Annotated in this window: 61 protein-coding genes, 5 tRNA genes and 1 other annotated feature (1 of these 67 cut by a window edge); of the genes, 52 read left to right on the top strand and 14 right to left on the bottom strand. The window is 47.2% G+C overall.

Annotation, left to right across the window (positions count from 1 at the left end; translation table 11 throughout):
* Positions 1–10: 10 nt before the first annotated feature.
* Positions 11–766, top strand: coding sequence for an NADPH-dependent oxidoreductase (locus ABC765_RS08220; RefSeq protein ID WP_347980173.1), 756 nt, complete (start codon positions 11–13; stop codon positions 764–766).
* A 430-nt stretch (positions 767–1,196) separates the two neighbouring features.
* Here ABC765_RS08220 and ABC765_RS08215 read toward each other — a convergent pair.
* From ABC765_RS08215 to ABC765_RS08195, 5 genes are all read right to left on the bottom strand, one after another.
* Positions 1,197–1,280 (bottom strand) — tRNA-Leu (locus ABC765_RS08215).
* A gap of 34 nt (positions 1,281–1,314) precedes the next feature.
* A tRNA-Leu gene (locus tag ABC765_RS08210) sits at positions 1,315–1,398 on the bottom strand.
* 34 nt (positions 1,399–1,432) lie between these two features.
* A tRNA-Leu gene (locus tag ABC765_RS08205) sits at positions 1,433–1,516 on the bottom strand.
* 34 nt (positions 1,517–1,550) lie between these two features.
* Positions 1,551–1,634 (bottom strand) — tRNA-Leu (locus ABC765_RS08200).
* Positions 1,635–1,727: 93 nt separating this feature from the next.
* A complete protein-coding gene (locus ABC765_RS08195) occupies positions 1,728–2,015 on the bottom strand; it encodes a heavy metal-binding domain-containing protein (RefSeq protein WP_006500104.1) in 288 nt (95 codons plus the stop codon).
* A gap of 116 nt (positions 2,016–2,131) precedes the next feature.
* Here ABC765_RS08195 and folB point away from each other — a divergent pair, with 116 nt between their 5' ends.
* From folB to folP, 6 genes are read left to right on the top strand one after another with little or no spacing between them, the layout of a single operon-like run.
* Positions 2,132–2,497, top strand: coding sequence for a dihydroneopterin aldolase (gene folB, locus ABC765_RS08190; RefSeq protein WP_347980942.1), 366 nt, complete (start codon positions 2,132–2,134; stop codon positions 2,495–2,497).
* Positions 2,490–2,972: a 2-amino-4-hydroxy-6-hydroxymethyldihydropteridine diphosphokinase gene (gene folK / locus ABC765_RS08185; RefSeq protein ID WP_006500102.1), complete on the top strand. Its 483-nt coding sequence runs from the start codon at positions 2,490–2,492 to the stop codon at positions 2,970–2,972. The genes folB and folK overlap by 8 nt, the downstream gene beginning before the upstream one ends.
* A gap of 8 nt (positions 2,973–2,980) precedes the next feature.
* Complete coding sequence (folE, locus tag ABC765_RS08180) at positions 2,981–3,553, top strand: GTP cyclohydrolase I FolE (RefSeq protein WP_074505197.1); 573 nt, start codon at positions 2,981–2,983, stop codon at positions 3,551–3,553.
* The gene (locus tag ABC765_RS08175) at positions 3,550–4,824 is read left to right on the top strand and encodes a folylpolyglutamate synthase/dihydrofolate synthase family protein (RefSeq protein ID WP_347980172.1); all 1,275 of its coding nucleotides are present in this window, start codon (positions 3,550–3,552) and stop codon (positions 4,822–4,824) included. The genes folE and ABC765_RS08175 overlap by 4 nt, the downstream gene beginning before the upstream one ends.
* Before the next feature lies 1 nt (position 4,825).
* On the top strand, positions 4,826–5,428 hold the full coding sequence (locus ABC765_RS08170; RefSeq protein ID WP_347980171.1) for a non-canonical purine NTP pyrophosphatase: 603 nt from the start codon (positions 4,826–4,828) through the stop codon (positions 5,426–5,428).
* Entirely contained in the window at positions 5,425–6,564 is a 1,140-nt protein-coding gene (gene folP, locus ABC765_RS08165; protein WP_347980170.1) for a dihydropteroate synthase, read from the top strand. Before ABC765_RS08170 ends, folP begins: the two co-directional genes overlap by 4 nt.
* An 89-nt stretch (positions 6,565–6,653) precedes the next feature.
* On the opposite strand, the gene ABC765_RS08160 is transcribed toward folP, so the two are convergent.
* Positions 6,654–6,992: a hypothetical protein gene (locus tag ABC765_RS08160; RefSeq protein ID WP_347980169.1), complete on the bottom strand. Its 339-nt coding sequence runs from the start codon at positions 6,990–6,992 to the stop codon at positions 6,654–6,656.
* A gap of 153 nt (positions 6,993–7,145) precedes the next feature.
* Here ABC765_RS08160 and ABC765_RS08155 point away from each other — a divergent pair, with 153 nt between their 5' ends.
* Complete coding sequence (locus tag ABC765_RS08155; protein WP_006500096.1) at positions 7,146–7,496, top strand: hypothetical protein; 351 nt, start codon at positions 7,146–7,148, stop codon at positions 7,494–7,496.
* Between the two features lie 81 nt (positions 7,497–7,577).
* Positions 7,578–7,648, top strand: a tRNA-Gly gene (locus tag ABC765_RS08150).
* Positions 7,649–7,904: 256 nt separating this feature from the next.
* On the opposite strand, the gene ABC765_RS08145 is transcribed toward ABC765_RS08150, so the two are convergent.
* A complete protein-coding gene (locus ABC765_RS08145) occupies positions 7,905–8,114 on the bottom strand; it encodes a hypothetical protein (RefSeq protein ID WP_347980168.1) in 210 nt (69 codons plus the stop codon).
* 786 nt (positions 8,115–8,900) lie between these two features.
* Here ABC765_RS08145 and ABC765_RS08140 point away from each other — a divergent pair.
* The 8 genes from ABC765_RS08140 (at position 8,901) to ABC765_RS08105 (ending at position 18,914) form a co-directional block, all read left to right on the top strand.
* Positions 8,901–9,509, top strand: coding sequence for an IS607 family transposase (locus ABC765_RS08140; RefSeq protein ID WP_347980941.1), 609 nt, complete (start codon positions 8,901–8,903; stop codon positions 9,507–9,509).
* The gene (locus tag ABC765_RS08135; protein ID WP_347980167.1) at positions 9,502–10,785 is read left to right on the top strand and encodes a transposase; all 1,284 of its coding nucleotides are present in this window, start codon (positions 9,502–9,504) and stop codon (positions 10,783–10,785) included. Before ABC765_RS08140 ends, ABC765_RS08135 begins: the two co-directional genes overlap by 8 nt.
* Before the next feature lie 265 nt (positions 10,786–11,050).
* Entirely contained in the window at positions 11,051–11,947 is an 897-nt protein-coding gene (locus ABC765_RS08130) for a M48 family metallopeptidase (protein ID WP_347980166.1), read from the top strand.
* Between the two features lie 322 nt (positions 11,948–12,269).
* On the top strand, positions 12,270–13,958 hold the full coding sequence (argS, locus tag ABC765_RS08125) for an arginine--tRNA ligase (protein WP_347980165.1): 1,689 nt from the start codon (positions 12,270–12,272) through the stop codon (positions 13,956–13,958).
* Between the two features lie 284 nt (positions 13,959–14,242).
* Positions 14,243–16,342, top strand: a complete 2,100-nt coding sequence (locus tag ABC765_RS08120; protein ID WP_347980164.1) for a PBP1A family penicillin-binding protein — start codon at positions 14,243–14,245, stop codon at positions 16,340–16,342.
* A gap of 66 nt (positions 16,343–16,408) precedes the next feature.
* Positions 16,409–16,786, top strand: a complete 378-nt coding sequence (locus ABC765_RS08115) for a YlbF family regulator (protein WP_006500091.1) — start codon at positions 16,409–16,411, stop codon at positions 16,784–16,786.
* A gap of 53 nt (positions 16,787–16,839) precedes the next feature.
* Positions 16,840–17,805: an HD domain-containing protein gene (locus tag ABC765_RS08110; RefSeq protein ID WP_347980163.1), complete on the top strand. Its 966-nt coding sequence runs from the start codon at positions 16,840–16,842 to the stop codon at positions 17,803–17,805.
* A 101-nt stretch (positions 17,806–17,906) separates the two neighbouring features.
* Complete coding sequence (locus ABC765_RS08105) at positions 17,907–18,914, top strand: peptidylprolyl isomerase (protein ID WP_347980162.1); 1,008 nt, start codon at positions 17,907–17,909, stop codon at positions 18,912–18,914.
* Between the two features lie 96 nt (positions 18,915–19,010).
* Here the strand turns inward: ABC765_RS08105 and ABC765_RS08100 are convergent, their stop codons facing one another.
* Both ABC765_RS08100 and ABC765_RS08095 read right to left on the bottom strand, forming a co-directional pair.
* Positions 19,011–19,235 (bottom strand): hypothetical protein, encoded by a 225-nt coding sequence (locus tag ABC765_RS08100; RefSeq protein ID WP_347980161.1) that lies wholly within the window; start codon positions 19,233–19,235, stop codon positions 19,011–19,013.
* 2 nt (positions 19,236–19,237) lie between these two features.
* Positions 19,238–19,666 (bottom strand): HIT family protein, encoded by a 429-nt coding sequence (locus tag ABC765_RS08095; RefSeq protein WP_033935318.1) that lies wholly within the window; start codon positions 19,664–19,666, stop codon positions 19,238–19,240.
* A 131-nt stretch (positions 19,667–19,797) separates the two neighbouring features.
* Between ABC765_RS08095 and ABC765_RS08090 the strand changes: the two genes are divergently transcribed.
* The 9 genes from ABC765_RS08090 to ABC765_RS08050 all read left to right on the top strand — a co-directional run bounded on the left by ABC765_RS08090 (position 19,798) and on the right by ABC765_RS08050 (position 29,730).
* Entirely contained in the window at positions 19,798–20,535 is a 738-nt protein-coding gene (locus tag ABC765_RS08090; RefSeq protein ID WP_347953602.1) for an ABC transporter ATP-binding protein, read from the top strand.
* Positions 20,528–21,721: an ABC transporter permease gene (locus tag ABC765_RS08085; RefSeq protein WP_347980160.1), complete on the top strand. Its 1,194-nt coding sequence runs from the start codon at positions 20,528–20,530 to the stop codon at positions 21,719–21,721. Before ABC765_RS08090 ends, ABC765_RS08085 begins: the two co-directional genes overlap by 8 nt.
* Before the next feature lie 9 nt (positions 21,722–21,730).
* Positions 21,731–22,375 (top strand): tRNA (guanosine(46)-N7)-methyltransferase TrmB, encoded by a 645-nt coding sequence (trmB, locus tag ABC765_RS08080; protein WP_006500083.1) that lies wholly within the window; start codon positions 21,731–21,733, stop codon positions 22,373–22,375.
* Positions 22,376–23,147: 772 nt separating this feature from the next.
* Positions 23,148–23,822, top strand: coding sequence for a deoxyribose-phosphate aldolase (gene deoC, locus ABC765_RS08075; RefSeq protein ID WP_347980159.1), 675 nt, complete (start codon positions 23,148–23,150; stop codon positions 23,820–23,822).
* Between the two features lie 48 nt (positions 23,823–23,870).
* Entirely contained in the window at positions 23,871–25,067 is a 1,197-nt protein-coding gene (locus tag ABC765_RS08070) for a phosphopentomutase (protein WP_347980158.1), read from the top strand.
* A 24-nt stretch (positions 25,068–25,091) separates the two neighbouring features.
* Entirely contained in the window at positions 25,092–26,390 is a 1,299-nt protein-coding gene (locus ABC765_RS08065; RefSeq protein ID WP_347980157.1) for a pyrimidine-nucleoside phosphorylase, read from the top strand.
* Between the two features lie 32 nt (positions 26,391–26,422).
* The gene (deoD, locus tag ABC765_RS08060) at positions 26,423–27,142 is read left to right on the top strand and encodes a purine-nucleoside phosphorylase (protein ID WP_347980156.1); all 720 of its coding nucleotides are present in this window, start codon (positions 26,423–26,425) and stop codon (positions 27,140–27,142) included.
* Between the two features lie 102 nt (positions 27,143–27,244).
* Complete coding sequence (locus ABC765_RS08055; protein ID WP_376751407.1) at positions 27,245–28,210, top strand: sugar-binding transcriptional regulator; 966 nt, start codon at positions 27,245–27,247, stop codon at positions 28,208–28,210.
* Complete coding sequence (locus ABC765_RS08050; protein ID WP_347980155.1) at positions 28,210–29,730, top strand: helix-turn-helix domain-containing protein; 1,521 nt, start codon at positions 28,210–28,212, stop codon at positions 29,728–29,730. The genes ABC765_RS08055 and ABC765_RS08050 overlap by 1 nt, the downstream gene beginning before the upstream one ends.
* A gap of 546 nt (positions 29,731–30,276) precedes the next feature.
* Here the strand turns inward: ABC765_RS08050 and ABC765_RS08045 are convergent.
* Complete coding sequence (locus ABC765_RS08045; RefSeq protein WP_033935312.1) at positions 30,277–30,612, bottom strand: hypothetical protein; 336 nt, start codon at positions 30,610–30,612, stop codon at positions 30,277–30,279.
* Between the two features lie 153 nt (positions 30,613–30,765).
* On the opposite strand from ABC765_RS08045, the gene ABC765_RS08040 reads away from it, so the two are divergent.
* From ABC765_RS08040 to ABC765_RS07920, 25 genes are all read left to right on the top strand, one after another.
* Positions 30,766–31,083, top strand: a complete 318-nt coding sequence (locus ABC765_RS08040; RefSeq protein WP_347954010.1) for a thioredoxin family protein — start codon at positions 30,766–30,768, stop codon at positions 31,081–31,083.
* A 156-nt stretch (positions 31,084–31,239) separates the two neighbouring features.
* On the top strand, positions 31,240–31,875 hold the full coding sequence (ytpR, locus tag ABC765_RS08035; protein WP_347953594.1) for a YtpR family tRNA-binding protein: 636 nt from the start codon (positions 31,240–31,242) through the stop codon (positions 31,873–31,875).
* Positions 31,876–31,901: 26 nt separating this feature from the next.
* On the top strand, positions 31,902–33,212 hold the full coding sequence (gene murC / locus ABC765_RS08030; RefSeq protein ID WP_347980940.1) for a UDP-N-acetylmuramate--L-alanine ligase: 1,311 nt from the start codon (positions 31,902–31,904) through the stop codon (positions 33,210–33,212).
* A 103-nt stretch (positions 33,213–33,315) separates the two neighbouring features.
* Complete coding sequence (locus ABC765_RS08025; RefSeq protein ID WP_347980154.1) at positions 33,316–34,038, top strand: Bax inhibitor-1/YccA family protein; 723 nt, start codon at positions 33,316–33,318, stop codon at positions 34,036–34,038.
* A gap of 147 nt (positions 34,039–34,185) precedes the next feature.
* Positions 34,186–36,849, top strand: coding sequence for a DNA polymerase I (gene polA, locus ABC765_RS08020; protein WP_347980153.1), 2,664 nt, complete (start codon positions 34,186–34,188; stop codon positions 36,847–36,849).
* Between the two features lie 133 nt (positions 36,850–36,982).
* Positions 36,983–37,822: a DNA-formamidopyrimidine glycosylase gene (gene mutM / locus ABC765_RS08015; RefSeq protein ID WP_347980152.1), complete on the top strand. Its 840-nt coding sequence runs from the start codon at positions 36,983–36,985 to the stop codon at positions 37,820–37,822.
* On the top strand, positions 37,819–38,421 hold the full coding sequence (coaE, locus tag ABC765_RS08010; protein ID WP_347980151.1) for a dephospho-CoA kinase: 603 nt from the start codon (positions 37,819–37,821) through the stop codon (positions 38,419–38,421). Before mutM ends, coaE begins: the two co-directional genes overlap by 4 nt.
* 51 nt (positions 38,422–38,472) lie before the next feature.
* A complete protein-coding gene (gene nrdR, locus ABC765_RS08005; RefSeq protein ID WP_270627827.1) occupies positions 38,473–38,946 on the top strand; it encodes a transcriptional regulator NrdR in 474 nt (157 codons plus the stop codon).
* A 16-nt stretch (positions 38,947–38,962) separates the two neighbouring features.
* Positions 38,963–40,351, top strand: a complete 1,389-nt coding sequence (locus ABC765_RS08000; RefSeq protein WP_347980150.1) for a DnaD domain protein — start codon at positions 38,963–38,965, stop codon at positions 40,349–40,351.
* A gap of 15 nt (positions 40,352–40,366) precedes the next feature.
* Positions 40,367–41,293, top strand: a complete 927-nt coding sequence (gene dnaI, locus ABC765_RS07995; protein WP_347953588.1) for a primosomal protein DnaI — start codon at positions 40,367–40,369, stop codon at positions 41,291–41,293.
* 49 nt (positions 41,294–41,342) lie between these two features.
* Positions 41,343–41,477: a sequence feature (ribosomal protein L20 leader region), on the top strand.
* Positions 41,478–41,521: 44 nt separating this feature from the next.
* Positions 41,522–42,034, top strand: coding sequence for a translation initiation factor IF-3 (gene infC, locus ABC765_RS07990; protein ID WP_169461908.1), 513 nt, complete (start codon positions 41,522–41,524; stop codon positions 42,032–42,034).
* A gap of 24 nt (positions 42,035–42,058) precedes the next feature.
* A complete protein-coding gene (rpmI, locus tag ABC765_RS07985; RefSeq protein WP_033935301.1) occupies positions 42,059–42,256 on the top strand; it encodes a 50S ribosomal protein L35 in 198 nt (65 codons plus the stop codon).
* Between the two features lie 52 nt (positions 42,257–42,308).
* Complete coding sequence (gene rplT / locus ABC765_RS07980) at positions 42,309–42,662, top strand: 50S ribosomal protein L20 (protein ID WP_006500061.1); 354 nt, start codon at positions 42,309–42,311, stop codon at positions 42,660–42,662.
* A 142-nt stretch (positions 42,663–42,804) separates the two neighbouring features.
* Positions 42,805–43,332: a YqeG family HAD IIIA-type phosphatase gene (locus ABC765_RS07975; RefSeq protein WP_347953587.1), complete on the top strand. Its 528-nt coding sequence runs from the start codon at positions 42,805–42,807 to the stop codon at positions 43,330–43,332.
* Complete coding sequence (gene yqeH, locus ABC765_RS07970) at positions 43,333–44,457, top strand: ribosome biogenesis GTPase YqeH (protein ID WP_347953586.1); 1,125 nt, start codon at positions 43,333–43,335, stop codon at positions 44,455–44,457. It abuts the gene before it with no gap.
* A gap of 26 nt (positions 44,458–44,483) precedes the next feature.
* A complete protein-coding gene (yhbY, locus tag ABC765_RS07965) occupies positions 44,484–44,795 on the top strand; it encodes a ribosome assembly RNA-binding protein YhbY (RefSeq protein ID WP_006500058.1) in 312 nt (103 codons plus the stop codon).
* Between the two features lie 37 nt (positions 44,796–44,832).
* Entirely contained in the window at positions 44,833–45,447 is a 615-nt protein-coding gene (locus ABC765_RS07960; protein ID WP_045025495.1) for a nicotinate-nucleotide adenylyltransferase, read from the top strand.
* A complete protein-coding gene (gene yqeK, locus ABC765_RS07955) occupies positions 45,440–46,054 on the top strand; it encodes a bis(5'-nucleosyl)-tetraphosphatase (symmetrical) YqeK (protein WP_347963892.1) in 615 nt (204 codons plus the stop codon). Before ABC765_RS07960 ends, yqeK begins: the two co-directional genes overlap by 8 nt.
* Positions 46,054–46,410: a ribosome silencing factor gene (gene rsfS / locus ABC765_RS07950; RefSeq protein WP_347953584.1), complete on the top strand. Its 357-nt coding sequence runs from the start codon at positions 46,054–46,056 to the stop codon at positions 46,408–46,410. Before yqeK ends, rsfS begins: the two co-directional genes overlap by 1 nt.
* 2 nt (positions 46,411–46,412) lie before the next feature.
* Positions 46,413–47,162, top strand: coding sequence for a class I SAM-dependent methyltransferase (locus ABC765_RS07945; protein ID WP_347980149.1), 750 nt, complete (start codon positions 46,413–46,415; stop codon positions 47,160–47,162).
* The gene (locus ABC765_RS07940; protein WP_347980148.1) at positions 47,162–48,307 is read left to right on the top strand and encodes a nucleotidyltransferase; all 1,146 of its coding nucleotides are present in this window, start codon (positions 47,162–47,164) and stop codon (positions 48,305–48,307) included. The genes ABC765_RS07945 and ABC765_RS07940 overlap by 1 nt, the downstream gene beginning before the upstream one ends.
* A 61-nt stretch (positions 48,308–48,368) precedes the next feature.
* Positions 48,369–48,923, top strand: coding sequence for a YceD family protein (locus tag ABC765_RS07935; protein ID WP_347980147.1), 555 nt, complete (start codon positions 48,369–48,371; stop codon positions 48,921–48,923).
* Positions 48,924–48,974: 51 nt separating this feature from the next.
* Entirely contained in the window at positions 48,975–49,151 is a 177-nt protein-coding gene (gene rpmF / locus ABC765_RS07930; RefSeq protein ID WP_006500051.1) for a 50S ribosomal protein L32, read from the top strand.
* 213 nt (positions 49,152–49,364) lie between these two features.
* Positions 49,365–50,051 (top strand): response regulator transcription factor, encoded by a 687-nt coding sequence (locus ABC765_RS07925; protein ID WP_006499995.1) that lies wholly within the window; start codon positions 49,365–49,367, stop codon positions 50,049–50,051.
* A gap of 19 nt (positions 50,052–50,070) precedes the next feature.
* Positions 50,071–51,555 carry a HAMP domain-containing histidine kinase gene (locus ABC765_RS07920; RefSeq protein WP_347980146.1) on the top strand — a complete coding sequence of 495 codons (1,485 nt, stop codon included), beginning with the start codon at positions 50,071–50,073 and terminating at the stop codon, positions 51,553–51,555.
* 68 nt (positions 51,556–51,623) lie between these two features.
* On the opposite strand, the gene ABC765_RS07915 is transcribed toward ABC765_RS07920, so the two are convergent.
* The 4 genes from ABC765_RS07915 to ABC765_RS07900 form a co-directional block, all read right to left on the bottom strand.
* Positions 51,624–52,982 (bottom strand): MATE family efflux transporter, encoded by a 1,359-nt coding sequence (locus ABC765_RS07915; protein ID WP_347980145.1) that lies wholly within the window; start codon positions 52,980–52,982, stop codon positions 51,624–51,626.
* Between the two features lie 159 nt (positions 52,983–53,141).
* Complete coding sequence (locus ABC765_RS07910; protein WP_034540515.1) at positions 53,142–53,552, bottom strand: peptide deformylase; 411 nt, start codon at positions 53,550–53,552, stop codon at positions 53,142–53,144.
* A gap of 83 nt (positions 53,553–53,635) precedes the next feature.
* Positions 53,636–54,586, bottom strand: a complete 951-nt coding sequence (gene yidC, locus ABC765_RS07905) for a membrane protein insertase YidC (protein ID WP_347980144.1) — start codon at positions 54,584–54,586, stop codon at positions 53,636–53,638.
* 89 nt (positions 54,587–54,675) lie between these two features.
* Positions 54,676–54,948, bottom strand: coding sequence for an acylphosphatase (locus ABC765_RS07900; RefSeq protein WP_347980143.1), 273 nt, complete (start codon positions 54,946–54,948; stop codon positions 54,676–54,678).
* A 94-nt stretch (positions 54,949–55,042) separates the two neighbouring features.
* Here ABC765_RS07900 and ABC765_RS07895 point away from each other — a divergent pair, with 94 nt between their 5' ends.
* Positions 55,043–55,734: the 5' portion of an RNA methyltransferase gene (locus ABC765_RS07895; RefSeq protein WP_347980142.1), read on the top strand. It continues 82 nt past the right edge of the window; 692 of the gene's 774 nt are visible here — the first part of the coding sequence; it begins with the start codon at positions 55,043–55,045; its stop codon lies off the right edge, out of view.

Genomic DNA, 55,734 nt, shown 5'->3' with positions numbered 1-55,734 from the left:
AGTCGAAAGCATGCTTCATAACTTTACTATCGATCATCAATTAAATCACCGCACGATTCGCAAGTTTAAGGATCAGCCGCTGACTGATGAGCAGCTGAAAACCCTGCTGGAAGTTGCACGCCAGACTTCCAGCAGCGAGTTTTTGCAGCAGATGACGATCATTCGGGTAACCGATCCGCAAAAACGGGCCGCGATTCGTGCTGTCAGTACCCAGCCATATGTTGGGGCGGAAGGCGAATTACTGATGTTTATCACCGATCTGCATCGTAATGAGCTGATCCGGCATCATCAAGGAAATCTTGACGATCGGCGTATTGAAAAGACCGAGATGTTTCTACAAGCCTATGAAGATACCGTCCTAGCCGTGCAAAACGTTTTGAATGCCGCGGAAAGCATGGGGTTGGGCGGTGTGATTCTAGGGTCGATTCAAAACGAGCCTGCTAAGATCATCAAGACGCTGAATCTGCCTAAGCATACTTTTCCAACCTTGGGGCTGCAGCTGGGCGTACCGGATCAAAAACCGCAGCTAAAGCCTCGACTGCCATTGGACAAGATCGTTTTTGAAAATGAGTATCAAGATATTGATCCAGCCAGCTTAAAAGACTATGACCAAATCGTAAATACCTATTATGATCTGCGGGATGCCAATCGACGCATCGATACGTTTACTGATCAGGTCAATGGTCCCAAGCTCAATGGCACGCCTCAGGTTCGCGATCAAATTGCTCAAGCCCTCCACGATCAAAAACTGTGCCTGGATTTATAAAATATCCTGGCTTCGTTGAAAATAACGAGTGAATTCGCTATGATCAAACTATAAGGTGGTGGTCAAATGCCTGAATGGTTTGAAAAGACAATGCGGATTATCGTTTTAGGAATCTTTGTTTTTGGCATTATCTGGTTTGGCTACCTGATTTTACTGAAAGTCAGTGGTCAATGACCAGCACGCTTAAAAAGCGACCGGCAGCAGTGCCGATCGCTTTTTTAATGCCATTTTATAATAGCTGACAAAAGGCTGGCTATGGTAGGCATGTTGATGGCTGAAAATTGAATTGGCTAATGATCTGGTTTGATGATGGTCGCGAGCCTAGTGTCAATATTGGAAAAAACTGATTTATAGATGAAATTTGATGGTGGGACGTCAAAATAATCAAGCAAATAAAAAAACAGCCGTATCACAACGACTGCTTGAATAATGCCCCAGACAGGATTCGAACCTGTACATGGTCACCCATACAACGACCTGAACGTTGCGCGTCTGCCAGTTCCGCCACTGGGGCATTTGAAATGTTAAGTTAAGGCTATAAAAGCCAATGCCCCAGACAGGATTCGAACCTGTACATGGTCACCCATACAACGACCTGAACGTTGCGCGTCTGCCAGTTCCGCCACTGGGGCATTTGAAATGTTGAGTTAAGGCTATAAAAGCCAATGCCCCAGACAGGATTCGAACCTGTACATGGTCACCCATACAACGACCTGAACGTTGCGCGTCTGCCAGTTCCGCCACTGGGGCATTTGAAATGTTAAGTTAAGGTTATAAAAGCCAATGCCCCAGACAGGATTCGAACCTGTACATGGTTACCCATACAACGACCTGAACGTTGCGCGTCTGCCAGTTCCGCCACTGGGGCATCTCAATTTTAATTGATTATCTGTTGCCTAAGACAACGATATTAACTATATCGTTAATAGCAAAATATTGCAAGCGAATTTACCAAAAAAAATCAACTTTTTTGATTCAGTAGCTGCACCATCGTTCCATAACCGGTTAAGACCAGAAATTTAGGCGCGACTTGGACGTTGGCGACATTGGTGGTAAACCGGACGCCAACGATTCCATCAGCACCTTTTTCACTTGCTTTTTGCTTCAGCTTCTCCTCAACGGCTGGAAAAAGCTGATCAAAGGCCTCAAATTCATCGATGGCCTCGCTGGGCAGCATCAAGTGACTGGTTGCGTTAACGATGCCAAGTGATTTATGCGGTGATGGCAGATTTTCGGTCATTAAGAACATGGCTTCACTTCCTTAAAATTTATCAATATTTATTTTAGCATAAAGATTTTGCATCGGGCATGGGTGCGGTATGATGGTTGTATTGAATTTTGAAACCAGGTAAGGAGAGGGTTATCATCGGGCGCATCAGGATCAATAATATGAAGTTTCATACCTATAACGGCGTGTTTGCCGAAGAAAAGAAACTCGGACAAAAGCTGGAGATTGACGTCGACATGCAGTATCCAATTGAAGAACGGGTTCAGCATGATGATTTGAACGAAACCGTCAGCTATGCGGATGTCTATGGTACCATTAGAGAATTTGTTACAACGCATTCTTTTGACTTGATCGAAAGCGTGGCCAATCAGCTTTTAAAAAAGATTTTAGCAGACTACCCAAGCTTGCAGCAGGTTACTTTAAGAATTCGCAAATACAGTGTGCCGATTGATGGTATTTTTGACAACGTGGAAATTGAAGTAGTGGGGGTTAACAATGACTAAGCGGGCCTACTTAAGCATCGGCACCAACCTAGGCGACCGTTTTGACAATCTGGCGCGCGCGTTGGACCTGCTGATGCGCAATCCGGCCAATCAAAACTTGAAGGTCTCGCCAATCTATGAAACCGAACCAGTTGGCGGCGTCAAGCAGGATGATTTTTTAAATATCGCCGTTGCGCTGGATACCAATCTAACACCGCTTGAGCTGCTTCATTGGCTGCAGATCATTGAAAAGTCGCTGCATCGACGGCGGCTGATTCACTGGGGACCACGGACGATCGATCTAGATATCGTTCTTTATGAAGATGAGGAATGGCAGACGGCGAATTTAAAGATTCCGCATCCTGAAATGGGGAATCGCCGGTTCGTCCTGCAGCCGTTGCTAGACGTGATGGATGATGATCCGGCACACCAGGCTTGGATCAAGCGGCTGCTGCAAAACACCACGGATCATAACTGGATTCGTCCAGTAGAATAGGGGAAATTATGGATCAAGAAAAAATCAAGCACGCGGTCAGTGAGCTTTTAGAGGCATTTGGCGAGGATCCTCAGCGTGAGGGCCTTAAAGAGACGCCACAGCGGGTTGCCAAGATGTATGCTGAAATTTTTGCCTCTTTGAACCACCAGCCAGAAGACTTCAGCAATTATAAGACTTTTCATGTTGATGATCAGCCAGAGATGGTCCTGATCCAGCAGATTCCGTTTTATTCAATGTGTGAGCATCATCTGCTGCCGTTCTTTGGCAATGTCAGCGTCGCTTATGTGCCACGCGACGGCAAAGTCATCGGCTTAAGCAAGATTCCGCGACTGGTCGATTTTGTCGCTAAAAAGCCTGGAATGCAGGAGCGGCTGACCACTGAGCTGGCTAATGAGCTGCAGCGGATCTTAAACCCTAAAGGAATTGCAATCAAGGTCGCGGCTCGGCATATGTGCATGGAGATGCGGGGGATCAATAAGACCGGTCAGTTTACCTATACTTCTAAATTTACCGGTGAGTTTAAAGATGACCTGGCACTGCGCAAAGAGTTTTTAATGCAGACTAAGGACCTGGTCAAATGAGCTATGAACGAATCATTGCCAGTCTAAATCCACAGATGCGCGGTGGCGACAACGATCGGGTGGGCATGCTCAAGCGGGTGTTGGCAAAGCTGAATCATCCTGAGCGTCAGTACCGAATCATTCATATTGCCGGCACCAATGGCAAGGGCTCGACTGGCAGTCTGATCGTTAATTTTTTGCGGGCCGCGAATTTAAAAGTCGGTCATTTCAGCAGTCCAGCAATGGTTGATCAGCGCGAGCAGATTCAAGTCAATGGTCAAATGATTGAACGCGCGGATTTTGTTGCGGTTTATGAAAAAATCAAACGGCAGCTGCCCGCTGAGCTAACGACGGCTGATCTAACCGTTTTTGAATGGTGGACGCTGATCATGCTGCAGTATTTTGCCGACCAAAAAGTTGACTGGGCCGTCATCGAGTGCGGCTTGGGCGGTCAAAATGATGCCACCAATGCAATTGAGGCTCCCGAACTGGCGATCATCACGCACATTGCGCTTGATCATACGCGAATTTTAGGACCTGCCATCAAAGACATCGCGCAGGCTAAAGCTGGCATCATCAAGCCGGGCAGTCGGGCAGTTGTTTTAGCGCCGCATCAAGAACCGGCTGCTTTTCAAGAGATTTTAAAAAAGGCGCAGGCATGCCAGGTGAAATTTTTGGACAGTGAAAAGCAGGTCGCAGTCAAGGTATTGGATCAAAGCTGGTCGAAAACGCAGCTGCAGATCAAGACGGCAGCCATTGACTCAGTATGCAGCTTTAGGCTTTTAGGCGCTTTTCAGCTGGATAATCTCAAAACCGCATTGACGGCTGTTGATTGGCTGAATCAAACCGGTACAGAGATCACAGCAGAACAGATCAAGAAAGTATTGGCGCAGATTACGATTCCCGGGCGGCTGCAGCAGATCGGTACGCACCCGCAATGTTTTTTGGATGGGGCGCATAATCCCGACGCGGCATCGCGGTTGATTCAAACGCTCAATCAATTGGGGTACCCCAAAAAACTAGTCTTGGTACTGGGATTTTTAAAGGACAAAAACGTTGCTCAAATGGCTCGGCAATATGCCCAGCTGGATGCCCAGATAATTTTGGCAACACCAGATCAGCCAAAGCGTGCTCTGCCAGCTGAGGAGCTGCATCAGTATCTGCCGACTGCCATGGTGATTGATGATGCCTGGGCTGCCTATCAAAAAGCCGTTGCCTTGGCAGGTCCTGATGGCATGGTGCTGATAACGGGATCGTTTTATCTGATCAAGGAAATTGAGGCGAGAATTTAAGATGACGACACAGAGTTTTGTAATTGCAACTCATAATCCAGCCAAGCAGCGTGAAATCGGTCAAATTCTGGAATTTTACGGCGCCCGTGGAATTGCCTACGATCAATTGACGGCGCGGCAAGAATTTCCAGCAGAAGGCAAGCGCAGCTACGAAGAAAACGCCGCTAAAAAAGCCCAGTTCATCAGCCGGCTGCTGCCTGATCAAAACGTGATTGCTGATGATTCTGGACTTGAATTGAAAGCTTTTCCGCAAAGGTTTGGGATTGAGACTGCGCGTCAGCTGACCCCGCATTTTGCCACCAAAAGCGATATGAATGATGGTATTATTCAATTGGTTAATGGTCACGATCGACATTTTGTCATGAAAACCGTAATTGCGCTGGCAAGAAATGGTCAGGTCGTTCAAATTGCTCATGGAAAATTGAGCGGAACGATTGCCACGGCTCAGCATGGTAATGAGGGTTCAGGATTTGACCGCATTCTGATTCCAAATGGCCTTGATCACACGCTGGCCGAGATGGATTTTGCCAGTTGGGCTGCCTATTGTCATCGCAGCCGTGCCGTTAAGAATCTTTTAGACCTAATGGAGGAAACATCGAAATGAAAATTGTTGAAAATACAAACGTTGCTAACCTGTCTCCACTGGCCTCAGCAATTTATGACAAGCTGGCTCATAATCAGCAGATGCTTTTTTTAACCTGGGAATGCGAAGATGATGAACTGACCAATCAAGTTGCCCATTTTTTGAATCATTTTGATGCTGCCATTGCGCATTTAAAAGGCAAGGTTGAGTTCATGCTGCCACTGACGGCCTTTCATTTAATGGCTCACCGTGCAACCAGTAAATGGCCGGCTGATGAGGAGCTGTGCCGCTCGCTGGCTAAGATTGCGGCTAATCATACTGTATATTGGCGCGCGGGCCGGTTTGACTTTAACGTTTCGGCTAAGCCAATTATTTATGGCATTATGAATATTACGCCCGATTCGTTTTATGATGGCGGACGCTACAATACTCCAGAAGCCATGCGTGAACATATTCGCCAAATGGTTGCGGCAGGTGCCGATGTGATCGAGGTTAACGGTCAAACCACCAAGCCGGGGGGATTTAAAGAAGTCTCGCCAGAAGAGGAATTGGCGCGGATCGTTCCTGGAATCAAAATGCTGCAGGAAGAGTTCCCCAATGTAGCCATTGCCGTTGATACCTATAAGCTGCCCGTGATGGAAAAGGTTCTGGAAATGGGCGTCGATATCATCAACGACGTGCAGGCCTTTGACGATCAGCGGAAACTGCTGCTGTTAAAGAACAGTCGCGCTGGTTTGGTAACGATGCACAGCAGCCGGGACCGCGAGTATGGCAATCTGACCGTTGAAATGAAGCACTTCTTTGAGCATAACCTGGCTAAGATCTCAGAAGCCGGCATTAACCTGGATCGGGTAATTATTGATGAGGGAATCGGCTATTCGAAAGTTGCCGATGGTGAGCAGGACTATGCAATGATGCGCAATATTGATGAATTCCGCTACCTTAACCGGCCAATCATGGTTGCCATCTCACGTAAGGGCTTTGGCAAGAAATTGTTTAATCTGCCAAAAGATGAGCGGCTGCCCGTTACGCTGATTGCGGAAACCTACATGTATCTGCATGGTGGTCGGGTCTTGCGAGTTCATGACATTGAAGAAACGCGTCAGCTGGTAAAAATGATCGATACGATTACGGCTGGGTATTGGCAGCGCGGCTGATCAACAATATCAGCACTGACTAAGATCGATCGCATCATTAGGTCCTTTTTGCAGCGTTGGACGGATAAATCCTGATTGATCGGCTTTGATTACCAAATATTGATAATGACGTTGATGATTAAGATCAGGTAGGTAGCCCCAAACAGCCAGGGACTGCCAAAGGTTTCGCGTTTTTGTCGAAAGGCGGCCTCGATTGCAAGCAGCACGACCAGTAACCAGATGATGCGACCAACGAACAGCAGCGGATGCAGACTGAAAAACATTAGCGTCGTTGCCAGAGCCGTAATGGCCGCAACGATCAATGCCAAGCGCGTGAGGACGAACCAGTCACTGACGCGCTTTTCCATTTTGGCATGCAGTCCCATAAAAGCAGTGGCGAAAAGAGCAATCGCACAGATGGCATCGATTAAAGTTAGGGTTTTGATCATTTGAAAGGCCTCTCTTTTAAAGTTTTAGCTGCTTAAATTTTATCATTTTTTGGCTGATAAAGCCGGGTTTGATACGTGATGCTTGAATTTTGCCGCAAAAAGAGTAAACTATCATGTATTGCTATCAATCGGGAAATTGACGAGGTGAATTGCATGCTTTACAAGATTGGCGATGTTGTCAAAGGCAAGAAGTTTGGCCCCATGGATCATGACTTTTCCGGGGAAGTCGAAAAGGTTTATGAAAACTCGATTATGATTGCCATTCAAGACTACGATCCGTCTGACCAGAGCGGTGTCAACGAATTGAACGGTCGCGCAATCATTCGCAAAGATGAGGCCAAGATGTTAAAGGCAGTTCCACGGACGGCAGAAGACAAAGAAGCCGAAGTGGAAGCAGAGAAAGAAGAAGCCGAAAAAGAGGCTAAAAAGACGACTGGCAAAAAGGCGACGCGGGCACGACGCTCTTCAAAGGTACGCATTGAAAAGCCAGCCGACAAGAATTAGTTTAAAAAAATCAAATTACTTGATGACATTTTTAAATTAATGAGGTATACTTGCTAAGTAAGTTATTTTTACTTAGCTTTTGCGGGTATAGTTCAGTGGTAAAACCCAACCTTCCCAAGGTTGTGTCGCGAGTTCGATTCTCGTTACCCGCTTAGTTAAAAGGGATGAGCAGTCTGCTCATCCCTTTTTGTTTATCCGATAATTTTAAATATCGGGTTCGTCCGATTACTATTGAATTACCTTAAACGGTGATGGCTCACCAGTAAATTAGTTGACCAGTATCGGAATGTCTCAATCTAAAACAGTGATGTCTCGTCGGTAGATTGGTTGACTGACATCAAAAACTGGGGTGTGTCTATAATTTTGTGTAAAAAGGGATCTTCCTCTGTGTATGATGAAGCCTGGTTTTTAAAACATTGTGTCAAGCGTGTCCTTACAGCCGGTAATTCCAGTGCGGGTTCGGCGTATTCTGGACAAGTTCTGATCGTTGTAGGTCGCTACCTGCGTCATGACGAAGCGATCCACGGCATCTTCAACCTGGGCTCGAAACAGTTCTTTCAAAGCAGAATCGTCATCTGCCAGTAGCGCGGTAATAATATTTTTGATAGAATCTTCCATGGGGAAAGCCTCCGTATTCTGATTGGTTTTAGCAGTTCAATCATACGGGGAGGGCTTTCCCTTTTTCAATTCCTCCTTTAAATTTACACAAACAATTTTACACTCCCAAAAATTGCCATAATGACGATTATTATGCAGAAAATCTTGTATAAAACATCTGACGAAAATCTCATTACCTACTTTTTTCGAAAAAGCGATGCATAGTAGGTAAAAATTAATGTATATCGAGTTAGGTTGTCCTAACATTACCTACTATTGATCAAAAATCCCCCAATAGTAGGTAATTCACAAAGTCGGTCTGGCCCAATCAGCTCTATAATATGCATCTTTACCTACTATTTCGAAAAAAGGTGGCGAAAGTAGGTAAAGTTAAATCGGCCGAGTATACAGTTACCTACTTTCTGCCAGAAATCAAGAAATAGTAGGTAATCTCTTGGCCAATAGCCGATTAAGTCCTTATTTTCTTCACAAAGGCAGTTCACTGATGATCATAAAAGCAGCTGACGACTGAATTTATGGTGACAGCTCCCATCCATCAACCAAAAAGACTTGATGAGGACCAGGGCTTTCCCATCAAAAGGCAGCTCGCAGACAATTTTGGTCAAACGCATCTATCTACATATTTTGAAATGATGCTGGGCGTAAGATCGCTTCCTTTCTGTATTATAATTAATGCATAGGGGTTAATTGCTAATCGTTAAAAACGCAACTAATATAAATAAAAGTATTCAAATGTGTTATGCTAGATTTAGCTTACTAAAGTGAGGTGAATCTATTTTGAGCAAAATTTATAAGGTTAGCCAAGCTGCCGAACTGCTTGGTGTTTCAGTTTCAACAATGCAGCGCTGGGATCGAGAGGGGCGCATCAAGGCTTATCGAAATGCTGCCAATCGGCGTTACTACACTCAAGAACAGTTGAATAAGTATCTAGGGATCAGTGAGAAAGACCGTAAAAACATTGCTTATGCGCGAGTATCATCAGCGGGGCAAAAACGTGATCTAGTGGATCAAATGGATTTCTTGATTCAATATTGCAATGCTAAGGGCATTATTATTGATGAGCATATTACAGATATTGGCAGTGGGCTCAATTACAAACGACCTAAGTGGAATAAGCTGTTACAAGAAGTTGAAGATCGCAAGGTTGATAAAATTTATGTGACTTATAAGGATCGCTTTGTCCGCTTTGGCTTTGATTGGTTCGCTGACTTTTGCAAGCGTCATGGTGCAGAGATCATCGTGGTTAATAATCCTAAAACCAGCCCCGATAAGGAATTGGTTGACGATCTGACCAGTATTATCCATATGTTTTCCAGTCGCTTATACGGCTTACGTCGCTATAAAAAACAGATTGAGACGGATCCTAGCTTGAAAGACGGTGATAAGAATGACTGATACAATCCAAACGGTGGTTTACGAACTGCATCCGAATAAGACTATGAAACAGGTTTTGGATGAGGCTATTGATTATCGTCGTTATTGTTGGAACCAAGCCTTAGAAATATGGAATGAGTTGTATCTTGCTCATAAGATTTACGACAAAATTCTATGGACTAAATTTATTCCCAAACAAAATAAAAAGACGGGAAAAATCACGGTAAAACATATCGACGTTCATCTAAATCCTGCTCCAAATTGGAAGATGGTTCGTGACATTATGGTACACGACAAAGCGGATTGGCAATATCAGCGCTCTGCCCACCTGCTTGGCCTTGCCGTTAAGGACTTGGGCAATGCTTGGCAGAATTTTTTTGACAAGGCACAGCCTGATTGGGGAAAGCCGCATTTTCATTCCCGTCGAGAACCACGCCAGGGCTTTAAAAGCGATCAAAGCAAGATTGTAGACGGTTTACTGCGTCTGGAACGTCCTCAGAAAAGTCTTGTTCCAAGTGAAGAATGGCGAGACTTTAAATTAAGTGAGCAACCTTTGTCCGATAAAATCGGCATAGTCAGCTATTTCCGTGAAAAAGGCCGTTACTATGCAGCTGTACCGTTTAAAGTCGCCACTAAAAAAGCATTACCCAAAACTGGTAAGAATACGTCAGTTGATGTTAATGTCGGTCATTTCAACTATACGGAGGGTCAACAAAACGTTCTTCCAAAAAAGTTGGAACGCATTTACGAAAAAATCAAACATTATCAACGTCAATTAGCACATAAACGGGTTGTTACTGGCAGTACGCAAAGCAATAACTATTTGAAGACGAGAACCAAGCTTCAAGCATGCTATCGCAAAGCGTTCAATATCCAGAATGACCTTATGCACAAATTTACGACCAAATTGGTTAATAATTATGATCAAATCGTAATTGAAAACCTGTCTGTCAAAGGCATGCTAATGAGCCATGTAGCTTCTAAGGGAGTGCATCGTTCCATGTTTGGCAGGTTTAAGCAAATGTTGACTTACAAGTGCAAATGGTATGATCGCAAACTGATTCTAGCTGATAAACTATATCCATCTACTCAGCGCTGTGCGGTCTGCGGCACCATTAAGCGAGGCGATGAACGCATTACGCTGTATGGCAACAAGAAATATGGCACCAAACATAATGAGTTTGTTTGCTATAACAAAAAATGTCCCAACTATAACTTAGTTGTAGATCGGGACACCAATGCGATGCTTAATCTTTTAGCACTGATTGAGCATCCAAAATTGAATAAGGCACTATAAATTTAAAAGAAAGGAATGTTAATGGCCTTGAGCAATCGAGGCCACACGGGTTAGCTGTACCCGAGGATTGGCGAGAGCCTTCCTTAGATGTTGCAGGAGTGATGTTTCGGCATCTGCGTCGGTCAATACGATTACTCCCTCGTTGGAATATCGGAATACCGGCGATAACGGCAATAAGAAAAACGTCTGTATTTAAGTCTTCAGATATGTAGTTAAAATCGCAAAATAACTACATTGCACACGTTTTTTGCAGCGGGGAGCGAAAATGCTGTTTGAACAGATTGCTCGTAATCGCCGACATACGATTTGGCTGCTGATTTTTATGGCAATTATCGTTTTGGCAGTTGGCTTAGTGTTTGCCTGGGCATTTGGTACTGATTGGATGTGGATCTTTTGGCTGGTTGGTTTTGGTTATCTGTCTTGGTTTTACTGGCATTCGGCGACGGTTTTGATGAAAATCAATGGTGGTTGGCAGATCGATGAAAAGTCTGCCCCGCGTCTTTATGAGCTGGTGACGGAACTTTGCTTGGCCAGTGGATTGCCGCTGCCCAGAATCTATCTATTGCCGATCGATTGTCCCAATGCGTTTGCGACCGGCTGTGACCCTGAACATGCCAGTTTAGCGGTAACCAGCGGATTGCTTGAAATGATGAATGACGAAGAACTGCGCGGTGTTTTGGGACATGAGCTGGCGCATATCAAAAACTATGATATCCGAGTTACCACGATTGCGATGTCGCTGCTTGAGCTGGTTCGCTATTCGGGATGGGGGCTGCTGATTGCTGGTCTGGGATTGATGAGCGTCAAAACCAGGGCTGGGATCATCAAGCTGATTTTTTGGATGATCGGGGCCAGTCTGGCAGTGGTTGGCGGTTTGATTGCCATTGTCGGGATTCCATTGGCCAAGATCGCGTTTTTTGCCATCTCAAGAGAGCGTGAATATCTGGCTGATGCCGGGTCAGTAGAAATAACGCGTGATCCTAGTGGCTTGATCAGTGCACTTGAGAAATTGAAAAATGATGATCACCAGATGCCAACTGACGATGCGGCCACCAATGCCATCTGCTTTAATGCCATGCAAGGCAATTGGCTGATGAAGCTGTTTGATACGCACCCGCCATTGGAAAAACGGATCGCACGACTGAAAGATTCGGCATCTTAAAAACGCATGAGCTGAGAAGATGAATCGCGCGACTGAAAAATTTATTCTCGTAACAAACATGTAACTTGCCTTTTTTTATTGAACTGGTATAATCTGAAATTGTATAAAAAGCTGAAGAATATTAAAGAGGTAGCCGCTGGCAAGCGAGCCTGCGTTGCTGGAAGGCAGGTGCAGCTGGTCTCTTGAACGCGCTTTGGCATGACATTTAAATATCATTTGAGTGGAATGTTGCACATTCAACTAGAGTGGTACCGCGGGAAATTTCTCGTCTCTAATGGACTTTGGGGTTCGTTGGAGGCGTTTTTTATTTAGGAGGTTAAACATGGACGAAAAGACACAGGTTGCTACGGCGCTGCAGACTGCACTGCCAGACATGAGCATTGAGGACATCAAGAACAAGCTGGAACGGCCAAAAACCAGCAAGAACGGGGACTACGCTTTCCCAACCTTCTTTTTGGCTAAGGAGCTGCACAAGGCGCCACAGATGATTGCCGGTGAACTGGTTGAAAAAATCGACCAAACTGGTTTTGAAAAAGTCGTTGCGGCTGGTCCATACATCAACTTCTTCTTGGACAAGGCCAATGTTGGTGCAGGGATCTTAAAGGAAATCTTGGCTGACCCAGAGCACTACGGCGACTTGGATCTTGGTCACCAAGCCAACGTTACGATCGACATGTCCTCACCAAACATCGCCAAGCCAATGAGTATGGGTCACCTGCGTTCGACGGTTATCGGTAACGCAATTGCCAACATCATGAAGAAGGTCAACTACAACCCAATCAAGATTGACCACCTTGGCGACTGGGGGACCCAATTTGGTAAGCTGATGGCCGCCTACGAAATGTGGGGCGATGAAGAAGCTGTCAAGGCTGACCCAATCAACACGCTGCAAAAATACTACGTTAAGATCAACACGGAAGCCGACGAACATCCCGAATATGCCGAAGCTGGTCGTGAATGGTTCCGGAAGCTGGAAGATGGCGATGAAGAAGCCGTTCGTCTGTGGAAGTGGTTCCGGGCTGAATCCTTGAAGCGTTTCATGAAGGTTTACGACATGCTGGACGTTCAATTCGACTCCTACAATGGTGAAGCCTTCTACAACGACAAGATGGATGAAATCCTGCAGCTGCTTAACGACAAGCACCTGCTGCAAAAGAGTCGTGGTGCCGGTATCGTTGACCTGTCCAAGTACGACTTGAATCCAGCCATGGTTCAAAAGTCAGATGGTTCAACGCTGTACATGACGCGTGACCTGGCTACGGCTCTGTTCAGAAAGCGGATGTACGGCTTTGAACAGTCGCTTTACGTTGTTGGTGCCGAACAAAGCTACTACTTCCAACAATTAAAGGCTACGCTGGCTACGATGGGCTTTACCTGGTCTAAGCAGATTCACCATATTCCATTTGGTCTGATGACGCTGAATGGTAAGAAGATGTCAACGCGGAAGGGTAATGTCGTTCAACTGGAAGAAGTGCTGGACGAATCCATCAAGCTGGCTCGTCAACAAATTGCCGAAAAGAACCCTGACTTGGCAAATGCCGATCAAGTTGCTCAAGAAGTCGGCGTCGGCGCAATCGTCTTCCATGATTTGAAGAACGAACGGACCAACTCAATCAACTTCAAGCTGGAAGATGCCGTTAAGTTTGAAGGTGAAACCGGTCCTTACGTTCAATATGCGCATGCTCGGGCTGAGAGTCTGCTGCGCAAGGCGGGCAACCCAGATCTTGCTGGGGCCGATTTGAAGCTTAATGACGAAGAATCTTGGAACATCATCAAGCTTTTGGGACAATACCAAGAAACGATCAAGCGGGCTGCCGTTAAGTACGACCCATCCCTGATCGGCAAGTACGCTCTGTCACTGGCCAAAGCCTTCAACCAATACTACGCTCATACGCGGATCCTGGTTGACGACGACCAAAAACTGGCGCGGCTGGCACTGGTTCAAGCGGTCAGCGACGTTTTGAAGTCTGCTCTGGCACTGCTGGGCGTTAAGGCTCCAGACGAAATGTAGTCGGTCTCAATATCTTAATGGCTGACAGCTGCTGGCAGTCAAAGCCAGACGATTATCGATTCTGACCAGACCAGATCAATCAAGAATGCTCCTTGCTTCAATGAATGAAGTGAGGAGCTTTTTTGATAAATTGATGATACCAGCAGCTGATTTTCAATGATGAGTCTTAGGCATGATTGTTTGCGTTTTGGATAAGTTTTACTGGACTGACTTGGCGACTGATTCCAAAAAGGACTGATTGTGATAAAATTACGTGGTGAATTTGAAACATGAGGAAAATTTAAATGAAACAACCAACATCTGATTGGAAAGTACGTTTTAAAGCTTGGCTGGGCAAGACCTGGCATGCTTTTTGGACGCGGTTTAAATATTTATGGCATCGTTTTCAGCTGACGCGCTGGATTATCGTTGTCCTAATGTCGCTGTTTTTGGTGATCAGCATCTATTTGACGTTTGTTGCCAAGACAGCCAATGTCAAGGATCTGGAGCGCCGATTGGAACAGCCGACCATGATCTACGACAGCAAGGGCAAGTCGGCCGGCAGTCTTTATTCGCAAAAGGGAACCTACGTCAAGCTTAGCAAGATCTCTGCAAACGTACCTGACGCAGTGCTGTCAACTGAGGATCGTCGCTTTTATCAAGAGCACGGCTTCTCGGTTCGCGGCTTGGGACGGGCGGCACTGCTGCTGGTCAAAAACAAGCTGTTGGGTCGCGACTATATTTCGGGCGGGGGTTCGACTTTGACCCAGCAATTGGTAAAAAATGCCTTTTTGAGTCAGGAACAGACCTTTTCGCGGAAAGCCAAGGAAATTTTTATTGCGATTGAAGTTGAGAATCAATACTCCAAAAAACAGATTCTCACTATGTATCTCAATAATGCCTACTTTGGCAATGGCGTCTGGGGCGTGCAGGACGCGGCCAAGCGTTATTTTAACGAAGACGCCAGCGAGTTAACGGTTCCCCAGGCGGCCACGCTAGCGGGGATGCTGACCTCGCCAGGAATTTATGATCCCGTCAAGCACCCGGCTGCCACCAAGTCGCGACGGAACGTGGTCTTGCAGCTGATGGTCGAAAACAAGAAATTGACCCAGTCGCAGGCTGATGCCTATAAAAAGACACCGCTGACGATTACCAATGGCTATACCAGTCCTGACACCTATAAGTATCCATACTACTTTGACGCCGTAATCAGCGAGGCCGTCAATACTTACCATCTGTCAGAAAAAGACATTATGAACAATGGCTACAAGATCTACACGACGCTGAACCAAAATCAGCAAAAGGCCATGCAGGATACCTACGATGACGACAGCAACTTCCCAGACAGCTCCACCGGCTCAACGATGGTTCAATCAGCCTCAATTGCCATGGATCCCAAGACTGGCGGAGTAACGGCAGTCGTCGGCGGTCGCGGCAAGCACGTCTTTAGAGGCTACAACCGAGCAACCCAAATGCGGCGGCAGCCTGGATCAACCATTAAGCCGATCGTCGTCTACACACCAGCACTGGAAAAAGGATATTTCTATGACTCAACGCTGCAGGACAAAAAGACGTCTTATGGCAGCAATCACTATACGCCGAAAAACTATGACAACACGTACAGCGGCAGCGTGCCAATGTACAAGGCGCTGTATGAGAGTCTTAATGCTCCAGCAGTCTGGCTTTTGAACAAGATTGGCGTCAATGCCGGCTACCAGATGGCTGAGAAGTTTGGACTGCCGGTTGAAAAGAGCGACAAGAACCTGGCTTTGGCGCTGGGCGGGATGTCAAACGGCGTGTCGCCTCAGCAGATGGCTCGTGCCTACTCGGTCTTTGCCAATGGCGGCAAATTGCCAACCGCGCACTATATCGTCAAGATCGAGGATGCAAACGGCAAGGTGATCAAGCGTTATCAAGCCAAACCTGCTAAGCAGATCATCTCTAAAAAGATCAGCAATGAGATGACCAGCATGCTGTTGGGCGTCTTCAAGCATGGAACCGGGGTATCGGCAAAACCAGACGGCTATGAGCTGGCCGGCAAGACTGGGACGACCGATTCGGGAATTGGCGATGGTGATCGCGACAAATGGATCGTCGGCTACACGCCAGACATTGTCGTTGCAACCTGGGAAGGCTATGACAGTACGACTGAGTCTCAGCAGCTGGCTGACGTTACCAGCAAAAACATCAGCGTGCTCTACAAGGCTGAAATGAGCGCGATTCTGCCAGAAACGGCTGGTACGCAGTTTACGGTCAAGGATGCGCAGGCCAAGGCTACGGCTAAGCAAAATAAGACCAGCAGCAGTTGGTGGAGCAATTTTACCAACAACCTAAACGACAGCGGCAGCACGCTCAAGCAAAAGGCCAGCGACTGGTGGAGCTCTTTGCAGTCAATGTTTCAGTAGCTTTGCCTTAAACGATGCATAATGTTACAATCTAAAAAGCAATGAATTATAGGAGGTAGGCCGATTATGGTTGTCAATATCTACGACACGGCAAACGAAATGGAGCGCCAGATGCGGGAAACGCAGGAATTCCAAGCATTGAAGGAAGCTTTTGCAGAACTTAAAAAGGATGAGGATGCATTTGGTACTTTCCAAAAATTCCAAGAAAAGCAGATGCAGGCTCAACAAAAGCAAATGCAAGGCGTTCAGCTGACGGAAGAAGAAATCAAGGAAGTTCAAGACCTGGCTAAAGAAGTTGGTCAAAAAGACGCCATTAAAAATCTGATGGTTAAAGAACGCCAGCTTGACGACATGATTCAACAGATCAGCAAGACGATTACGGCACCAATTGCGGAACTGTATCGTGAAGCTATGCCGGAACAAAACGGCGGCGCGGAAAAATAGTTTTTAAAGCGGAATCGTAGCTTGCGGTTCCGTTTTTTAAAGGCGGTGAAAAAATGGCCAAATTGATTGCTCAATACCAAGATGGCGAGGAAATGCAGCTTTTTGCCCTGATCAAAGAGGCAGCGGCTAAGACTACCAGTGCCGGCAAGCCTTACCTGGCACTGACTTTGGCTGATGCTTCCGGTGAGATTGGCGGAATGCGCTGGGATGCAGCACCAAAAGACATTGCCGAACTGCAGGCTGGCAAAGTCGTCAGCGTTAAAGGACAGCGTGAAACGTATCGCGACCGGCCCCAGATCAAGATTGAAACAATTCGCTTGGCCAGTGACGATGAGCCGCATGACCCGCTGTTGTTCGTTCCGCGGGCTCCAGAAACGACGGCTCAGTTAAAAGCGGGTTTTCGCGAGTTTTTTGATCTGATCGATGAACCGGTTTGGAAAAAGATTGCCGGGCATCTGTTTAGCAAGCATGGCGATAAACTATTCTCTTATCCAGCAGCCAAGAGCAACCATCATGCTTTTGTGGGCGGCTTGGCCTTTCACACGCTGTCGATTCTGCGGCTGGCGCGCGCGGTTGAGGCTCAGTATCCGGGAATCAATGCCGCCTTGCTTTATACTGGGGCAATGCTGCATGATCTGGGCAAGACCATTGAGCTAAGCGGACCGATCGCGACCCAATATACCGTGATGGGGAATCTGATTGGGCATATCTCGCTTTTGGACGGCGAAATCGTGCAGGCCTGTGATGAGCTGGGCCTTGATCCCGAGGCACCCAAGGTAATTCTGCTGCGGCATATGATTCTTTCTCACCATGGTCTGCTGGAATATGGCTCACCGGCGCGGCCTCAGCTTTTAGAAGCCGAGATTCTGCATCATCTAGATGAGCTGGATGCCTCAATCATGACGATTCAGACGGCCTTGAAGCAAACTGCGCCTGGCGAGTATACGGATCGTTTATTCAGCTTGGATAATCGCCGCTTTTATCGGCCGACCAATGAAGAAACTTTGAAGAAAAGCTAAACATTGTCTAAGCCGGGTTTAATCTGGGATCGGTTGTGTTATATTAGACTGGTAAATTTATCACGAGTAAATTCTTAATAAACTAAAGGATGTGTAATTTAGTGAACGCAAAGAAAAAAGCTTTGGCAATTTTAGCCGGAATTTCTTTAATGCTGCCATTGGCTGCCTGTGGCAATAAGGCTGTTGCAACGACTAGCGGTGGCAAGATTACCGAAAGCGAATACTACAGCAGCATGAAGCAGACTTCTGCTGGTAAGCAGGTGCTGCAGCAGATGATCTTGGATAAGGTGCTGGAAAAGCAGTATGGCTCACAAGTCTCCAACAGCAAGGTCAACAGTGAATACAATGCCTACAAGAAGCAATACGGTTCATCATTCTCAACCGTTCTGCAGCAAAATGGACTGACTACCAAGACGCTTAAGCAGCAGATTCGCTCTAACCTGTTATTGCAAGCGGCCGTTCGTCACTACTCCAACTTCTCCAACAAGGCTTTGAACAAGCAATGGAAGAAGTACCAGCCAAAGGTTCAGACGGCGGAGATTCTGGTTGGCTCAAAGTCTGATGCTCAAGCAATCATTGATGAGCTGAACAACACTTCTGGCGACAAGTACAAGGCATTCAAGAAACTGGCCAAGGAAAAGTCAACAGATACTTCAAACAAGAGCAATGGTGGTAAGGTAGCAGCCTTTGACAACACTGATACCTCGCTTGACTCAGCTTACAAGAAGGCAGCCTTTAAGCTTAAGACTGGCGAATACACGACGACGCCGGTCAAAACCGACAGCGGCTACCAGGTCATCTACATGATCAAGCACCCAGCCAAGGGTAAGAAGAGCAACCACATCGCGCAATTGAAACAGCAGATCGTCGAAGAAAACATGAATGATTCGACCTTCCTGCAAAACGTTGTCTCCAAGGTTCTGAAGAAGGGCAATGTTTCGATCAAGGACAGCGACTTGAAGAACATCTTGGATGAATACTTGACGACCAGCTCCAGTTCAACCAGCTCGACTTCCAGCTCAAGCAAGAGTTCGAGTTCGGCTTCCAGCTCTAGTTCAAGCACGGAATCCAGTTCCAGTGCTGACTCAGCTTCCAGCTCAAGCAACTAATCAAAAAGGATTGCATATCAGATGCAATCCTTTTTTGGCAGCATTAGAAAAATTAAAATGGGACTCCTTGTCTAAAGGCAGGGGGTCCCATTTTGGCTATGCTTGATATTTTGACAGCAGTTTTTGAATCTTGGCCAGTCGCGGTTCATTTTTAAACTGCCAAAGATCAACGGCATGCTGGGCAGCACGGGTAAACTCGCTGACGCCATCCATTGCCTGATTCAGCTTGATTACGCTCTGATTCAGTTTAACCAGCTGCGTCTGTAGATTCTTAGCAGCGCTTAAAGTATCGCGACCAGCGTTTTTGAAGTCGTCGAACATGGCTAGTCACCGAATTGATCGATAATCGCCTGTTGAACAGCTTGATACTTCTGTTCATCATATTGGCCCGAGTTGTCCGAAAACGTAATCCCAAAATCATCTTGGTCGCTGTAGCGCGGAATCAGGTGAATGTGGGAATGGAAAACGGACTGGTAGGCTACGGCGCCATTGTTGTTTAAAATATTCATGCCCTTGATGTCAGGGTTGGAGTCGCGAATGGCCCGGGCAATCTTTGGCAGTCGGCTAAATACGGCAGCAGCCAAGTCGGAGTCATATTCAAAGATGTCTTGAACGTGCTTTTTTGGTACGACCAGCGTGTGGCCAGGCGTGTTTTGCGAAATGTCTAAAAAGGCCTTGACGACATCATCTTCGTAGACCGTGTAGCTAGGAATCTCACCATTGATAATCTTGCAAAAAATACAATCTTCCATTCTGAGAATACCTCTTTTCAATTTTTTTTAAGTATAAACGAATTTTCCAAAAACTGCACCCTTAGTCGATTATAATCAATATGGTATAATTACTCGGTTAGGCAAGCAAGAAAGACAAAGAAGGGATGACAATGGCGCTGGAAGTTGAACATTTAACGGGTGGCTATTCTCAGCTGCCGGTTTTAAAAGACGTTTCTTTTAACGTGCAGCCAGGCGAACTGGTCGGTCTGATCGGTTTAAACGGGGCCGGCAAGTCAACGACGATCAATCATGTTATCGGCTTGCTGCGGCCGTTTTCTGGATCAATTGTTTTAAATGGTCAAAATCTGCAGGAAAACGCCGCGGCTTATAAGCGTCAAATCGCCTATGTGCCGGAAACGCCGATCCTGTATGATGAGCTGACGCTAAAAGAGCATTTGGAACTGACGATGCTGGCATATGGCCTGGATCGAGATCTGACTTGGCAAAAAGCCCATCAGCTGCTGAAAATCTTTCGCTTGGACAATAAGCTGGACTGGTTTCCGGCCAACTTTTCCAAGGGGATGAAGCAAAAAGTCATGATCGTCAGTGCTTTTATGACGGACGCCAAGCTGTTCATTGTCGATGAGCCGTTTTATGGTCTGGATCCACTGGCAGTTCATGATCTGTTGAATCTGATTGAGGAAAAAAAGGCACAGGGAGCAGGTATCTTGATGTCGACGCACGTTTTGGACACGGCGCAGCGCTACTGTGATCGCTTTATTCTGCTGGCGCATGGTCAGGTAAAGGCGCATGGTACGCTAAAGGAGCTGCAACAAAAAGCCGCTGGCGCCGGAGAAACGCTGGATGACATTTATCTGCGCCTGGCAAGGGATGAGAGCGATGAATAGTCTTTTTAAGAAACGGCGGCAAGCCCATCTGCTGCGGCTGATGAAGTATTGGCGGCTGGTATTTAATGATCAATTCACGATTGCGCTGTTCTTTATGATTGGCGCACTGGCCTATACCTATGCTCAATGGCTCAAGACGCTCAGCCCTGGCGCATGGTGGATTCGCTGGCTTTTGATTTTATGGTTCGTTTTGGTAATGCAGGTCGGCCGCTTTGCTACTTTGCTGAAACCAGCCGATCCCGTATTTTTGCTGCCTCAGTCTGATGGCATCAAGAAATACCTCAATCAGGCGTTTTCATACAGTCTAATACTGGGCGAGCTGATGTCGCTGGGGCTTTTGATTATCGCGCTGCCTTTAGCCTTGATTGACATCAAGCTGACCGCGCCAGCTATTTTGGAATTGCTCTTGGCAGGCTTTGTTGCTAAGCTTTCCTGGATGGAGTTGGCCAAAGCCCAGTTGAGTCTGCAATGGTCGCGGCATGCCAAGCAACTGCGGCTGGGACAATGGATCGCACCGCTTTTAATCGGTATGCTTGGCTGGCTGACTGCGCCGGTCTGGGGCTGCGTGGGCGCGGTGCTGAGCTATCTGGTCATTAAGATTGGGTTGCAAAAGCAGGATCTGGACTGGCGAGCGGCCGTTGATACCGAGCAGAAGCGAATGTATGACGTCTATCGTTTCTTTAATCTGTTTACCGACGTGCCCAGCGTCAAAGGCGGGATCAAGCGTCGGACTTGGGCCAATGGCTTGATTCGCTGGCTGACGATTCCTGATCATGCCTGGTCTTACCTATATGCACGCGGCTTTTTGCGGGATACGGAAACCAGCGGCCTGGTAGGCAGATTGACGATTGTCGGGATGCTGATCGTATTCTTCGTGCCATTGGGCTGGCTGCGCTGCTTACTGGCACTGCTGTTTATTTATTTGATTGCCATGCAGCTGATGCCATTTGCACAGCATTATCAAAACAATGTCTTTACTCATCTCTACCCGATTGAGCAAGCCACGCAGCTGACTGATTTCCAGGCGCTTTTAAAAAAGGTCATGATCAGCTTGAGTCTGCTGCTGATCTTGGCCAGTCTTGGTACTGAACTTGACTGGATGAGTCTATTGAGCTGTCTGATTCTAGGCGGTCTGGAGCTGTACTGGCTGATTAATTTTTATTTCAAAAAGAAAATGCAAAAGTGAGGATAACCAATGCGAGTAAAACACAAAAAATGGGCAGAACCACTGATTGAGGCCCATCCTGAAAAAATCACCACTGATCCGGCTCAGTTTAAGGGCAAGTGGCAGAGCCGTTTTGCCAAAGAGCAGCCAATCTGGCTTGAAGTCGGCATGGGCAAGGGTCAGTTTGCAATCGGCATGGCCAAGGCACATCCGGAAGTTAATTTTATCGGTTTAGACGTGGTTTCCACCGTGGCTGGGATTGCCTTGAAAAAGTCGCTGGAAGATGAAGAGCTGCCGAACCTGCAGTTTATCTGTGCCAATGGAGCGGGTTTGGATGAGTTTTTTGCGGATGGCGAGATCGATCGGCTGTTTTTGAACTTTTCCGATCCATGGCCTAAATCGCGACATGCCAAGCGTCGATTAACCTACAAGACCTTTTTGGCAAATTATGAAAAGGTTTTGGTGCCAAAGGGAACGATTGAGTTAAAGACTGACAACATGGGCTTTTTTGAGTTTTCACTGGTCAGCATGAATAATTATGGCATGCAGTATGATGGTGTTTGGCTGGATCTGCATCACAGCGATGAAAATGAAAATAACGTTGAAACGGAATATGAACAAAAATTTGCGGCAAAAGGGCAGCCAATCTACAAACTGAAGGCTCACTTTGCTTAATATTGAAACAGTACAGTCTGGCATTGATTCAACATCACTGCCGGATTTTTGGTTTGGTCATTAAACGGAGCTGCCTGGCAGGTTTAAAATCGTTAAAATGGTTAACAGTCAAACTGCCATTCTTTAGCGATACCAATCGTTTGAGGGATCAGTATTTATTTTGGCAGACTATCAATACCTTTTTTGCAAGACGTTTATGCTCGCATTTGTGAAGCGAATCTGTCTTTGCCCGGTTAGAAGCTTGTAATTACCTACTTTACGATGATTTTGGAGCTTAAGTAGGTAATTGCATATTCGATTTGATTAGTTTTACCTACTGAAGGCGTCATTTTCTCGAATCGTAGGTAAAAGTGCATATTTTAGTGATGATTGGGTCAGACCGACTTTGTGAATTACCTACTGCTGAGCGATTTTTATCAAATTGTAGGTAATGTTAGGATAACCTAACTCGATATACATTAATTTTTACCTACTATGCATCGATTTTTGGCGGAAAGTAGGTAATGATGGTTTTATCATATATCATTATGCAGAATTTATTGAATAAAAGATGTGGCTGAATTTTTATCAACTGTAGAAAGCGTTGGATGCCAATCAAAGAAGATTATGTTTTAAGCGGCTTTGTCACGGGAGAACTCCCATGGCAGAGCCGTTTTTAATTGCTTTTAAAAAATCGTTCATATAATTTCGGAAAATAATTTCTATAAAAGTATGGAATTTATTTCAAAACGTGGTATAGTAAAAGCGTTCACTAATGAAAGGGGTTACAAAAATGAAACTTACAGTAGCACAACTAGCCAAATACATGGACCACACGATGCTCAAGCCAGACGCCACTCAAGCAATGATCGACCAATGCATTGACGAAGCCATCAAATACAACACGGCTTCAGTCTGCATCAATCCATACTGGGTCAAGCATACTGCTGATCGCTTGAAGGATACGGATGTCAACACCTGCACGGTTATTGGCTTCCCGCTGGGGGCTTCTACGACTAAGATCAAGGTTGCCGAAGCAGTTGATGCCATCGAAAACGGTGCTGATGAAGTCGACATGGTCATCAACATTGGCGAATTGAAATCTGGTCACCAAGATATCGTTGAGCAGGACATTCGCGAGGTTGCCCAAGCCGTTCATGCTCATCACAAGCTTTTGAAGGTAATCATTGAAACCTGCCTGTTGACTGATGAGGAAAAAACGATTGCCTCCAAGCTGACGGTAGCTGGCGGAGCTGATTTTGTTAAAACTTCAACTGGCTTTTCAACTGCTGGTGCTAAGGCGCAAGATGTTGCGTTGATGCGTCAGGCAGTTGGTCCGGACTTTAAGATCAAGGCTTCTGGTGGTATTCACCATCTGGATGAGGCCTACGCAATGATTGAGGCAGGTGCCAACCGGCTGGGCGTTTCTGCTTCAGTCCAGATTTTGGAAGAAGCTGCTCGGCAATAATCAATGATTTGAGACGTCGCTTAATATCGATTCAGGGGAGGAAAGATTATGACGTATCAACGAGTAATTGGCATTGTTTTGGATTCTGTAGGTATTGGCGAGGCACCCGACGCGCTTAAGTTCGGTGATGACGGTGCAGATACCTTAGGCCACATCGGTAAATGGTATCAAGGCAAGCTGGCATTGCCCAACCTGGCTAAACTGGGGCTAAGCAACATTCGGCCAGCTGATCCAATTCAAGGCGTGCCAGCAGCTGATCCGGCAATGGGCTGCTTTGGCAAAATGGCCGAGGTTTCAGCCGGTAAGGACAGCATGGATGGTCACTGGGAAATGATGGAGCTGCCGGTTAAAAAGCCATTGTCAACGTTCCCAAACGGTTTTCCTGACAGCATCATTCAAAAACTGGAAGCTTTTTCTGGTCGCAGGGTAATCGTCAATAAGCCATATTCTGGGACGGAGGTTATTCATGACTACGGCGAGCAGCAGATGAAAACCGGTGATTTGATCGTCTACACCTCGGGCGACTCGGTGCTGCAGATTGCGGCACATGAAGACGTTATTCCGGTTGAAGAGCTCTACCGCATCTGCCGTTATGCACGGACACTGGTCAATGGTCCTGAATATACGGTTGGCCGGATTATTGCACGACCATACGTTGGCCCAGATAAGGATCATTTTGTCAGAACGGCTAACCGGCATGACTTCAGCTTGGAGCCAACCGGTGAGACTGATCTGGATCATTTGAAGGCAGCCGGTCTGGACGTCATTGGAATTGGCAAGATCAACGACATTTTCTCTGGTCATGGCATTACGGAAGGCTATCACAACGAAAGCAATATGGATGGCATGGATCACGTTGACCATGTAATGAAAGAAGATTTTCATGGCTTCTGCTTTGTCAATCTGGTCGACTTTGATGCCATGTATGGTCACCGGCGCAATCCAGAGGGCTTTGGCAAGGCTTTGATGGACTTTGACCAACGCTTGGGAACGGTGCTTGAAAACATGCGAGAAGATGATCTGCTTTTGATCACGGCAGACCATGGCAATGATCCTTGCTTCCGCGGCACCGACCATACCAGAGAAGTAACGCCGCTGCTGGCCTATTCGCCGTCAATGAAACACCCAGGCCAATCGCTGGGAACACGTGATACGTTTGCCGATTTGGGCGCAACGATCATGGAAAACTTTGGCGTTACCGGCAATCAGGTTGGCACGAGCTTTTTATCAGCGATTGAAAACTAGCTAATTATTAAAGGGGGATTCATCATGCGAATGGTGGATGTAATTGACCAAAAGCGCAATGGCGGCGTTTTGAGCGATGAACAGCTGCAGTTCTTTGTTGATGGCGTAGTCGATGGCTCGCTGCCTGATTACCAGATCAGTGCTTTGCTGATGGCCATCTATTTTCAAGGAATGACGGATCGTGAGCAGACACAGCTGACGATGAAGATGATGCATTCCGGCGAGCGCCTCGATTTATCAGAGATTCCTGGCATCAAGGTCGACAAGCATTCGACTGGCGGCGTGGGGGATAAAACAAGTCTGCCACTGGCAGCAATGGTCGCCGCGCTGGGAATTCCGGTGCCAATGATTTCGGGACGCGGGCTTGGTCACACTGGGGGAACGCTGGACAAGCTGGAGGCCATTCCGGGTTTTCAAGTTGAATTAAGCGAGCAGGATTTCATCAAGCAGGTTGCCGAAGAAAAGCTGGCAATCGTCGGCGCAACGCGTGACGTCGCCCCAGCTGATAAAAAGATCTATGCTCTGCGCGACGTTACCGATACGGTTGATTCCATTCCGTTGATTGCCAGTTCGATTATGAGCAAAAAGCTGGCTTCTGGAACCGATGCTTTGGTGATTGACGTTAAGACCGGTGCCGGGGCCTTTATGAAGACTGAAGACTCCGCTGTGAAACTGGCTAAGGCATTGGTAGCAATCGGCAAGCAGGCCGGATTGAAGTGCGAAGCTGTAATCTCGGATATGAATCAGCCTTTAGGATCCAAAATCGGCAACACGCTGGAAATTGAAGAAACGCTGGATCTTTTAAAGGGCAACGGGCCAAAAGATCTGCTGGAGCTGGTCTTGGAATTGGGCAGCCGCATGGTCGTGATGGGGCAGCAGGCGGCCAGTCTGGCAGAAGCCCGTGCCAAATTGGAACAGACGATTGCTGATGGTTCGGCACTGGCTCGCTTTAAGGCAATGATCAAGGCTCAGCATGGTGATCCAAACGTGGTTGACGACTACTCGCTGATGCCGCATGCCAAGTATCAAATTGAATATCCCGCTCAAAAAGATGGTGTAATTGCCAAGCTGACAGCAGATGAGATTGGAATGGCCAGCATGCTGATGGGCGGCGGTCGTCAAAAAGCCGATGATCAGCTGGACTACGCGGTTGGGATCGAGCTGCATAAAAAGATTGGCGATTCGGTTCAAAAAGGCGAATCAATCATGACGATCTGGAGCAACCGCGAAGATATCGATGACGTCAAAGAACTGCTGGATCAAGCCGTTGCCATTGAAGAATCAGCTCAGCAGCCAACTTTGATTCACGAGACGATTGAATAGGAATTATTGATAAAATATAAGGAGGAATTCCAATGAGTACGCCACATATTGAAGCACAAAACGGTGATTACGCTGAAACGGTTCTGCTGCCAGGGGATCCGCTGCGGGCTAAATATATTGCTGAAAACTTTCTAACCAACGTTAAGCAGGTCAACAGCGTGCGCAATGCGTTTGGCTATACAGGCGAGTACAAGGGCCATCGCATCTCGGTTCAAGGATCGGGGATGGGAATTCCTTCCATGTCGATCTATATCAATGAACTGGTACGTTTTTACGGTGTCAAGACGATTATTCGGGTTGGCTCATGCGGCGGCATGGCTCCTGGCGTCAAGCTGCGGGATGTCTGCCTGGCTTCGGGTTCGTCAACTGATTCGGCAGTCGTTGCCAACTCGTTTGCGGCTGGCGTTCACTTTGCTCCATTGGCTGATTTCAAGCTGCTTGACACGGCTTACCACGTGGCTAAGAATATGGGAATTGAGCCTAAGGTTGGCGATATTTTTGCTGCTGACCGCTTCTATAATGATGATATTGATATGAAGAAGCTGGCCGATTATGGCGTGATCGGTACAGAAATGGAATCGGCAGGGCTCTATCTGCTGGCAGCCAAACTGCATTTTAGAGCACTCTCGGTTTTGACGGTCAGTGATCTGTTGTTTGGCAGTCAAGAAAAGACAACGGCTGCTGAACGGGAAAAGACCTTTAACGATATGATCAAAATCAGTTTGGAAACGGCAATTGCTCAAACTGATTGATATACGATCGATTACTGAAAAAGACGGTCCGTTACTGACGGGCCGTCTTTTCTTTAGTAAAATTGATATAAACAGCACAAAATCAGAAGGTGGATGGGAATAATGATTGATGAAACTGATAAGCGGGCTTTAAGCGTTAAAGTCGCGCAGCTTTATTATCAAAATGACTGGCGCCAGAGCAGGATCGCAGCCGAGTTGAATCTTTCACGGCCCACGGTGTCAAGATTACTGCAATATGCGCGGGAAAGCGGGATTGTCCAGATCAAGATCAGCAATCCGCTGGTTTCGACTCAGCAGCTGGCCGCGGAGCTAAAGGATTATTATCATTTAGAACGGGTCATTGTCGTGCCTTCAGAGATGACGGCCAGCGGCGAGCTGTTGGAACTGGTTGGCGCGGCTGCTGCCGAATACATCGAGACAATCGTTAAGGATGACGATACGATTGGGCTGGCCTGGGGAAAAACGATCCATGCCATTGCCCAGCATCTATCGCCTGAAGACGTGCATGGGGTCACGGTGGTTCAGTTAAAGGGCAGCGTTGCCAATACCAAGCAGAAAAACTATGCCTTTGAAAGCGTCAATGCTTTTGCCAGTGCTTTTCACACGCTGCCACAGTATCTGCCGCTGCCGGTTATTTTTGATCACCAAGAAACTAAGGAGCTGGTTGAGCAGGATACGCATATCAAATACATCATGGATCTTGGTCGGCAAGCCGATATCGCGGTCTTTACGGTCGGGACGGTACGGGATTCGGCATTGCTGTTTCATTTAGGGTACTTCAGTCAAGCCGAGCAGGAGTATCTGCAGCAGCATGCAGTTGGTGACGTTTTTTCGCGTTTTATCGATCAAAACGGCAGCATTGTGGCACCACAGATCAATCAGCGGACGATCGGCATTGATCTGGAACAGCTGAAAAAAATCCCGCAGCGCGTTTTGGTAATTGCTAATCCTGCTAAGACGCAGGCCGCCGCGGGAGCACTGAAAGCCGGTTATGCCAACGTCTTGGTAATCGATCAGGGCAGTGCTGCCGGCTTGGTTAAGAAACTGCATGAAAAAGGTGTCAACTGATGCTGGAACGTTTTTTGGAAGATGACGTAGCAGTGAGCGTTCATCTGCTGACCTTGCTGTTTGATCGTTCAGGGTTAACGCTGCATCGTCTGGCAGAACTGACCAGAATTCCCGAGGCCCGGCTTAGAAAAGAACTGAATACCTTAAATCAAGAACTGCAGCCGCAAGCACGTATTCAGATCAGTGATGCGGTTGTCTCGCTTTCTTTAACCAGTCCGGGTCAGCTGTTTGAATTAAAAAAACAGCTCTATCAAAAGTCCGAGGTGCTGCAGGTGATGGCCTATCTGCTTAATCACCGGGGACGCTCGGTGACGACGTTTTGTCAGGAGCACTACTTTTCTGAGCCGACTTTTTACCGGCTGCAGCGGCAATGCAAGGATTTTTTGCAGACGGTTGGCTTGACGATTCGGCGTGGTCAGATCTGCGGTCAAGAATATCGCAAGCGCTACTTGATTGCGGCATTAAGCTGTCATTATGGCATTGACTGTGTTGATTTCGGTTCGGCCAGTCAGCAGATCGTAAAAAAATTCGTCATTGCAGCCAACCCTGGCGTAAAACCACTGTTGGACAAGATGCCGCAAGCTTTTGCCATGTTTGATCATCTAATCGCTTTGACCTGGCTGCGGCATGACCAGTCTTTGGAATTGCCAACCGATAATTTCTGGCGGGCGGTCTGTCAAGAAAAAGCGCATCAGCAATTGGAACGCATGGTTGATGAATATCTGCAGCCGCAATTGTCATTTAAACTGACGCCGCTTGATCATGACTATTTATACCTGGTCTATCTGACGGTTGCCAACGAGCTGTTTCGTGATGATGCCTGGATCCTGCAGCGAGCAACGTTTCGCGAGATCCTGCAGCAGCTTCCTGAGATTCGGCAGCTGACGGATGCTTTTGCCAAGCTATGGGGAGAACCACTGATCAAAACGGCAGCCTTTAAAGAAACGGTTAATGGATTTGGTCTGCACTTTATGGGTGGTCTGCAGAATCTGGTAATTGAACGTCAGCTGGACTATCAAATGGAAAACAAGTCGCAGAGATTGACTGATCAGCTGGTGAAAATGATCGTTATGAGGTGGTGCCGGCAAAATCATTGGTCAGATCTGGTTGATGATAATCAGATCAAGTATTTTTCGCGACAGCTGCTGCCATTGATTGAAGAACAGCTTCCTGCCACGCCGCTATATATCTTTACCAAATCGCGGGCTGATTATGAAGTGGTGGCTCAAATGATGCGTCAAGAATTTGGCAATCGCCTTCAGATCAGCAGCTGCAGTTATTTTAGCGCCGAACAGCTTAAGCAGATCAATCAAGTACCGCAAAGCATGATTTTGGCTGACCATGAATTTTGGGAGCTTTTAGCCGATACCAATTCAAACAACCAGCGTTTCTTGATTACCTTGGATAATCCTTTTTTAGGAATCGAACGCTTGCGGACCAGTCTGTATCGCCTGCGTACGACTGCTTATGCAGAAAACCTTATGGAGAAACTATCAATTTTGCATGCTCAAGAGGGTTAGATTTTGATAGGAGCAAAACGTTTTTAACCGCTATACTTTAATTGTCATTCAGGGGGGAACCCGAAGATGACTGCTGATTATGTCCGGGTACATTAGAAAAGCAAAGATAAATAGTTGATAATTTGTCAGATCAAGTATGCTGCATCACGAAAAATCGCTTAGTGCACGATGTTTTCGGCGGGACCCCATTCAACCGCTGATGCAGATGCTGACTCCATTAATAGCGATAAACGCATTAAATAATGTTAAGCTTCAATACGACAAGTCATTATTTGGTCAAGATAGTGTGCAGCTTGGCTGAGTAAGTGGTTGTCGTGCCAAATGATAAATCTAGATCATCAATGCGATGCCCATCCACTCCGCCATTGATGTTTCCAATCTCAGTAAAAATTGATTGCTTTGACCGCAGTTTATAGTGCAATTTACATCAAAAGATTCCAATTAAATCATAATCGGCAGTTATGAATGACAATCGGCCATGCATCATGTTCAGATAGATGGTGCAAAAAAAGGCTGTTGGAGAAATCCAACAGCCTTTTGTATTGCTTAATTATCGATGCGCTTTAGTTTCAGCAGCGTACCAGTACTGGCGTCTGCCAAGAATTCGTAGCTGACCAGCTGATCGTCTTCAAAGCGCCGGATGCCACCGCGATATACCAAAGTCCGTACGGCAAACTGACGATAGGGAATCGGCTGATGATCAATCCAGCTGCCCTCAACCGTGCCTTCGCGTTTAAAGTCATTGGTAATCATTTTTAAGATCGTGTTTGCGGAACGCCGTCGGTTGCCCACCAGCTTGCCGGCAAAGAAGCCCGCAATACCGGAAGCACCTAAGGTAAGCGGGATCATCCATGGGCTAAGTGAACCATTTGAATCATTCATTTCAATCGCTTCTTTCGTTTAGCCTATGCCATATTTTGACCCAAAGTAGATTGGATGTAACAATTTTAACACAAAGGCAGATCATTATGCATTGTCTTTCAACCTGTAGTAGACTATACTTACATAAAATAAGTAAAAGGATGGTGTTCTGTGATGGAAGCTTTGCCTAAAGTTAATGCTGAACAGCTGCAGGAATATTTGAAAGGGCAGGTCGTCTTGATGTTTACTGCTGACTGGTGCCCTGACTGCCAGTTTATCAAGCCTGCCATGCCAGAAGTCGAAAAAGATTTTGCCGATTTTAAGTTTTATGCCGTTGATCGTGATGAAAATCTGGATTTGGCAACCGAACTAAACGTCATGGGCATTCCAAGCTTTATTGCCTACCGTGATGGTCAAGAAATCGGCCGGTTCGTCAATAAGGACCGCAAGACCAAGCAGCAGGTCGAGGATTTCTTGAGCAATTTAAAATAAGCAAAAATGGCGGCCGGCAAGTCGCCATTTTTTGATGGACTGGGGTCATGAGTGCGGGTTGTGTGGTACAATTTAGTCTGGTTGTCAAAAGTTTTTGACGAAGCGAAAAAGAATTTTTAGCACCGTTGCAAAGCGATGCCAAGGGAAGGATTTTTGATGTTAATTTCAAGCTATAACCCAAATGAGATGGGTGATGTTTTGGTAGTCGTAACTGGTCAGGCCGCTGATCAAAACGTCAAGCAAAATCAAGGCGTAGTTCAGATCGTCAGTGCTCAGGATGGCAGTCTGCTTGGCTACAATTTTCTGAAAGCCAGTGAGGTATTGCCAGAACTCAAGGAGCAAAACGGTCAGGTCTTTTTAAGCAAGGATCAGGTCGAAAAGCTGAATGAAAAGATTCAAGCAGCTGGTTTTGATGAAAAATTAACGGCTGATGAAACGCCAAAGTTTGTTATCGGCTATGTTGAATCCATGACCAAGCATCCAAAATCGGATCATCTGCACATTACGCAAGTTGACTTGGGCGATCAGAAGGTCCAGATTGTCTGCGGCTCGCCTAACATTGCCGAACACGTTAAGGTCGTTGTTGCCAAGGTTGGCGCCATGATGCCAAGCGGTCAGATTATCTGGCCAGGTGCCTTGGTTGGCGTGCCAAGCAATGGGATGATCTGTGCAGCTCGTGAACTGAACTTGAAGAATGCTCCGCAAAAGCCTGGCTGCTTGATTCTGCCTGATGATTTTGGTCAAGCTGGCGATGCTTTTGACTTTGCACGCGGCAATCAGCTGTTTGCCTAGTTGGCGGCAAGGAAAGGAAAAACGGCATTATGGAAAAGAATTATTATTTTGTAGGCATCAAGGGAACCGGGATGGCTGCTTTGGCACGGGTGCTGCATGATCGCGGCTGCCATGTTGAAGGCTCGGATATTGAAAAAGAAACCTTCACGCAGGCACCATTGGAACAAGCCGGCATTCAGATTCACGATTTTGATCCAGCCAACATCAAGCCGGGGATGACGATCGTGCAAGGAAATGCCTTTAGCGATGACCAGCCAGAAATCGTGCGGGCCAAGGAACTGGGCGACAAGGTTCAAAGCTATCCCGCTACGGTTGAAGAATTAGTTGAGCAGTATACCAGCATTGGCGTTGCCGGTGCCCATGGCAAGACCAGTACGACGGCGCTGCTTTCGCATGTCTTGAGCTCAGTTGCGCCAACGACCTATCTGATCGGAGACGGTGAAGGTGTTGGCACGCCTGACTCGCGGTTCTTTGTCTTTGAAGCTGACGAATACCGGGATCACTTTTTGGCCTATCATCCAGACTACGCCATCATGACCAATATTGACTTTGATCATCCCGATTTCTTTAAGGATATTGATGACGTGCGTGATTCGTTTGAAACGTATGGCAAACAAGTCAAAAAAGCCGTCTTTGCCTGGGGTGATGATGAAAATCTGCGCAAGCTGCAGCTGGATGTACCAGTCTATTACTACGGTACCAGTGAAAAAGACGACTTCCGTGCGGTCAATATTCAACGGACGCCGCAAGGATCCACTTTTGAAGCCTGGTTTAAAGATGAGAAGCTGGGCGAGTTTGAAATCCATCTTTATGGTGAGCACAGCGTCTTGAACAGCCTGGCCGTAATTGCGGTTGCCTACATGGAAAAAGTTGACCTGACTGATATTGCCAAAGGGCTGGCCAGCTTTTCCGGCGTTAAGCGGCGTTTTGCAGAAAGTCGGGTTGGCGATATGACGCTGATCGATGACTATGCTCATCATCCAAGCGAAATCAAGGCGACGATTGATGCAGCACGGCAAAAGTATCCCGATAAACAGGTGCTGGCCGTCTTCCAACCGCATACCTACAGCCGCCTGCAGGCCTACCTTAAAGAATTTGGTCAGTCTTTGAGCGCTGCTGACAAGACGTTTGTCACGCCAATTTTTGGCTCGATTCGTGAAAATGCCGGTCATGTCTCCAGCCAGGATCTGGAAGACTTGATTCCGCAAAGCGAGGGCATTGACATGGATTCCATGGACAAGCTTTTGGCGTACCATGATGCCGTTGTTGTCTTTATGGGAGCCGGCGACATTGAAAAATACGAGGACAAGTATAAGAGTTTGTTAGCAAATGATTAAATCACTTGTCGAAAATGGTGGCATTTGCTACCATTTTTTATATAAAAGACAATATTGGTCAAATTAGTTTGACTGCTTAATTCAATTGAAAGAAGGGGAGTTTATGTTCAACTCTACACCAGAGCCCGAGCAAAGAAGACGCGTTGTCAATGAAGCCGGCTTAAATGGCTTTTTGACCAAGATGTACGGCTTTGTCGGCCTGTCGGTTTTTGTCTCGGCCATCAGTTCGTTTTTGGTAATGACGACTTTTAGAGCTGCTGTGTTTGGCTACTTTTCTCAGCACACGGGGATGATGTGGCTGCTGTTGCTGCTGCCAATTGCCCTGTCAATGGGAATCAGTGCTAGTGCCACGCGCAATCCAACTGGCAGCTTTATCATGCTGATGGTCCTATCGATTATGTATGGGATCGAGTTTGCACTGCTGGCTGGTTTCTATACTGGCGCTGATATTACGGCAGCCTTTGTTTCATCGGCAACGATCTTTGTGGTAATGGCACTGTATGGGACGGTTACCAAACGCTCGCTGGATCGCTTTGGGGCTCATGCTACGGCAGCCTTGATCGCTTTGATTCTGGCCTCTTTGATCAACATGTTCTTAAACAGTCCAGCCATTACCTACATTTTTTCCTACATTGCCGTAATCATCTTCGTAATTTTGACGGCTTACGATGCGCAAAAGATGAAAAACATCTACCTTAACTACCAAGATCAGGTTTCAGTTACCGGTCTGGCAATTATGGGAGCCTTGCAGCTGTATCTGGACTTTATCAACCTGTTCATCCAGCTGCTGCAGATTTTCGGCATGGGCAGCGATCGTCGCGACTAACTAATTAAATAAAATTTAGATTGGCTCTACATCCTTAAATGGTGCGGAGCTTTAGTTTTTATCAGGATAGATTTGGCTTCTAAAAATGTCAGGAGTGGTGAAAGTCTGTTACAATCAAGAAAGAAAACAAAGGACGAGGTAGTTTAAATGGCAGAAAAACTGTTGTTGATTGATGGCAATAGCATTGCGTTTCGGGCTTTTTTTGCAATGCATAATCAAATCGACAAATTTACCAACCAAAACGGTCTTCATACCGCGGCAATCTATGGCTTTAAACTGATGCTGGATCACGTGCTGGCTAACTATCAGCCGGATAAGGCCCTGGTAGCGTTTGATGCTGGCAAGCAGACCTTTCGTACGGAAATGTATGCTGACTACAAGGGCGGCCGGGCCAAAACGCCGACTGAGCTGACTGAACAGCTGCCATATCTGCACGAGATGATGCATGCCTGTGGAATCAAGACCTATCAATTAGCCAACTATGAAGCCGACGACATTATCGGTACCCTGGCCAGACTCGGCGATCAGGCTGGTGATGAAACCTTGATCGTAACTGGCGACCGGGATCTGACGCAGCTGGTAACCGATAAGACGACGGTTGCCGTAACGATTAAAGGCGTGACGCAGACCGAAATGTACACGCCGGCTCATTTTCAAGAAAAATTTGGCGTGACGCCAACTCAGTTTATCGATATGAAGGCGCTGATGGGTGACAGTTCCGACAATTATCCAGGGGTTACAGGCATCGGCGAAAAAACCGCGCAGAAGCTGATTCAAGAATATGGCTCGCTGGATGGGCTTTACGAAAATATTGATCAGATGCGCAAGTCAAAGCGGAAAGAAAATCTGATCAATGAAGAAAAGATTGCCCGTGAATGCAAGGATCTGGCCACGATTCGGCGTGACGCTCCGCTGACGATTGGTCTGGATGATTTGAAGTATCAAGGCGTACAGACCGAAGAACTGATCAAGTTTTATCAAGAAATGAACTTTAAGTCATTTCTAAGCAAGATGAACGTTGCGCCAAGTGCTGAAGAAGCCACGGATACAAAGGAAATCGCATATACTGAACTGACGGCTGACAATCTGGATCTTTTAGCAGATTTGGATCATCACGTAACCTTTCAGCTGGAAATGCCGAATGAAAACTATCATCTTTCAACGTTTGCCGGCTTTGTAATTGGTGATGGTCAAACATGGCTCGTCAGTCGTGATGAAAGTCTGCTGCAGACCGCGCCAGTCAAAAAGATTCTGACCAGCGATCAATATACAAAAGACGTTTTTAATGCCAAAGCACAGATCGTTGGCCTCCACCGCTTGGGAATCGATCTGAATTTTGTGGCGTTTGATCTGCTGCTGGCTTCTTATCTGGTTGATCCAAGCGATAACAGCAATGATCTTGGCGAGCTGGCTCACGCCCATGACTACTATGACGTCAAAAGCGATGAAGAGGTTTATGGCAAAGGCGTCAAACGGGCAATTCCAACTGACGACCAGGTCTTCTTTACTCATTTAGCGCAAAAAGCCCGGGCCATTCACGAACTGCGCGCCCCAATCTATGACCAGCTTAAGGAACATGAGCAGATGCCGCTTTATGAAGACATCGAGCTGCCATTGACCTATGTCTTGGCTAAAATGGAGATTGCTGGCATCAAGGTCAACGCACAGACGCTTAAAGAGATGGGCAGCAAGTTAAAGGAGCGCTTAGCCGAAATTGAGCAGATCATCTATCAAGAAGCGGGTGAGGAGTTTAACATTAACTCCACCAAACAGCTGGGCGAGATTCTGTTTGACAAGATGAAGCTGCCGGTTATTAAAAAGACGCGTACTGGTTATTCCACGGCCGTTGCGGTTTTAGAAAAGCTGCAGGGTTATTCGCCGATTATTGGTCATATCTTGGAGTATCGGCAGATTGCCAAGCTGCAGTCGACTTATATCGAAGGACTGCTGAAAGTTATCCACAGCAGCGACCAAAAGATCCATACCCGCTATCTGCAGACGCTGACGGCAACCGGCCGCTTGTCTTCAGTTGATCCAAACCTGCAGAATATTCCGGTACGCTTGGAAGAAGGTCGTCAGATTCGGCGAGCGTTCGTGCCAAGCGAGCCGGGCTGGAAGATTTTTTCTTCTGACTACTCACAGATTGAGCTGCGGGTTTTGGCTCATATTACCGGCGACAAGAACCTGCAGCAGGATTTTATTGATGGCAAGGACATTCACGAAAGTACGGCACGACGCATTTTTCATCTGCTGCCGGGCGAAGAGGTTACGCCTGATATGCGTCGTCATGCCAAAGCGGTCAATTTCGGGATCGTTTACGGCATTAGCGACTATGGCCTTTCACAAAGCATTCACGTTACGCGCAAGCAGGCCCATGAATTTATCGAAAGCTACTTTGAGGAATTTCCTGGCGTCAAGAAATACGTTACGGAAATCGTCAAATCGGCTCACGAAAAGGGCTATGTCGAAACACTGACGCATCGGCGGCGCTATTTGGACGATATCCATTCCAAGAATTTTGCCAAGCGCTCATTTGCCGAACGAACCGCGATGAACACGCCAATTCAAGGCAGCGCGGCCGATATCATCAAGATTGCCATGATCAATATGGACAAGATGCTGCGGGCTCATGATCTTAAAGCGCGGATGCTTTTACAGATTCATGACGAACTGGTCTTTGAGGCGCCAGCTGCCGAGATTCCAACTTTGGAAAAACTGGTGCCGCAGGTTATGGATTCGGCCTTCAAGCTGGACGTACCGCTAAAGGTTGAAAGCAAGTATGGCGACACCTGGTATGATCTGAAAAAATAAATAAAGCTTTAGGCCGTGGCAGTCAAGGCTAGCCGCGGCTTTTGCTTTGGAATGCGTTTTGAGCAAAAAATTGGTTGAAAACTGAAAATCAACTATAATCGATAATGATTCTAAAAGAAACGAGGACGATCAAATGCCAGAGATGCCAGAAGTAGAGACCGTACGCCGAGGGTTGATGAATATTGCCGCGGGCCGTAAGATTCAAGGGATTGACATTTACTATGGGAAAACGATTGAAAACGACATCGATGAGTTTCGGCAAGCCTTGATTGGTCAGACGATTGAACGGATTGATCGGCGGGGCAAGTATCTGTTGTTTCGCTTTACCAATGATCTGACCATGGTTTCACATTTGCGGATGGAAGGCAGCTATTATCGCCAGCTCAATGATGGTCCAATCGACAAGCATACGCATGTAGTTTTCCATTTTACGGATGGTACGGAGCTTTGCTATCGCGACACGCGCAAGTTTGGCCGCATGCGCTTGGTTAAAACCGGTGAAGAGATGCAGGTCGGCGGCTTAAAGACTATGGGACCAGAACCAACTGCCAAAGACTTTAAGGTTGACTATTTTAAACGAATTCTGAAAAAGAGCCGCAGTAAAATCAAGCCGTTTTTACTAAATCAGGATCACGTTGCCGGACTGGGTAATATTTATTGCGACGAGGTTCTTTGGCAGAGCCGCATTAATCCCGAACAGCCGGCTAATACGCTGACCGACGAGCAGATTCAGACGCTGCATGACAATATCATCAAAGAGATTGCCAAGGCGACTAAATACAAGGGGACAACCGTGCATACGTTTATGAATGCCTTTGGTGAAGCTGGCGCCTTTCAAAATCAGCTGGAAGTTTATGGTCGCGGCGGCGAGAAATGCGAACGATGCGGACATAAACTGGTTAAGATCAAGGTAGCTCAGCGTGGCACGACTTTTTGTCCTCATTGTCAGGCTTGGGCAGGTGATCAGAAATGACTAGGGTAATCGGTCTGACGGGCGGGATTGCAAGCGGTAAGTCAACCATCAGCAATATCTTTAAAGAAGTCGGCTGGCCGGTAATTGATGCCGATCAGACAGCCCGTCAAGTCGTTATGCCTGGCAGTCTTGGCCTGGCACAGATCATAAGCCGCTTTGGCAGCCAAGTGCTTCAGCCTGATGGCACGCTTGATCGCGCGGCGCTGGGCAGCGTGGTTTTTGATGATCCCAAAAGCCTCAGCGATCTGGATCAAATCGAGCATCCTCTGATTATGGCAGCAATCGATAAACAGCTGGCCGGCTTTAAAAAACAAGGGCTGCCCGTGGTGGTTTTAGATGTGCCGTTGCTGTTTGAAACTGGGCTGGATCAGGAATGCGATCTGACCGTTTTGGCAGTCGTTGATCGCAAAACGCAGCTTGAGCGGTTGATGAAACGAGATCATTGTACTAAAGCCGCTGCTTTGAAAAGAATCAATGCTCAGATGCCTTTAGAAGAAAAAATGCGGCGTGCCGATGTGATAATCGACAACAATGGCTCGCTTGCACAAACGCGTCTTCAAGTGGCAAGACTGGTTGAACGAGTAAGTCAGCAAAAATGATCGCAAGTGTGATAAGATAAATGCATAACCTATTGACAGGAGGAATTCGGTATGCAATGTCCACACTGCCATCATAACGGATCACGCGTGGTTGACAGTCGTCCCAGTGAAGATGGCACCTGTATTCGTCGCCGCCGCGAATGTGCAACCTGTGGCTTTCGCTTTACTACTTTTGAGCGCTATGAGGAAACGCCGCTTTTAGTAATCAAAAAAGATGGCACGCGGCAGGAATTCAATCGCCAAAAAGTTTTAAACGGGTTGGTCCGCTCGGCTGAAAAGCGTCCCGTCAGCATGGAAAAACTTACCAGCATCGCCAATGAGGTTGAAAGACGCGTCCGCTCACGTGGGGAAAATGAGGTTTCCAGTCAAGTGATTGGCGAATACGTTATGAATGCGCTCAAAGACGTTGATGAGATCTCCTACATTCGTTTTGCCAGCGTCTATCGGCAGTTTAAAGACGTCGATGCGTTTATGAATGAGCTGGAGGCCATGATCAACCAGAATCATCAAAAGCATCAAGACTGATTAAGGAGGAGTCGTTATGGCTGAAGTGCAAGGGCGCTTGACGCCGCAAACCGGCTTTATCGTGGCCGCTGCGTCAGACTTTGTACGGTTTGACCAAGCGACTTTTATTGATTTTTACCAACCATTGCTGAGTCCCACCGCGCTGGGGCTTTTTTATGCTTTGCAAAGTCAGCTGGTCCCCGAACCAATGCTGACCAAGCGCCAGGCCCACAGCATCATGCTGGATCGCTTGAATCTGGGGGTTGCTCAATTTGCTGAGGCCCGTAATAGTCTGGAGGGCGTTGAAATGCTGCAGACTTTTTATCAGCAAGATGAGATTGGCGGCGTCTATGTCTACGTTCTGCAGCCTACGATGACGCCTGAAGAATTCATTAATGATGATCTTTTGAGCGTTCGGCTGCTCCAGCAGATTGGCGAGCAGCGGTTTGACGAGCTGGTTGCCCGCTCAAGACGCTATCAGTTCGATACCAGCCGTATGCATAATCTGACCCATGACTACTTTGAGGTTTTTCGACCTGATCGTGCGGCCTGGGATGCGGAACGGCCAATTTTAAATAATGCCAGAGCGACGGCGGTTCCTGAAAGTCAGACAATCCAAAAATTACCGTCTAACAGCTTTGACTTCAACTTTCTGCTTGATCAGCTGAGAAATCGTGGTATTGATCTGCAAAGCGTTAAGGAGCAGCGGAAACTGATCATCTCAGAAAGCGTTCTCTATAGTATTGATGAGAGCAGCATGGCCAGCCTGGTATACGATGCGACGGATTTTAGAAGCGGCATTCTGCAGCCTCAGGCTCTAAAACGCGGCATTGCAGCCCATTATGCCGGCACGCTGCGCAGACCAGACGATCCAGCCCCGGCAATTCCGGCGACAGCTGAGGATCTAACCGACCTGGGCGAGGTTGAGCGCAGCCTGATTCAGACGGCACGCCAGTACGCACCTTATGACTATCTGGCTGGAATCAAGCAGTCAAGCGGTTCTGGCTATGTTTCGCCAAATGAGCGCAACACCTTGACGCGCTTGGTTGAGCAGGGGCAGCTGCCCGGTGAGGTTGTCAACATACTGATCTATCATATAATCGTCCAAAAAGAAAATACCACCTTAAAGGCCAGTCTGGCAGATGGGATTGCCAATGCCTGGATCAAGGCGGGAGTGAAGACGGCAGCTGACGCTATTCGTGAAATCAAGAATCATAAAAAGGACAATGATAGGCAGGCTTCATCAAAGCCCAAGCGCCGCTATTACTCAAACGGCCGCAGCAATATCAACGAGGAACTGCCGGAATGGGCAAAACATCCGGAAAAAGTCAAAAATAAAAAGCCGTCTGCTGAAAAACTTGCTAAGATTGACCAAATGCTGGCTGAACTTGATCAGCAAAAAAACAGTTCAGATCAAAAACAATGATTGGAGGGATTGCCAATGCGTCCTATCATAGAAACCATTAACTCAATTATCGGCGGGCAAAGCGGCTCACCTCAGTATCAGGAACTGATTAAAAAGGCCTACCAAGATCCTGAGGTGCAGAGCTTTTTGCGTAAGCACCGCGCTGAACTGACTGATGAGCAGATCAAGCGGGGCGGATCAAAACTTTATGAGTTCTACCATGAAAAAATGCTGCTCCAAAATCATCAGACCAGCATTGCACCTGGCTATACTCCTCAGCTGGTCGTCAGCGCCGGCCGAATTGACGTCGTCTATGTGCCGACCGCTCAGCTTAAGGCACAGCAGCAGGCTGCCGAGTTAAGGCAGCGCGTAACGACCGTTCGGATGCCTAAATTTATTCGCCAGGCCGATTTTGCTCATGTAATTCGTGATAATGACGATCGCGTCAATGCTCTGCAGGCGGCGATCAATTTTACCAAAACCTATCGTCCGGGCCAGTTTCAACCCGGAATGTATCTTTCTGGAAACTTTGGGGTTGGCAAGACCTACCTGTTAGGCGCCACCGCCAATGCTTTGGCTGAACGCGGCATTATCTCAACCATGGTGCATTTTCCAAGCTTTGCCGTTGAGATGAAAGGCGCAATCAAGGATGGCACGGTTGATGAACGGCGGGATGCCATCAAAAAGGCACCGATCCTAATGCTGGATGATATTGGCGCCGATTCAATGTCGGCATGGGTTCGTGACGATGTCTTGGGCGTAATTTTGGAATACCGAATGCAAGAAGAACTGCCGACGTTTTTCAGTTCCAACTTTACCATGCAGCAGCTGGAAGACCAGCACTTGGCAATTGATGCGCAAGGCGCGCGTGAACCTTTGAAAGCCAAGCGGATCATGCAGCGGATTCGCTTCTTGTCGCGCGAGTATTATATTGAAGGCGAAAATATGCGGGCTGGCAATTAAATTGCTGCTTGACATTGTTAAAGTGGTTTAGTATATTAGTATCTGTTGAAAGAAAAAGCAGAAGCACCCGCTTCTCGCCTTGGTGACCAGAGTTGCCGGGCTGACGAGTTTAAATGACCGTTGGCATTCCTTTGTCAATGGAGTTTAGCGGGGTGCAGTATGCATTCCGCTTTTTTTGCTTGATCTTTCTGCTAGTAAAATTGGAGGTGTGTTGCCATAGCTCAAGGAATGATTGTCAATGACGGTATTCGTGCACGGGAAGTTCGTCTGATCGACCAAAATGGTGAACAACTGGGCATCAAGTCCAAACGTGAAGCTTTGCAGCTGGCTGAGGATGCCGGCCTTGATCTGGTGCTGGTTGCGCCCAAGGCCCGTCCTGCAGTCGCACGGATTATGGACTACGGGAAGTACCGTTTTGAGATGCAAAAGAAAGAACGGGAAGCCCGCAAGAACCAAAAGACGGTCACGGTTAAAGAAATCCGCCTGAGTCCTTCGATCGATACCAACGACTTCAACGTTAAGCTGAAGCGTGTGCGGACGTTTATCGAAAAGGGCGACAAGGTACGAGTTTCGATTCGTTTCCGTGGTCGGGCAATTACCCATAAGGATATCGGACGTGACATGATTGAAAAGATGGCCGAAGAAACTAAGGACATCGCAACGGTTGTGCAACGGCCAAAGATGGAAGGGCGCAGCATGTTCTTAACGCTGGCCCCTGCTGCTGATAAGGCAAAAAAATAATTATTAAGAAGGTAGGAAATAGTTATGCCAAAGATGAAGACTAATCGCGCTGCTGCTAAGCGTTTCAAGCGTACTGCCAAGGGTGGCTTCAAGAGTGCCCAAGCTTTCACCAGCCACCGTTTCCACGGTAAGACGAAGAAGCAACGTCGTCAACTGCGTGGCCTTTCCATGATGGACAAGTCCAACGTAAAACGTTACAAGAAGATGCTTCCTGCCAAGTAATCAGGGCATTTTACGATTAAATAATTTTTAAACAATCTAGGAGGATACCACTATGCGAGTTAAGGGTGGAACTGTTACGCGCGCACGTCGTAAGCGCATCATGAAGTTGGCTAAGGGTTACACTGGTTCCAAGCACCGTCTGTTCAAGACTGCCAAGGACCAAGTTATGAAGAGCGGTCTGTACGCATTCCGTGACCGCAAGGCTAACAAGCGCAACTTCCGTGAATTGTGGATTGCCCGGATTAACGCGGGTGCCCGTCAAAATGGTATCAGCTACAGCAAGCTGATGCATGGCCTGAAGCTGGCTAACATCGACATGAACCGTAAGATGCTGGCTGACTTGGCTGTTAACGACGCTGAAGCCTTTAAGGCCGTAGTTGATGAAGCTAAGAAGGCCCTCAACTAATTTGCGTTTAATACATTGATAAGGTTGGAGCAGTTAATGTTCTGACCTTATTTTTTTACCGCTGCCTTTGGATGGCACGTTAATTGAACCCTTACCGGTTAGTCGGTATAATTAAAATTAGAAATTTTTTACGAGGTGGAAAATGCTCGAAATGTTTAAACCGACTTGGATGATTGAACGCGCTTATGAGATCTCGCCAGCGGCTCTCAAGCGTCAAGGTATCCGAGCCGTCTTCAGTGATTTGGACAATACATTGATTGCCTGGAACAATCCAAACGGGACGCCAGAATTGCGGGCCTGGATGGAAGAACTGCATCAGGCAGGAATTCCATTGATCGTTGTCTCTAATAACAGTCGGGCGCGAATCGGCAAGGCAGTTCAAAAGCTGGATCTGCCATACGTTGCGCGGTCACTTAAGCCGCTTAGCTTTGGCATTACAAGGGCACGTAAGAAGCTGGGCCTGGCAACTTCTGAGGTCGTAATGGTTGGCGATCAGCTGCTGACCGACGTGGCCGCCGCCAATCATGCTCATATTCGCAGTATCTTGGTTAAGCCGCTGATTGAAACCGATAAGTGGGTGACGCGGCCAAATCGTTTTATGGAAAAATTCGTTATGCAGGATTTACAAAAACAGTATCCAGATATGGACTGGCAGGAGGAACTTAAATAGATGACAGAAATGCATGATGAAGAACTGCGCTGCATTGGCTGTGGCGCGATAATTCAGACAACTGATCCGGATGGCTTGGGATATACGCCCAATTCAGCACTGAAAAAAGGACTGGAAACAGGTGAGCTTTACTGTCAGCGCTGCTTTAGACTGCGTCATTACAACGAGATCGCGCCAGTCTCTTTGACTGATGATGATTTTTTGCGTCTGTTAAACCATATTCGTGATGCGCACGCCCTAATCGTTTATGTCGTGGACATCTTTGACTTTAATGGCAGTCTGATTCCGGGACTGCACCGCTTTGTGGGTAATGACAATCCAGTCTTGTTGGTTGGCAATAAAGAAGACGTACTGCCTCGTTCGCTGCGCCGGCGCAAATTGACGGACTGGCTGCGGCAACAGGCTAATCTGGCTGGTTTGCGGCCAATCGATACGCTGCTTGTCTCGGCCAAAAAGAACCATCAGATTGATCAGCTGCTGGCTGAGATTGAAAAGCATCGTGCCGATCGCGACGTCTATGTCGTTGGGGTAACCAACGTCGGCAAGTCGACCTTGATCAATGCCATCATCAAGCAGCAGACTGGGGTTCAAGACTTGATTACGACTTCGCGTTTTCCTGGCACGACGCTGGATAAGATCGAGATTCCGCTGGATGATGGTCATAAGCTGGTTGACACGCCAGGGATCATTCATCAAGAACAAATGGCGCATGTCTTATCGGCTAAGGACCTAAAGATCGTGGCCCCACAAAAGGAAATTAAGCCGAGAACCTTCCAGCTTAATGATTCACAGACCATCTTTTTAGGCGGCGTGGCTCGTTTTGATTACGTCAAGGGACCACATGCCGGTATCGTAGCCTATTTTGAAAACAGTCTGCCGCTGCACCGGACCAAACTGGCCAATGCAGATGAATTTTACAAAAAACACTGTGGCGATTTACTGACGCCGCCAACCAGTGATGAAATGGCAGATTTTCCGCCGCTTGAACGGCATGAGTTTGCCATTAAGGAAAAAAGCGATCTGGTCTTTGAGGGCTTGGGCTGGATCACGGTACCAGCTGGCACGACGGTAGCCGGATGGGCGCCTAAGGGAGTCGATGTCTTGGTACGTCGTGCAATGATCTGATTTAATCACAGAAAGGAAAATAATCTATGAATCTTCGCGGAAAGCAGAAGCGTTTTTTGCGTGCACAGGCTAACCATCTCCAGCCATTATTTGCAGTTGGCAAGAATGGTCTAACCCAGGCTTGGCTTGCACAATTGGATGGTGCCTTGGACAAGCGTGAGCTGATCAAGGTCAGCATTTTGCAGAATGCCGATGAAACGACTGGCGATGTCAAAGAATTCATTGAACAAAACAGTGATATCCAAGTCGTGCAAGAGATCGGCCGGGTGCTGGTTTTGTTTAAGGTATCAAGCAATCCCAAGCTGCGGGAACTCTCACAGCGTGTTGAACGCATCTAGAAACGAGGTGTGATTCTTGCAGCAGGCTAAAGCAACGATTGCGATCCCTAAGCCGCAAGTTCAGCGTACCAGCTTTCAGCATCGCAAGCGAATCGGTATTTATGGCGGTACGTTTAATCCTGTGCATAACGCTCATTTACTGGCAGCGGATCAAGTTGGCAAAACGCTCCTATTGAACAAGGTGCTTTTCATGCCTGACATGATCCCGCCGCATGTTGATCATAAAGAGGCCATTGATGCTGAAGACCGCGTTAATATGCTGCAGCTGGCAATTGAGGACAATCCTTTGTTTGGCATTGAAATGGCTGAAATTGAGCGGGGCGGCATCAGCTATACCTACGATACGATGAAATATCTAAAAGAAAAGCACCCCGATACCGACTATTACTTTATTATCGGTGGCGATATGGTAGACTATCTGCCAAAATGGCACGAGATCGATAAGTTGGTTAAATTGGTAAACTTTGTCGGCGTCCGGCGGCCTGGAGCTCAAAATGACTCGCAGTATCCGGTGATCTGGGTTGACGTACCAGGCGTCGACTTCAGTTCAACCGATATTCGCGATCGGATCAAGCAGGGCCGTTCGATTCGCTATATGGTTCCCGATAAGGTTGCCGAATATATTAAGGAGCATCAGCTATATCATGAGTGATGAATTGATTTATCAAGAGCATTTGATTCCAATGACGCGCCAAGAGCTGATTGAGCATCTGCGGGCCGCCTTGCGTGATAAGCGTTTTGAACATGTATTGCGTGTTGAGAAAACCGCAATTGAATTGGCAGGACAATATGGCGTTGATGTAGAAGCGGCCAGCATTGCCGGACTTTGTCATGATTATGCCAAGCAGCGTGCTGATGAGGACTTTATCAAGGTAATCAAGGCCAAAAAGCTGGATCCTGATCTTTTAAACTATGGCAACGCAATCTGGCATGGTTTTGTCGGCGCTGAGATGGTTAAAGACGAACTGGGCGTGCATGATGAAGATATTTTGAACGCCATTCGCTTCCATACAACGGGGGCAGCCTACATGACCAAGCTGGCGCAGATCATCTATATGGCAGACTATATTGAACCAGGTCGTGACTTTCCGGCCGTAAAAAAAGCGCGCAAGCTTACCAGGCAGGATCTGGGAGCTGGCGTTGCCTATCAGACCAAGCATACGCTGCTTTACCTGATCAAAAACAATGCCCCGATTCATCCACAGACTTTGGCAACCTTTAATGCATGGGTGCCGCAATATGGAAAGGAAATTGATTAATGGACAGCAAAGAATTATTAAAAATGGCCGTACAGGCAGCTGATGGTCGGCGTGCCGAAGATATTACGGCCTTAAAAGTCGATGCGATTACGCCAATGGCTGATTATTTCGTTATTATGACCGGGGGATCCAATCGTCAGGTCCAAGCCATTGCCAACGCGATTATCGAAGCCGCTCATGAAAACGGCGTCGATATCAAGAGCGTCGAAGGCAAGCAGGAGGCACAGTGGATCCTGATTGATCTTGGCGATGTTGTCGTACACGTCTTTCGTGAAGAAACGCGCCATTACTATAATCTGGAAAAGCTTTGGTCCGACGCGCCGCTGGTTGACTTGAGCGAATGGGTTAAAGAATAGCTATGATTTACGGAACGTTTGCTCAGCTGTACGATGAATTGTTTGAAAGCGACATGTATCAGCAATGGCGTGAATTTGTCGAGAGCCGGCTGCCAAAAAACGCGCGGACGATTTTGGACGTTGCTGGGGGCGCAGGACGACTGGGCGTTTTATTGGCACAAGATGGCTATCAGGTCGTTGATTTTGATTTTTCAGAAGAGATGCTGAGTCTGGCTTTTAAGCATGCCCAAGAAGCACAGGTGCCAATGACGCTGGTACAAGGCGATATGCGTGATCTGAACGGCTTGGAACAGTATGATGCGATTACCTGCTTTGCCGACTCGCTTTGCTATCTGGATGATTTTAACGATGTCCAGGCAACGCTCAAACAGATGGCGGCGCATTTAAAAGATGATGGCTGGCTGCTGTTTGACGTCATTACGCCATATCAGACCGATGAAATCTATCCTGGCTATATGTACAACTATGAAGATCCTGATGAGCAGCGGGCCTTTTTATGGCGCAGCTATGCCGATGATGACGTTGAGCATGGCGTGATCCATGAATTAACCTTTTTTAACCGCCTGCCTGATGATCACTATCAGCGGCTCCATGAAACGCATTTTGAACGAGCCTATGAGCTAAAGGACTGGCGAGAAGCGCTTTTAAAGGCTGGCTTTAATCAGATTGAGGTTAAAGCTGATTTTGGCAGCCAAGCGATTGATGAAAAAACAACGCGCTGGTTCTTTACTTGTCGAAAGCAGGTGAATTGATGCATGCCGTGGGGTTGGTAACCGAGTATAATCCTTTTCATAACGGTCATCGCTATCACCTCAGCCAAGCGCGGGAGCTAACCCATGCTGAAGTTGTCGTCGCCGTAATGAGTGGCAATTTTACGCAGCGCGGCGAACCAACGCTGCTTGACAAATGGCAGCGCGCACAGGCGGCCCTGACTAACGGCGTCGACCTGGTCGTTGAACTGCCGATCTTTATGGCCGTGCAGCCAGCCCATCGTTTTGCGGCCGGAGCCTTGGAACTGTTAGCGGCCTTAGGAGTTGATGACGTGGTCTTTGGTGCTGAACATCCAGAATGGGATTTTAAGCAGCTGGTAGCCGCGGAGCAAAACTTTACGGCCAGCGGCTTTAGTCAGTACAACGCGACTTTTGCCACGCAGTTTAATGAACAGCTGAAAAATCAGACCGGATTGTCATTGACTGATCCTAACGACATCCTGTCATTTGGCTATTATAAGGCACAGATCAAGGAGCGGCTGCCGCTTCGTCTGCACCCGATTCAGCGGCGTGGCAGTCAGTACCATGATGAGCGCATTGAGGGAAAGATTGCCAGTGCCAGTGCGATTCGGCAAGCAGTTTTAGAGCATGGCGATTTTAAGCAGGCAGTTCCCGTACAGACGGCCCAGCAGCTGCAAAAGCTTCAGCAGGTGCCAAGCTGGGATGCAATGTATCCAATGCTGCGCAATCAGCTGATTCAAGCCCCCGTCGAGCAGCTGGCCCAGATCTATCAGATGGCAGAAGGACTGGAATATCGCATGAAAGACGCGGCTCAGCGTAATCTGAGTTTTGCTGGCTTTATGAAGGCAGTCAAAACAAAGCGCTATACCTATGCGCATCTGTTAAGAGTCTATCTGTATACGATCCTGCAGCTTACCGAGTCGCAGGTGAGTGATCATCTTAAACGGCCCTATCTGCATGTTTTGGGTTTTAATGAACGCGGCAGAGACTATCTGCATTCGATTAAGAAGCAGGTTGAATTGCCGCTTTTAACCAAGATTGATCAAAATCTGCGTGACGATCTGCTCAATCTCGACTATCGCGCAGGCAAGCTTTACCAGACTTTTACGCCGGTTGAGCAGGATTTAAAGCATGCGCCGGTGATTGTTAAGGGTGTCAAGGAATAAACATTGACAAGCAAACTTGGGACTAGTATAATAACGCTTGTTGCATTAGGAGGTTAGTACCGTGAAATGGACGTTGGCTGAACTTCATCGCTATCATGATGAGCCGCTGCATATTCAAAGTACTTTTGATCTAAACGCATCACTGACAGAACGGTTCCCTAATCAGGTCCTTAACTGTCAGCCTGTTGAGGTTGACGGCTACGTGGTCTATGATCAGGGTGATGCTACTTTAAGCGTCAACGTTAAGACAACGCTGACCGTACCATCCAGCCGTTCGCTGAAACCGGTCGAATTGCCATTGGATTTTGCTTTTGTCGAAACCTATGTCAATGATGAAACGCATGTTGGTCGCTATCAAGACGATGACTTGGTTTTCGTTTTACCTGATCCGCATGACACGATTGATTTTGACAATGTTTTGGCGGAAAATATCATTGAGCAGGTTCCAATGCAGGTATTGTCCGAAGATGAAAAAAACAGCTCGCAGATGCCAAATGGCAAAGGCTGGGAAGTTGTTGCCGAGGACAATATCAATCAGGTACCGGATAAGGAACATGTTGATCCACGTTTCGCTAAGCTAAAAAATTTATTTCCTGATCAGGATAACCAAAATTAGCGAACGGTTAAAAACCACTAGTGGATAGATTATTTGAAGGAGGTGTCACACATGGCTGTACCAGCACGGAAGACATCCAAGACGCGTAAGCGCAATCGTCGTGGTCACATCAAGCTGACTGTGCCTGGCTTGGCTCCATGTCCAAACTGTGGTGAACTGCGCAAGTCACACATGGTTTGCCCAAGCTGTGGTTACTACAACGGCAAGCAAGCTGTTGAAAACAACTAATCACGTCGATTTTATTCGATTAAAGACCTTTCTCGAGGCGCCGGACCTGGGAAGGTCTTTTTTTATGTAAAGAATGTTAAAGATTGAAGAAATTTTAATTTTAACACAGTTTAATTAATCTCAAAGGTAGGGCAGATTAATTTTCTGTGATAAAATTGGTGTGGTTATTATGTGGGAGTAAGACCCACCAATTTAAACGAGGAGCGTTTTAATATGAGTCGGATTTTAATTATTGAAGATGAAGAAAACCTGGCACGATTCGTAGAACTAGAATTAAAGCATGAAGGATACGAAACCGATGTCGAGCTGGATGGCCGCGCCGGACTGGATGCTGCCTTAAATCAGGACTTTGACGTGATTCTGCTTGATTTGATGCTGCCAGAACTGAACGGGATTGAAGTTGCCCGTCGCGTGCGGGAAGTCAAGGACACGCCAATTATTATCATGACGGCGCGCGATTCAGTTATTGACCGGGTTTCTGGCCTGGATCATGGTGCCGACGACTATATCGTTAAGCCATTTGCCATCGAAGAACTGCTGGCCCGCGTGCGGGCACTGCTGCGTCGAATCAGCATTGAAGGCGGCAATGCCAAGAGTCATCAGACAACGGTTACGTATAAAGACTTGACGATTGAAAAGGAAAACCGCGTCGTTCGTCGTGGCGATGAGATCATTAATCTTACCAAGCGTGAATATGAACTGCTTTTGATTCTGATGGAAAACATCAATGTTGTCATGTCGCGTAAGGAACTGCTCAGCAAGGTCTGGGGATATGACTCCAAGGTTGAGACCAATGTTGTGGATGTCTATATCCGTTACCTGCGTAATAAGATCGACCGCCCTGGCGAAAAGAGCTATATTCAAACCGTGCGGGGTACTGGCTACGTAATTCGTTCCTAGTCGATAAAGAAGGGTCTTTATGAGCGAAAAGCAATCAAAATCATCTCGCTTCGTTTCGCTCAAGGTAAAGTGGGCCATTGGCACGGCCATCGGATCTTTAATCATTTCAATGATCGTAGTGATTTCGCTGTTCAGTGCCTTCACGCAAAACCTACTACAGCAAGAACGCAGCGAGCTTAATCATAATATGTCCGTCGTGGTGCGTCAGCTGGGGAATGCTGGCGAAAGTTCTCTGACCAAGGGCAAGGTGCGGTCGATTTTTGAGCATGAGACCAATCTCAACAGCACGACCGAATTTTATCGTCAGCCTTTGGTCCAGGGCTTGAGCAATTCACGAGTGACGGTTACCGTGATGAACAGTAATGGAAAAAAGATTTTCCAAACTGCCAAGGCCACGCTGCCGCTTAAAACGTCCAAACAAGCCAAAACCGAAATGGTCAAGGGCGGCCATCATCGGATTATGGTTGGCCGAGAGCCGATCCTGTCGCATGATGGCACGATCATTGGCTATGTTCAGGTCGAAAATGATCTCAAGCAGTACTATCAAGTCTTTAAACGCTTGATTTTGATTTCGGTGCTGGCCCTTTGTCTGGTCGTGATTGCCAGCGGCCTGCTGGGCTATTTCCTGTCTTATTACTGGCTGAGTCCATTAAATGATATTCATGATACCTTGACAGTGGTACGAGATGATCCAACCAGCGATGCGCGCGTGCCAAAAGACGTTACTGAATTAAATGACGAGCTGGGCGAATTATCACGCATGTTTAATCAAATGCTTGATCAGACCCAGCGCTATATTGATCAGCAAACACAATTTGTCAGTGACGTTTCACACGAGCTCAGAACGCCGGTTGCCATTATTCAAGGACACATGGAAATGCTGCAGCGCTGGGGCAAGGATGATCCTCAGGTCTTGGATGAGTCAATTGCCGCCGCTTTGAAAGAAACGACACGGATGAACAGTCTGATCAAAGAAATGCTTGATCTGACCCGTGCCGAACAAGTTGACGTTAAGTTTCACGATGCCGTCACTGAGGTTAAAGACGTGGTTGAACAGGTCTTTAACAATTTCAAGATGCTGTACCCTGACTACGTTTTCCGTTTTGATGACGATCTGCATGAAGACGTTCCAGTACACATCTATCGTGATCATCTTGAACAGATTCTGATCATCTTGTTTGACAATGCCGTGAAATATTCTAAGGATCGCAAGGAAGTTCATCTCTCCTTATCACGCAACCTGAATGCCGTTGAAATCGGCGTTCAGGACTTTGGCGAGGGGATTCCCCAAGAAGACGTGCTGCATGTCTTTGACCGCTTCTATCGCGTTGATAAGGCTCGCAGTCGCAAAAAAGGCGGCAACGGTCTGGGACTGGCAATTGCCAAGCGGCTGGTAGAAGGCTATCATGGTCATATTGCCGTTGAAAGTACGGTCGGCTCCGGATCGCTGTTTCGGATTACTTTACCGATCGTGAAGGAAAAGCCGATTGAAAAAGACAAATAAGCGCAATATTTAATTGCTGCAAACAAAATAAAAACCTCGTTTCAAAGCTGAAGCGAGGTTTTTATATTTTAGATTGATTCAGTCAGATTTGATTTTCTTTGGGCGTCTTCCATCAGTTTGAGCCGATGATCCTGCTGATGAACCAGGAAAAAGCCAACCAGCGTGATCAAAAGCTCCGTTACTGGTACGGCAGCCCAAACGCCATTAATGCCGAACAGCCACCCCATTAGAATGATGGCCGGCAGTAAGACGACGTAGCCTCTTAAAAATGATAGTGAAAATGAAAGCGTGGCACAGTTAATGGCAGTCAGGAAAATAATCATCAACAGATTGATCGCTGAAAATAAAGTGCTGGTAAAGTAGATCGGCATTCCCGCCATGGCATAGCGGGTCAGCTGTAGAGAATGATCATGGTTGAACAGCGTAATGATCGGATGACGGAATGCCACCAAGGCGATAAATGCCAAAACTGCAATTGCCGCCGTAATTTTTATACCGTGTCTTAAAGCCAGTCGGACGTTGCGAAAATGCCGCGTCCCATATTCGCGACTGGCTAGCGGCTGAACTCCTAAAGCGACCCCGTTGGCAATTGCAATGGTGACGATGGCGATGTTTGAGATCACGCCATAAGCTGCCACGGCGTAGTTGCCGCTGAGCTTTAGCAAAACCATGTTGAAGACATAGATTGAAACGCCGGTGCTCAATTCGTTTAAGCAGGCTGAAACGCCAAGCTTGGCAGCCGTTTTAAGCGTTTTGAGCCTTGGCCAGACCCAGTGCCATTCCAGTTGCCGATATGGAAAACGTTTATGAAAAGAAAGCACAATCAGACTGGTTGCTGGCGAAACGACTGCTGCCAAAGCGGCCCCTTCGATCTGAAGATGCAGGCCAAAAATAAAGAACCAGTCAAAGATGATGACGACAAAGCTTTCAATCAAAGCAGCACGCATGGTCAAGCCGGGGTGATTGTCATTGCGGACGAAATTAACGGTGATGTAGTTGGCCATGGTAACCGGCGCATCAATTGACATCAGCCGCAGATATTTGATTGCCATGCCCATGGTTTGATCATTGGCCCCCAGAATCGTTGCCAGCGGCTGTGTAAACAGATTGATTAAAATAATGACTGCGGTCCCCAGCAAAACGGCAAAAATAACCAGTTCACTGTAAAGCGTCTTAACGCGTTCCGGATGGTCAATCTTGTTCAATGAAAAATAAGCGGCGCCGCCCACGCCCAAAAGCAGGCCAGTACAGCTGAAAAGACTATAGATGGGCAGCGCCAGGTTCAAGACGGTCAAGCCCATTGCTCCGGCAGCCATTGAGATAAAAAGCGTATCAATCAGAATATAGATTGAAAGGCCGACCGAAGCGGTAACGTTGCGGACGATGTAGTTGTTTAACTCGCCGATGATCGATTCATGATGTTTCAATTCTTACCATCCCTTTGCTTTAGGATCGCTGATTAGACAAGCCTTGCTCATATTATAAAATAAAAACCGGTCAGCGTAATGGTTGAACTGCATCAGATCAAAAATAAAAAGCCGATTCGTCTCAAAAAAGAATCGTTGAGATAAATCGGCTCTGATGATTTAGATGATAATGCCATTGCAATGATCGAGCTCATGCTGGACGGCCTCGGCAGCAAAACCAGTCAACGAAAGCGACTGTTTTTGCCAGTTAAGATCAAAATATTCAACGACAATCTGCTGGTAGCGAGTTGCTGGGCGCTGACCATCAAGACTGAGGCAGCCTTCCTTGGTCTGGTAAGGCTCTTTTTTGATCGTCAGTTTTGGATTCAGCATGGCTACGCTGACTGGTCCTAAAGATACGGCAATTACTGCAACCGGCGCGCCGATCATATTGGCTGCCATCCCAACGCAATCCGCGGAATTGGCCGCGAGCGTCTCTAAAAGATCTTTAGCTAAAGGGATGTCTTGTTTGGTGGCGGGGCGAGCTTTTTGGGCTAGAATCTGCAGGTTGCGACAGATTGGCTTGATCATAATTACGAGCTTCCTTTCTAATGATTTTGGTCTGATTATAAAAAGCACCGGGTCACGATCAGACCGCGATGCTTTAGGATCAACTACTTGGATGAATGATGATGCTGCTTGCCGGCATTGCGACGCCGATTCTTATTGGCAGCCGGCTTGGTTTTGGCCGGGGACTTTTTGAGCTGTTCGATCGTATCAGTCGTCGGCTTGGCGGCAGCTGGCTGAGCCGGAATTGGGTCTGGCAGCTTAACTGGGTGATCCTTCATTTCTTGTTTGATGTTTTCACGCAGTTTTGGTCGCCAGGTATTTACCAGCCAGGTCTGCAGAATGGCAAACAGGGCGCTGACCACAAAGTACAGTCCCAATCCGGCAGAAGAGGACCAGGCAATAAACAGGATCATAACGGGACTCATCAGCATCGCAGCGCCCATCTGCTTGCGCTGTTCTTTAGGTACGCCGATCATAGAAAGCCAACCCTGGACCATGTAGGCCAAAAACGCCAGAATTGCCAAAATTGCGCTTGGCTTCCCTAAAGGCATTCCCATGAACGTAGCATGATAAAGATCTGGCGAGTAGCGAATGGCTGCGTACAGGGCAGCAAAGATCGGCAGTTGAATCAGCAATGGCAGACAGCCGATTCCGCCAGTCATTGAGATGTTGTTGTCACGATAGAGCTGCATCATCTGTTGGCTGACCGCGGCTTGTTCCTGTGGCGTCTTGGCGTCTTTTTGCCGCTGCTGCAGCTCACGCAGTTGCGGCTGCACCATTGCCATTTTTTCCTGCATCAGCGTTGATTTTTTCATTTGGCTCATCATGACCGGCAAAAGAATCAAGCGGACGATCACAACGATCACGACGATTGCCCAGCCATAGTTGTTTCCCATGTGCTGAGCCAGCCAGGTCATCAGATGCTGCATGGGTTTGGCCATGTAGTTGTAGACCCAGCCGATTGGATGCCCATGCTTGTCGGTACGTACGCAGCCGCTTAAGATCAGCAGCATGGCGCCCAAAAGCGTGGCCACGGTGAGACGTTTTTTCTTCATTTTAAATAGCTCATTCCTTTGAATTCAATAAATTTAACATTTTGTATCTTACCTTAAAAAGGGCTTAAAATCTAGCAACTTCAACAAGATCACCGCATTTTAAAGTCCTGCCAGTCGCTTTCAATGGCGCGCGGCTCGATCTGCATGCCGGTGACTTTGGCATATGGGTTGGGACCGGCTTGAACTTCTTTGACAAACATTTTGACTGCATTGGCTGGACCTTGGACATCGATCGTCACGCTGCCGTCCCATTCATTTTTGACTTGGCCGACCAGACCGTGCTGCAAAGCCAGTTCGTGAGTCGACCAGCGAAAACCAACGCCTTGGACGCGGCCAGTGACGACAATATGATAATTAAGCATAAAAACCCCTCCCATAAGCGGTTGACGATTATCAAGGATCATTAGGATAATGGTATAATTAAGTTAACGATAAACTGAGGTGAAAAATTAGACTATGGAAGAATTAACTTCAATTCACAATCAACGCGTCAAAAACTGGAAAAAGCTGCAGACGCGCAAGTACCGTCGGCAAACCGGTCAATACATGCTGGATGGCTGGCATCTGGTTCAAGAAGCCATTCAAAGCGGACTGACGATTCATGAGCTGATCGGCACCAAGGCAGCGCTGGCTGAACATAGTGATATTGTATCACGGGTCAAAGCGGTCTATCAGGTCACGCCTGAAATCATGCGTCATATTACGGAGACGATTACGCCCCAAGGCATCGTGGCAATCGTTGACATGCCGGATCTCAAGCGCAAGCCAGATCTGCCATTAAAGGGTGCCTGGCTGCTGCTGGATCGGGTGCAGGATCCAGGCAACGTAGGAACGATGGTTAGAACTGCTGACGCGGCCGGCTTTGCGGGAGTAGTTGCTGGCGATCGGACCGCTGACTTCTGCAGTCCGAAAGTAGTCCGTTCCATGCAGGGCAGCCAGTTTCACCTGCAGCTGTTTGAAGGCGATCTAAACAAGTGGATTGCCGATTTTAAACAGCAGCAGTCGCCAGTCTATGGCACGCAGCTTAATCCAGCCGCCAAGAATTTCCGCGATGTGCATCCTGGAACTGATTTTGCCTTGATTATGGGCAATGAGGGTCAGGGAATGAGCGATGAGCTTTTAAAGCAGACGACGGATAACCTGTACAT

This window comes from Limosilactobacillus sp. WILCCON 0051, assembly GCF_039955095.1.
GTDB classification, from domain to species: domain Bacteria; phylum Bacillota; class Bacilli; order Lactobacillales; family Lactobacillaceae; genus Limosilactobacillus; species Limosilactobacillus allomucosae.
This window is presented reverse-complemented; position numbering and strand designations above follow the sequence as displayed.

Excerpts from the sequence above, each read along its gene's own strand:
- ABC765_RS08220 (WP_347980173.1), top strand. The coding sequence starts at position 11 with ATGCTTCATAACTTTACTATCGATCATCAATTAAATCACCGCACGATT.
- ABC765_RS08195 (WP_006500104.1), bottom strand. The coding sequence starts at position 2,015 with ATGTTCTTAATGACCGAAAATCTGCCATCACCGCATAAATCACTTGGC.
- folK (WP_006500102.1), top strand. The coding sequence starts at position 2,490 with ATGACTAAGCGGGCCTACTTAAGCATCGGCACCAACCTAGGCGACCGT.
- folE (WP_074505197.1), top strand. The coding sequence starts at position 2,981 with ATGGATCAAGAAAAAATCAAGCACGCGGTCAGTGAGCTTTTAGAGGCA.
- ABC765_RS08175 (WP_347980172.1), top strand. The coding sequence starts at position 3,550 with ATGAGCTATGAACGAATCATTGCCAGTCTAAATCCACAGATGCGCGGT.
- ABC765_RS08170 (WP_347980171.1), top strand. The coding sequence starts at position 4,826 with ATGACGACACAGAGTTTTGTAATTGCAACTCATAATCCAGCCAAGCAG.
- folP (WP_347980170.1), top strand. The coding sequence starts at position 5,425 with ATGAAAATTGTTGAAAATACAAACGTTGCTAACCTGTCTCCACTGGCC.
- ABC765_RS08160 (WP_347980169.1), bottom strand. The coding sequence starts at position 6,992 with ATGATCAAAACCCTAACTTTAATCGATGCCATCTGTGCGATTGCTCTT.
- ABC765_RS08155 (WP_006500096.1), top strand. The coding sequence starts at position 7,146 with ATGCTTTACAAGATTGGCGATGTTGTCAAAGGCAAGAAGTTTGGCCCC.
- ABC765_RS08145 (WP_347980168.1), bottom strand. The coding sequence starts at position 8,114 with ATGGAAGATTCTATCAAAAATATTATTACCGCGCTACTGGCAGATGAC.
- ABC765_RS08135 (WP_347980167.1), top strand. The coding sequence starts at position 9,502 with ATGACTGATACAATCCAAACGGTGGTTTACGAACTGCATCCGAATAAG.
- ABC765_RS08130 (WP_347980166.1), top strand. The coding sequence starts at position 11,051 with ATGCTGTTTGAACAGATTGCTCGTAATCGCCGACATACGATTTGGCTG.
- argS (WP_347980165.1), top strand. The coding sequence starts at position 12,270 with ATGGACGAAAAGACACAGGTTGCTACGGCGCTGCAGACTGCACTGCCA.
- ABC765_RS08120 (WP_347980164.1), top strand. The coding sequence starts at position 14,243 with ATGAAACAACCAACATCTGATTGGAAAGTACGTTTTAAAGCTTGGCTG.
- ABC765_RS08115 (WP_006500091.1), top strand. The coding sequence starts at position 16,409 with ATGGTTGTCAATATCTACGACACGGCAAACGAAATGGAGCGCCAGATG.
- ABC765_RS08110 (WP_347980163.1), top strand. The coding sequence starts at position 16,840 with ATGGCCAAATTGATTGCTCAATACCAAGATGGCGAGGAAATGCAGCTT.
- ABC765_RS08100 (WP_347980161.1), bottom strand. The coding sequence starts at position 19,235 with ATGTTCGACGACTTCAAAAACGCTGGTCGCGATACTTTAAGCGCTGCT.
- ABC765_RS08095 (WP_033935318.1), bottom strand. The coding sequence starts at position 19,666 with ATGGAAGATTGTATTTTTTGCAAGATTATCAATGGTGAGATTCCTAGC.
- ABC765_RS08090 (WP_347953602.1), top strand. The coding sequence starts at position 19,798 with ATGGCGCTGGAAGTTGAACATTTAACGGGTGGCTATTCTCAGCTGCCG.
- ABC765_RS08085 (WP_347980160.1), top strand. The coding sequence starts at position 20,528 with ATGAATAGTCTTTTTAAGAAACGGCGGCAAGCCCATCTGCTGCGGCTG.
- trmB (WP_006500083.1), top strand. The coding sequence starts at position 21,731 with ATGCGAGTAAAACACAAAAAATGGGCAGAACCACTGATTGAGGCCCAT.
- deoC (WP_347980159.1), top strand. The coding sequence starts at position 23,148 with ATGAAACTTACAGTAGCACAACTAGCCAAATACATGGACCACACGATG.
- ABC765_RS08070 (WP_347980158.1), top strand. The coding sequence starts at position 23,871 with ATGACGTATCAACGAGTAATTGGCATTGTTTTGGATTCTGTAGGTATT.
- ABC765_RS08065 (WP_347980157.1), top strand. The coding sequence starts at position 25,092 with ATGCGAATGGTGGATGTAATTGACCAAAAGCGCAATGGCGGCGTTTTG.
- deoD (WP_347980156.1), top strand. The coding sequence starts at position 26,423 with ATGAGTACGCCACATATTGAAGCACAAAACGGTGATTACGCTGAAACG.
- ABC765_RS08055 (WP_376751407.1), top strand. The coding sequence starts at position 27,245 with ATGATTGATGAAACTGATAAGCGGGCTTTAAGCGTTAAAGTCGCGCAG.
- ABC765_RS08050 (WP_347980155.1), top strand. The coding sequence starts at position 28,210 with ATGCTGGAACGTTTTTTGGAAGATGACGTAGCAGTGAGCGTTCATCTG.
- ABC765_RS08045 (WP_033935312.1), bottom strand. The coding sequence starts at position 30,612 with ATGAATGATTCAAATGGTTCACTTAGCCCATGGATGATCCCGCTTACC.
- ABC765_RS08040 (WP_347954010.1), top strand. The coding sequence starts at position 30,766 with ATGGAAGCTTTGCCTAAAGTTAATGCTGAACAGCTGCAGGAATATTTG.
- ytpR (WP_347953594.1), top strand. The coding sequence starts at position 31,240 with ATGTTAATTTCAAGCTATAACCCAAATGAGATGGGTGATGTTTTGGTA.
- ABC765_RS08025 (WP_347980154.1), top strand. The coding sequence starts at position 33,316 with ATGTTCAACTCTACACCAGAGCCCGAGCAAAGAAGACGCGTTGTCAAT.
- polA (WP_347980153.1), top strand. The coding sequence starts at position 34,186 with ATGGCAGAAAAACTGTTGTTGATTGATGGCAATAGCATTGCGTTTCGG.
- mutM (WP_347980152.1), top strand. The coding sequence starts at position 36,983 with ATGCCAGAGATGCCAGAAGTAGAGACCGTACGCCGAGGGTTGATGAAT.
- coaE (WP_347980151.1), top strand. The coding sequence starts at position 37,819 with ATGACTAGGGTAATCGGTCTGACGGGCGGGATTGCAAGCGGTAAGTCA.
- nrdR (WP_270627827.1), top strand. The coding sequence starts at position 38,473 with ATGCAATGTCCACACTGCCATCATAACGGATCACGCGTGGTTGACAGT.
- ABC765_RS08000 (WP_347980150.1), top strand. The coding sequence starts at position 38,963 with ATGGCTGAAGTGCAAGGGCGCTTGACGCCGCAAACCGGCTTTATCGTG.
- dnaI (WP_347953588.1), top strand. The coding sequence starts at position 40,367 with ATGCGTCCTATCATAGAAACCATTAACTCAATTATCGGCGGGCAAAGC.
- infC (WP_169461908.1), top strand. The coding sequence starts at position 41,522 with ATGATTGTCAATGACGGTATTCGTGCACGGGAAGTTCGTCTGATCGAC.
- rpmI (WP_033935301.1), top strand. The coding sequence starts at position 42,059 with ATGCCAAAGATGAAGACTAATCGCGCTGCTGCTAAGCGTTTCAAGCGT.
- rplT (WP_006500061.1), top strand. The coding sequence starts at position 42,309 with ATGCGAGTTAAGGGTGGAACTGTTACGCGCGCACGTCGTAAGCGCATC.
- ABC765_RS07975 (WP_347953587.1), top strand. The coding sequence starts at position 42,805 with ATGCTCGAAATGTTTAAACCGACTTGGATGATTGAACGCGCTTATGAG.
- yqeH (WP_347953586.1), top strand. The coding sequence starts at position 43,333 with ATGACAGAAATGCATGATGAAGAACTGCGCTGCATTGGCTGTGGCGCG.
- yhbY (WP_006500058.1), top strand. The coding sequence starts at position 44,484 with ATGAATCTTCGCGGAAAGCAGAAGCGTTTTTTGCGTGCACAGGCTAAC.
- yqeK (WP_347963892.1), top strand. The coding sequence starts at position 45,440 with ATGAGTGATGAATTGATTTATCAAGAGCATTTGATTCCAATGACGCGC.
- rsfS (WP_347953584.1), top strand. The coding sequence starts at position 46,054 with ATGGACAGCAAAGAATTATTAAAAATGGCCGTACAGGCAGCTGATGGT.
- ABC765_RS07945 (WP_347980149.1), top strand. The coding sequence starts at position 46,413 with ATGATTTACGGAACGTTTGCTCAGCTGTACGATGAATTGTTTGAAAGC.
- ABC765_RS07940 (WP_347980148.1), top strand. The coding sequence starts at position 47,162 with ATGCATGCCGTGGGGTTGGTAACCGAGTATAATCCTTTTCATAACGGT.
- rpmF (WP_006500051.1), top strand. The coding sequence starts at position 48,975 with ATGGCTGTACCAGCACGGAAGACATCCAAGACGCGTAAGCGCAATCGT.
- ABC765_RS07925 (WP_006499995.1), top strand. The coding sequence starts at position 49,365 with ATGAGTCGGATTTTAATTATTGAAGATGAAGAAAACCTGGCACGATTC.
- ABC765_RS07920 (WP_347980146.1), top strand. The coding sequence starts at position 50,071 with ATGAGCGAAAAGCAATCAAAATCATCTCGCTTCGTTTCGCTCAAGGTA.
- ABC765_RS07910 (WP_034540515.1), bottom strand. The coding sequence starts at position 53,552 with ATGATCAAGCCAATCTGTCGCAACCTGCAGATTCTAGCCCAAAAAGCT.
- yidC (WP_347980144.1), bottom strand. The coding sequence starts at position 54,586 with ATGAAGAAAAAACGTCTCACCGTGGCCACGCTTTTGGGCGCCATGCTG.
- ABC765_RS07900 (WP_347980143.1), bottom strand. The coding sequence starts at position 54,948 with ATGCTTAATTATCATATTGTCGTCACTGGCCGCGTCCAAGGCGTTGGT.